Here is a 55,803-nt window from a genome sequence, read left to right on the forward strand (position 1 = left end):
TCGCTGAACGTCGTCTCGACCGCGATACGGGTGCCGGCCTGCAGCAGCGGGTCGCTGCGCAGTGCCAGCGCCACCTGGTGGGTGAAGTCGATGCCCTGCCCCTCCGGCCCGCCACCTCCCGTGGGTGGGTGGAGGAAGGTGCGTGGGGGCGCGCCCTGCCCCTCATCTGCCGCAACGGTGATCAGCCACGACGGCGAGGGTCCGGCAGCATCGACGACGGCAGACGAATCCTTCCCACCCACCCACGGGAGGGGGCGGACCGTAGGACGGAGTCTGGAGGGCCGCACCCGCAGCCGAACAGCCCCGCGCAGCGGCAACAGCCCGCCGCGTGGGGGCACCTCCCACGCCGTTCAGGCAGTGGGGGAGCAACGGCGACCAACCCCCACGGCGGGACAGCCGACAACGTCGGCAAACTATCCCTCGGAGAGATACCTCTCCACCGTCTCCACCTTCGACGTCAGTCCGTCCTTCACTCCGGGACGGATATCGGCCTTGAGGACCAGCGAGACCCGGCCGCAGCGGGCCTCGACGGCCGCGACCGCGCGCTTGACGACGTCCATGACCTCGTCCCATTCGCCTTCGACGGAGGTGAACATCGCGTCCGTACGGTTGGGCAGCCCCGAGTCGCGGACGACCCGGACCGCGTCGGCGACGTACTCACCAACGTCCTCGCCGACGCCCAGCGGGCTCACGGAGAAGGCGACGATCATGCGTTCACGACGCCTTCCTTGCGGGCCCGGGCGGCGATCACGCCGGCCTCCTCCTCGCGCTTGAGGACCCGGTCCCCGTAGAGGCCGCCGAAGGGCACGATCGCCAGCAGGAAGAAGAAGGCCACGCGCTTGAAGGACCACTTGGTGCGGTTCCACACATCGAGCAGCAGCACCACGTAGGTGAGGAAGAGCAGGCCGTGGATCAGGCCGAGCGGCATCACCAGGGAGTCGTAGTCGAAGGCCAGACGGAAGCCGGTACCGAAGATCAGCAGCGCCGGGAAGGAGATCGCCTCGGGAATGGAGGCCAGGCGAAGGCGGTGCAGGGCGGCGGCGGTCTTGATGTCCACGGGAACCTCGTTCGGGTGGCGGGCGAGGAGCTCGCTTGTGCAGGAGTTCACAAGCGTCGTCCCATTGTTACAGCCGCCCCGGTGATCGCCGCGCGCGGGGCTGCCGGAGCGCGCCCCGGACCGGGTGTCCGGGAGATCTCAGGGCGACGTCAGGGGCGAAGAGTCTCCCTCGCGCAGTCCGGGCCGACTACCGTCTGACGCGTGGCTCAGTTTCGGCTCCAGGGGAGCAAGGTGCTCGCCGTCGATATGACCGGCGACGCCGTCAAGGCGAAAAACGGCGCGATGGTCGCATACGACGGCCAGATGTCGTTCAAGAAGATGACCGGCGGCGGCGAGGGGCTGCGCGGCATGGTCACCCGCCGGCTGACCGGTGAGCAGATGGCCGTGATGGAGGTGAAGGGCCACGGCACGTGCTACTTCGCGGATCGCGCGAGCGAGATCAGCCTGGTGCAGCTGCGCGGCGAGAAGCTGTTCGTGGAGGCCAGCAATTTGCTGTGCACGGAGGCCTCGCTGCATACGGGCACGACGTTCACGGGCCTGCGCGGCGCCTCGCAGGGCAACGGCCTGTTCACCACGACGGTCGAGGGCAGCGGCCAGGCGGCGCTCACCTCCCACGGACCGGCGGTGGTGCTGCGGGTCACCAAGCAGTACCCCCTCCAGGTCGACCCGGGCGCGTATGTCGCGCACACCGGCGACCTCAAGCAGCACTTCCAGTCCGGTGTGAACTTCCGCAGTTTCCTAGGGGAGGGCTCCGGCGAGGCCTTCCAGATCCGCTTCGAGGGCGAGGGCCTGGTGTACGTACAGCCCAGCGAGCGCAACACCGTGGGCGGTGAGGTCTGATGCCGTTCACGGCGCTCAACTCCCGCATGGTGGAGGCCAGGATCGGGCCCGGCCAGCGGATGTTCAGCCAGCGCGGGGCGATGCTCGCCTACCGCGGCGAGGTCAGCTTCACCCCCAACATCCAGGGCGGCCAGGGCGGCGTCGGCTCGATGATCGGCCGCCGGATCGCCGGCGAGGCCACGCCCCTGATGACCGTAGAAGGCAGCGGCACCGTGATGTTCGGCCACGGCGGCCATCATGTCCAGGTCGTCGATCTGACGGGCGAGACGCTGTACGTCGAGGCCGACCGGCTGCTGGCCTTCGACGGCTCGCTCCAGCAGGGCACGATGTTCATGGGCTCGCAGGGCGGGGTGATGGGCATGGTGCGCGGCCAGGTCACCGGCCAGGGCCTGTTCACCACGACCCTCAAGGGGGTCGGCTCGGCCGCGGTGATGGCCCACGGCGGCGTCATCGAGCTGCCGATCACGCCCCAGCGCCCGGTCCATGTCGACCCGCAGGCCTATGTCGCCCACCGCGGCGACGTCCGCAACAAACTGTCCACGGCGCTCGGCTGGCGCGACATGGTCGGCCGCGGCTCGGGCGAGGCCTTCCAGCTGGAGCTGTCGGGTCAGGGCACCGTCTACGTCCAGGCGTCGGAGGAGAAGCTGTGACCGGTCCCGTCGTCCACGACGTCCACTCGCTCCCCGCCGACGACAACGTCAGTCCGTATGCCTTCAGCGTCGATCTGAACGGCCAGTGGTTCCTGCAGAAGGGGAAGATGATCGCCTACTACGGGCGGATCGACTTCCACGGCATCGGGCACGGCCGGCTGGACCGGCTGATCGCCGGAAGTTTTCATTCGCCACTGCACGCCGCGGACTGGGTCGTTGCCGAGGGCCAGGGAAAGATGCTGCTCGCGGACCGTGCCTTCGATGTGAACTCCTTCGATCTGGATGAGGGCAACCTCACTATTCGCTCGGGCAACTTGCTCGCGTTTCAGCCATCTCTGTCGCTGAAGCAGTCGATCATCCCGGGCTTCCTCACCCTCATCGGGACGGGCAAGTTCGTGGCCGCGTCCAACGGGCCGGTGGTCTTCATGGAGCCGCCGCTGCGGGTGGACCCGCAGGCGCTCGTCGGCTGGGCGGACTGCCCCTCCCCCTGCCACCACTACGACCACCAGTACCTGCGGGGATTCCTGGGCGGGCTGCGGGCGCACACCGGCATCGGCGGGGCCTCGGGCGAGGAGCACCAGTTCGAGTTCGTCGGCGCCGGCACGGTCCTGCTGCAGTCGACGGAGCAGCTGATGCCGGAGCTGGCGACCGGCGCGGTGCCGACGGAGGCGGGAGTTCCGGGCGGCGGCGGGCACGGTCCGCACGGCGGCGGGCAGGCCCCGCAAAGTGGCTCACAACTGCCCCAACTGCCCGGCAACCTCGGGAGCCTCCAACGCCGCTTCGGGCTGTGAGCGGTAGTCTGCGGACCGTGACGTCGAACGTCTGCCCCCACCCGACCCCAGCCGACCGGCGGCGCCACCCCTCAGCGCGATTAATTCAGTATTCAACTTTTACGGATAGAATTCATCCATGACGACCGACAGCGACACCCCCTGGCTGACCGACCAGGAGCAGCGTGCCTGGCGCACTCATCTGGACGTCAGCAGACTGCTGATGCACCAACTCGAGCGCGATCTCCAGCCGTTCGGGCTGACGAACAACGACTACGAGATCCTGGTCAACCTCTCCGAGGCCGAGGACCACCGGCTCCGGATGAGCGACCTGGCCGCCAGCACCCTGCAGTCCAAAAGCCGTCTCTCCCACCAGATCACGCGGATGGAGAACGCCGGTCTGGTGCGCCGCGAGAGCTGCGAGTCGGACCGTCGTGGCCTGTACGCCGTGCTGACGGAGGAGGGCTGGGACACCATGCGCCGGGTCGCCCCGCACCATGTCGCCTCGGTCCGCAAGCACTTCATCGACCTCTTCACCGCCGAGGACCTCGAAGCGCTGCGCACCTCGCTCACCCCCGTGGCCGAACACCTCCGCTCGCACCGCGGCGGTCTGTGAGCCGATGCCGCGGCCCCGCCGGGGGGCCGCGGCGCCGGCTCAGTCGGCCAGCGGCAGCCGCAGTTCGAACACCGATCCCTCGCGCACGGCCAGTGAGCCGCCGTGCCGTACCGCGACGTCCCGCGCGATGGCCAGCCCCAGCCCGGCCCCGCCGTCGTCCCGCGCCCGCGCGTCGTCGAGCCGTACGAACCGCTCGAAGATCCGCTCCCGCTGGTCCGCCGGCACCCCGGGCCCGTCGTCCTCGACCCGCAGCACCGCCCACTCCCCCGTGCGCACCACCGCCACCCGCACGGACGCGGCCGCATGGCGCTGCGCATTGTCCAGCAGATTGCCCAGCACTCGCGCCAACTGGCTCCGGGACCCGGCCACTTCCGCCCCCGCCAGCTCGCCCACCTGCACCGGGATCCGGTCCCCGACCCGCTGCGAGCTCTCCTCGCGCACCATCGCCGCCAGATCGACCCGGGTGTCGGCCGGCCGCTCCCCCGCGTCCAGCCGGGCCAGCAGCAGCAGATCCGCCGCCAGCCGCTGCAGCCGTACGGTATCGGCCACCGCGCCCGGTACGTCCAGCAAGTCCGGGTGCGCCACGGCCACTTCCAGCTGGGTGCGCAGGCTCGCGATCGGGCTGCGCAGCTCGTGCGAGGCGTCCGCGACGAAGCGCCGCTGCCGCTCGACGCTGGTCTCCAGCGCGGCGAGCGTCTCATTGGTCGTACGCGCCAGCCGGGCGATCTCGTCCCGCGCCGGCGGCTCCGGCACCCGCCGCGACAGGTCCGTGCTCGCCGTGATCTCCGCCATCTCCGCGCGGATCCCCTCCACCGGACGCAGCGCCCGCCGGGTCACCAGCCAGGTCACGCCCGCCACCACCACGAGCAGCAGCGGCAGCCCGATCAGCATGGCGTCGCGCACCGAGGCGACGGCGTCCCGCTCCGGCGCCAGCGGGGAGCCCGCCCGCACCGTGGCCTGCTTCCCCTGGACGTCCTTGGCCTCGACCACCGCGAAGCGGTAGTCGGCGACCGTGCCGCCGACGTCCGCCGTCCCGTCCTGGTGGTGCACGTCCTCATCGACCTCACCGGGCCTGAGCCCGGTCGCGTCGTCGTCATCGTCGCCGTCGTCGTCCTCCGGCGGCTGCGCCGAGGCGGCCGCCCCGGCACCCTGCCCCGGGCCCGTGACGGGCTTGCGGTCGATCGCCCGCACCTCCTCGCCCACCGCCAGCACCCGGCCGTCCTCGTCGGTGACCACCACCGGATGCTCGTCGCCGTCCGGCAGATCGAGCTTCGCGTACGCGGTGCCCGTGGCGATCTGCGAGGCGACCTCGCGGGCCGCGACCTCGGACTCCAGACCGGCCTGCTCCTGCAGATTGCCGCGCAGCACCAGCAGCACCGCGACGCCGGCCGCGATCAGCGCCAGCGCCACCACCGTGGTCGCCCCGGCCGCCGCCCTGGCCCGTACGGAGCCCAGCACCCTAGCCACCGGCCACCAGCCGGTACCCCGCGCCGCGCACCGTCACGATGTGCCCGGCGCCCAGCTTGCGCCGCAGCGCGCTGACGTAGACCTCGATGATGTTGACGTCGCCCTCGTACGCGAAGTCCCAGACGTGCTCCAGGATCTCCGCCTTGGAGACCACCTCGCCCGAGCGCACGGCCAGCTGCTCCAGCACGGCGAACTCCTTCGTGGTCAGCGCCACTTCCACACCGTCCCGCTCGACCCGGCGCGCCCCCTGGTCGATGGCGAGCGCCCCCAGCCGCAGCACGGGCTGCGCACTGCGCCCGCGCCGCCGCAGCAGCGCCTTCACCCGTGCCACCAGCACCACGTACGAGAACGGCTTGGTCAGATAGTCGTCGGCGCCGGTGTCCAGCCCCTCGGCCTCGTCGTACTCGCCGTCCTTGGCGGTGAGCATCAGGATCGGCACCTCGTTGCCGGCCGCGCGCAGCGCCGCGCAGACGTGGTAGCCGTTCATGCCCGGCAGCATGATGTCGAGCACGATCAGGTCGTAGCCGCCCTCACCCGCCCGGTGCAGTCCCTCCCGGCCGTCGTGCACCACGTCGACCGCGTACCCCTCGGCCATCAGGCCCTTCGCCAGCGACAGGGCCAGCCGCTTCTCGTCCTCCACGATCAACAGGCGCATACCCGTACCTTGCCAGGCCGATCCTGAAGACCCCTTCAGGTGGCTTCAGCTCCCCTTCAGCTTCGCCCGGCCATGGTGGTGGCACAGCGTTCGCAGAGCGCTGGCACAGCCGATCTCAGGGGAGAAGAACATGAAGCGCCACCTCGTCATCGCCACCGCCGCCGCGGCCGCCCTGGTCGCCGGGGGCACGGTCACCGCCGTCGCGGTCAACAACGACAGCGGCCCCGGCAGCGTCCGGTCCGGCGCGCAGACCTCGGCGCAGCAGACCTCGGCGCAGCAGGCCCAGCAGTCCAGCATCCAGCTGCGGGACGCGGACGACGACGGCCGGGAGGAGGCCCGCGAGGCCGGCGCCGCCAAGGTGACCGCTCCGCAGGCCGCGGCCGCCGCCCTGAAGGCCGTCCCCGGCACCGTGACGAGCCTCGACCTGGACACCGACCGGCCCGGCCTGGTCTGGGACGCGGACGTTCTGGGCAAGGACGGCAAGTGGCACGAGCTCACGCTCGACGCGGGCACCGCGCGAGTGCTGAACCAGCACATCGAGCGGGGCGACGACGACGATCACGCCCGGGAGCAGGCCGCGCTCAAGGGCGCGCGGACCGACGCCGCCTCCGCCGCCCGCAGCGCCGCCGCGCACGGCACGGTGACCTCCGTCGAGCTGGACGGCGACCACCGGTCCCGGGCCGTCTGGGAGGTGGAGACCGTCACCAAGGACGGCAAGGAGCACCAGCTGCTGGTCGACCCGCAGACCGGCAAGGTGAGCGCCGCCCCGGCGCACGACGCGGACGACGACGACAACGACGGCGCGGACGACTGAGGACCGTGCGCGGCTGACGGAGCCCGACGTGGCCGGGGGCGCGTGGCGCCCCCGGTCCCGCACGCGCCGGGGCAAGTCAGCCCCCGTTCGTCACCCCGTCCACCAGCTCGTCCGCGGCGCGGTACGGATCCGTCTCGCCGGCCACGATGCGCTCGGCGAGGGCCTCCAGACGGCGGTCCCCCCTCAGGTCCCCGATCCGCTCGCGCAGCGCGGTCACCGCGATGGCCTCGACCTCGTGGGCGGCACGGGCGCGGCGCCGTTCGGCCAGCACACCGCGCTCCTCCATCCAGGCGCGGTGCTTCTCCAGGGCCTCGACGACCTCGTCGACGCCCTCGGCGCGGGCCGCGACCGTCTTGACGATCGGGGGGCGCCAGTCCCCGGGCGCCCGGGACTCGCCCAGCCCCAGCATGTGGTTGAGCTCCCGGGCGGTGGCGTCGGCACCGTCCCGGTCGGCCTTGTTGACGACATAGACATCGCCGATCTCCAGGATTCCGGCCTTCGCGGCCTGGATCCCGTCGCCCATGCCGGGCGCGAGCAGCACCACGCTGGTGTCGGCCTGCGAGGCGATCTCCACCTCGGACTGCCCGACGCCGACCGTCTCGACGAGGATCACCTCGCAGCCGGCCCCGTCCAGGACCCGGATCGCCTGCGGTGCCGCCCAGGCCAGGCCGCCCAGGTGGCCGCGGGTGGCCATCGAGCGGATGTAGACACCGGGGTCGGAGGCGTGCTCGCTCATCCGCACCCGGTCGCCGAGCAGCGCGCCCCCGGAGAACGGCGAGGACGGGTCGACGGCGAGGACGCCGACCCGTTTGCCCGCCTTGCGGTACGCCGTCACCAGGGCGGAGGTGGTGGTGGACTTCCCGACGCCGGGTGAGCCGGTCAGCCCGACCACGTAGGCGTTGCCGGTGAGCGGCGCCAGCGCGGCCATCACCTCGCGCAGCTCCGGCGCCGCCCCCTCCACAAGGGAGATCAGCCGGGCCACCGCCCTGGGCCGGCCCTGCCGTGCCTGCTCCACCAGCTGGGGGACGTCCACCATCGCTGCCCGTCTCCTTCGGCTCGCTCGTCCGCGTCCGGCCCGCCCGTACGCGCTTACTTACCCGGTACGCGAATGATCAGCGCGTCACCCTGGCCACCGCCACCGCACAGCGCGGCGGCACCCACACCACCGCCCCGCCGGCGCAGTTCGAGGGCGAGGTGCAGCACGATGCGGGCGCCGGACATGCCGATCGGGTGGCCCAGGGCAATCGCACCGCCGTTGACATTCACCTTTTCCGGGGATACCCCGAGGTCCTTCATTGACTGCACGGCGACGGCCGCGAAGGCCTCGTTGATCTCGATCAGGTCAAGATCGCCGACGGTGAGGCCCTCCTTGCCCAGCGCGTGGTTGATGGCGTTGGAGGGCTGCGACTGCAGCGAGTTGTCCGGGCCCGCGACATTGCCGTGCGCGCCGATCTCCGCGATCCACTCCAGGCCCAGCTCCTCGGCCTTCGCCTTGCTCATCACGACGACGGCGGCCGCGCCGTCCGAGATCTGCGAGGAGGTGCCGGCGGTGATCGTGCCGTCCTTGGCGAACGCGGGGCGCAGCTTGCCCAGCGACTCCGCCGTGGTCTCCGCGCGGATCCCCTCGTCCTTGCTGAAGACGACCGGCTCGCCCTTGCGCTGCGGGATCTCCACGGGGGTGATCTCGGCCTCGAACAGCCCGTTCTTCTGGGCGGCGGCGGCCCGCTGGTGGGAGAGCGCGGCGATCTCGTCCTGCTCCGGGCGGGCGATGCCCAGCCGGGTGTTGTGCTTCTCGGTCGACTCGCCCATGGCGATGTTCTCGAAGGCGTCGGTCAGGCCGTCGTGGGCCATCGCGTCGAGCATCTCGACGGCGCCGTACTTGAAGCCCTCACGGGACTTGGGCAGCACGTGCGGGGCGTTGGTCATGGACTCCTGGCCGCCCGCGACGATGACGTCGAACTCGCCGGCGCGGATGAGCTGGTCGGCCAGCGCGATGGCGTCGAGGCCCGAGAGACAGACCTTGTTGACGGTCAGCGCGGGGACGTTCATGGGGATGCCGGCCTTGACGGCCGCCTGGCGCGCCGGGATCTGTCCCGCCCCGGCCTGCAGCACCTGGCCCATGATCACGTACTGCACCTGGTCGCCGCCGATGCCCGCCCGGTCCAGCGCCGCCTTGATGGCGACACCGCCCAGGTCGGCGCCGGAGAAGGTCCGCAGGGATCCCAGGAGCCGCCCCATGGGGGTACGGGCGCCTGCCACGATGACTGATGTGGTGCCGTTCGTGCCGTTGCTTTCAGACATGCGATGCGGCCTTCCTTTGCCGGGAAGTTAACGAGGGTTCCCGTCAATGTACTGAGCGGTACGCGCCGGGTCACCGGCAAGCAAGTGTGATCGCGCGCACGTTGCGTAACCAGCCATGCGAGGGGTGCACTGGAGCCATGCTGACGCGCATCGACCACATCGGGATCGCCTGTTTCGACCTCGACAAGACTGTCGAGTTCTACCGTGCCACGTACGGCTTCGAGGTGTTCCACTCCGAGGTCAACGAGGAGCAGGGCGTCCGGGAAGCCATGCTCAAGATCAATGAGACCTCGGACGGCGGGGCCTCGTACCTGCAGCTGCTGGAGCCCACCCGCGAGGACTCCGCAGTGGGCAAATGGCTGGCCAAGAACGGTGAGGGCGTCCACCACATCGCCTTCGGCACCGCGGACGTCGACACCGACTCCGAGGCCATCCGCGACAAGGGCGTAAGGGTCCTCTACGACGAGCCCAGGACGGGTTCGATGGGGTCGCGGATCACCTTCCTGCACCCCAAGGACTGCCACGGCGTGCTCACCGAACTCGTCACCGCCGCGCCCCCTGCCGCGACGGACCACTGACCTTCACGTTCCCCGGCCGGTAGAGTGCAGCCTCGGCCGGGGTACGGGAGTGGGGCTCGGCCCATACTCTGCCGATGATCTGACACCATTTCTTCGGAAGGGTCAGCTCCAATGGGCGCGAGTCCGTACGACGTGACGTGTACGGGTCGACCGCCGCAGTACCGGAGCCGGCCGCCACCATGACCAGGGGACGGATGGGACCGCGCAGTGCGGGGCAACGACCGCTACGAGGCTGACGACCACCTCTCGCAGTTCGAAGCCGAGATGGAGCGGCTGAAGACCGAGCGGGACAAGGCCGTCCAGCACGCCGACGACCTCGGCTACCAGGTCGAGGTGCTGCGCGCCAAGCTGCATGAGGCGCGCCGCAACCTCGCGACCCGCCCTGCCTACGACAACATCAGTCACCAGGCCGAACAGCTGCTGCGCAATGCGCAGATCCAGGCGGACCAGCTGCGCTCGGACGCCGAGCGCGAGCTGCGCGAGGCGCGGGCGCAGACCCAGCGGCTGCTCCAGGAGCAGGCCGAGCGGCAGTCCCGGCTGGAGGCCGAGCTGCACGCCGAGGCGGTCAGCCGCCGCCAGCGCCTCGACGAGGAGCTCAACGAGCGCCGGCAGACCGTCGAATCGCATGTCAACGAGAACGTCGCCTGGGCCGAACAGCTGCGCGCCCGTACGGAGTCGCAGGCCCGCCGGCTGATGGAGGAGTCCCGGGCGGAGGCCGAGCAGTCGCTGGCGTCCGCGCGGGCCGAGGCGCAGCGGCTGGTCGAGCGGGCCCGGGAGCGGCTCGGCACCGAGGCCGAAGAGGCCCGCGCCGAAGCGGAATCCATCCTGCGCCGGGCGCGTACGGATGCCGAGCGGCTGCTGAACGCCGCCTCCAACCAGGCCCAGGAGGCCACCGACCAGGCCGAGCAGCTGCGCACCAGCGCCGGCACCGACGCCGAGGAGGCGCGCCGGCAGGCCGCCGAGCTGACCCGCACCGCCGAGGCCCGCGTCCAGGAGGCGGACACGGCGCTGCGCGAGGCGCGCGCCGAGGCGGAGAAGCTGGTCGAGGAGGCGCAGCAGAGCGCCACCAAGCGGCTGTCGGCGACCGAGTCGGAGAACGAGCAGCGCACCCGTACGGCCAAGGCGGAGATCGCCCGGCTGGTCGGTGAGGCCACCAAGGAGGCCGAGGCCCTCAAGGCGGAGGCCGAGCAGCTGCGCGCGGACGCCCGTACGGAGGCCGAGCGGCTGGTCGCCGAGGCGCAGGAGTCCGCGCGGTCGAAGGCCGCGGAGGACTCCGCCGCGCAGCTGGCGAAGGCCGCGCGTACCGCCGAGGAGGTGCTGACCAAGGCCTCCGAGGACGCCAAGGCCACCACCAAGGCGGCCGCCGAGGAGGCCGAACGGCTGCGCAGGGAGGCCGAGTCCGAGGCCGACCGGCTGCGCGAGGAGGCGCATGACACCGCGGCGCAGCTCAAGGGCGCGGCGAAGGACGACACCAAGGAGTACCGCGCCAAGACCGTCGAACTCCAGGAGGAGGCGCGGCGGCTGCGCGGTGAGGCGGAGCAGCTGCGCGCCGACGCGGTCGCCGAGGGCGAGCGGATCCGCAGCGAGGCCCGCCGGGAGGCGGTCCAGCAGATCGAGGAGGCGGCCGGTACCGCCGAGGACCTGCTGGCCAAGGCCAAGTCGGACGCCGAGGAGACCCGTTCGGGTGCCGTCGCGGAGAGCGAGCGGGTGCGGACGGAGGCCATCGAGCGGGCCACGGCGCTGCGCCGGCAGGCCGAGGACGCGCTGGAGCGGGCCCGTAAGGAAGCCGAACAGCTGCTGACCGAGGGCGCCGAGGCCGCGGAGCTGGTGACCGACGAGGCCGAGCAGGCCGCGGCGCGGCTGCGCGCGGAGGCCGAGGAGGCCGCCGAGGAGCGGCGCACCGAGGCGCAGGCGGAGCTGGACCGGCTGCGCGGCGAGGCGGAGGACAAGGTCGCCGCCGCCGAGGAGTCGCTGCGCGAGGCCCGCGCGGAGGCGGAGCGGCTGCGCCGGGAGACCCAGGAGGAGGCGGCCCGGCTCAAGGCGGAGGCCGCGGAGCGGCGCCGGACGCTGCAGCAGGAGGCCGAGGAGGAGGCCGAGCGGCTGCGCGGTGAGGCCGCCGCGGACGCCTCGGCGGCGCGTTCCGAGAGCGAGTCGGTCGCAGCGAGGCTGCGCAGTGAGGCCGCGGCCGAGGCCGAGCGGCTGAAGGCGGACGCCCAGGAGACCGCGGACCGGGTGCGCGCGGAGGCGGCGGCCGCCGCCGAGCGCACGGGTACGGAGGCGGCGCAGGCGCTGGCCGCGGCCCAGGAGGAGGCCGCGCGGCGGCGCCGGGAGGCCGAACAGCTGCTGGGCGAGGCCCGCGAGGAGGCCCATCAGGAGCGCACGGCCGCCCGCGAGCAGAGCGAGGAGCTGCTGGCGTCGGCCCGTACGCGGGTGAGCGAGGCGCAGGCGGAGGCCGAGCGGCTGGTCGAGGAGGCGGACCGGCGCGCGGCCGAGCTGGTGGCGGCGGCCGAGCAGACCGCGCAGCAGGTGCGGGAGTCGGTCGCGGGGCTGCACGAGCAGGCCGCCGAGGAGATCGCCGGGCTGCGTTCGGCGGCCGAGCACTCCGCCGAGCGCACCAAGTCGGAGGCGCAGGAGGAGGCGGACCGGGTCCGTACGGACGCCTACGACGAGCGCGAGCGCGCCTCGCAGGACGCGGCGCGGATCCGGCGCGAGGCGCAGGAGGCGTCGGAGGCCGCGAAGGCCCTGGCGGAGCGGGCGGTCTCGGAGGCGATCGAGGAGGCCGAGCGGCTGCGCGCGGAGGCCGCCGGTGTGCTGGACGAGGCGCGCCGGGAGGCCGACACGGCGCGGGCGGAGGCCGCCGAGCAGGCCGAGCATCTGGTGGCGGAGGCGACCGCACGGGCCGAGAAGCTGGTCGGGGACGCGGCGGCGAAGGCACAGCAGCTGCGTACGGACGCCTCGGACGCGCTGGCGGCCGGCGAGCAGGACGCGGCGCGGGCCCGCGCGGAGGCGCGGGACGACGCGAACCGTATGCGCTCGGACGCCGCGGAGCAGGCCGACCGGCTGATCACCGAGGCCCGCACGGAGGCCGAACGGATCGTCACCGACGCCACCGAGCTGACGTCTTCGGCGCAGGACGACGCGGACCGTACGGTCCAGGAGGCCGAGCAGGCCGCCGAGCGGCTGCGCACGGAGGGCGAGCAGCAGGCGCGGACCCTGGTGGCGGAGGCGACCGAGGCGGCGCAGCGGCTGCGGGCCGAGGCGGCCGAGGTGCTGGAGAGTGCGCGCAAGGACGCCGAGCAGACCGGCGACGAGGCGCGCAAGGCGGCCAACAAGACGCGTTCGGACGCCGCGGAGCAGGCCGACGAGCTGATCTCGGAGGCCGCCACCGAGGCGGAGCGGCTGCGCAAGGAGGCGGCCAAGACCGCCGCCGACGCCGAGCGGGACGCGGACCGTACCCGGGCCGACGCCCGCGAGCAGGCCGACCGGACGGTCGCGACGGCCACCGCGGAGGCGGACCGGCTGCGGGCGGAGGCGGCCGAGACGGTCACCGCCGCGCAGGAGCACGCCAACCGCACCCGCAGCGAGTCCGCGAAGATCAAGGAGGACGCCGAGGCGGTCGCCGAGCAGACCCTGGGCGAGGCCCAGCAGGAGGCGGACCGGCTGCTCGACGAGGCCCGTAAGGACGCCGCCAAGCGCCGCGGGGACGCCGCCGAGCAGGCCGACCAGCTCGTCGCCAAGGCGCAGGAGGAGGCGCTGAAGGCGGCCACCGCCGCCGAGGAGCAGGCCGACACGATGGTCGGGGCGGCCCGCAAGGAGGCCGACCGGATCGTCACCGAGGCGACGGCCGACGGCAACGCGCGGGTCGAGAAGGCCCGAACGGACGCCAACTCGCTGCTGGAGGAGGCCCGCGGGGACGCCACGGCCATAAGGGAGCGCGCCGAGGAGCTGCGTCAGCGGATCGAGTCCGAGGTCGAGGAGCTGCACGAGCGGGCCCGCCGGGAGTCGGCGGAGACGATGAAGAACGCCGGCGAGCGGGTCGACAAGCTCATCGCGCAGGCCACGGCCCAGCAGGTGGAGGCCGAGGAGAAGGCCGACCGGATGATGGCGGACGCGAACAGCGAGGCGAGCAAGGTCCGGATCGCGGCGGTGAAGAAGGCCGAGGGCCTGATCAAGGAGGCCGAGAACAAGAAGGGCGAGGCGGTGCGCGACGCGGAGCGGATGCGCGCAGAGGCCAAGGAGGAGGCCGCCCGCATCGTGGACGAGGGCAAGCGGGAGCTGGAGGTCCTGGTGCGCCGGCGCGAGGACATCAACGCCGAAATCTCCCGTGTTCAGGACGTTCTGGAAGCCCTGGAGTCGTTCGAGACGCCCGGTGGGGGCGCGGAGGGGAAGACCAACGGGGTGAAAGCGGGCGCGGGCGCCGGGGCAACTCGTTCGAGTGGCAAGCCCTCTGAAGGGTAGCCACTCAAATGAGGGGTCATTCTCCAGATCAAACGGGCAATGACTCGATGACACGCCGTTGTGACCCCTAGGATTCTCCTTATCACCTCACCGGTCTCTTCGACAGGAACCCCATGAGCGACACTTCCTCCCCCTTCGGCTTCGAGCTCGTGCGGCGTGGGTACGACCGCGGTCAGGTGGACGACCGCATCACGAAGCTCGTCGCCGACCGCGACAGCGCGCTGGCCCGCATCACGTCGCTGGAAAAGCGGATCGAGGAGCTGCACCTCGAAACGCAGAACGCCCAGGCGCAGGTCAATGACGCCGAACCGTCCTACGCGGGCCTCGGTGCGCGCGTGGAGAAGATCCTCCGTCTCGCCGAGGAGGAGGCGAAGGATCTGCGCGAGGAGGCCCGGCGGGCCGCCGAGCAGCACCGTGAGCTGGCCGAGTCGGCCGCCCAGCAGGTCCGCAACGACGCGGAGCAGTTCGCCGCCGAGCGCAAGGCGAAGGCGGAGGACGAGGGCGCCCGGATCGTCGAGAAGGCCAAGGGCGAGGCGTCCACGCTGCGTGCCGAGGCGCAGAAGGACGCGCAGTCCAAGCGCGAGGAGGCGGACTCCCTCTTCGAGGAGACCCGCGCCAAGGCCGCCCAGGCCGCCGCGGACTTCGAGACCAACCTCGCCAAGCGCCGGGAGCAGTCCGAGCGCGACCTGGCCTCGCGTCAGGCCAAGGCCGAGAAGCGGCTCGCGGAGATCGAGCACCGCGCCGAGCAGCTCCGCCTGGAGGCCGAGAAGCTGCGTACGGACGCCGAGCGCCGGGCCCGCCAGACGGTGGAGACCGCGCAGCGCCAGGCCGAGGACATCGTGGCGGACGCCAACGCCAAGGCGGATCGTATCCGCAGCGAATCCGAGCGCGAGCTGGCCGCCCTGACCAACCGCCGCGACTCGATCAACGCCCAGCTCACCAACGTCCGCGAGATGCTGGCGACGCTGACCGGCGCGGCGGTGGCCGCGGCCGGCGCCCCCGGTGCCGACGACGAGGTCACCCGCGGCGTCCCGGCCCAGCAGACCCGCTGAGCGTCCACAGGTTTCACCACTCCCCCGTACGACCGCGCCCCCGTACCGCCCGCTGAGGCGGTGACGGGGGCGCGGTCGTACGGGGGGTCAGCCGGGCGGCCCCGCCCCGGTGGCAGCGGCCCCAGCCGGCGCCTAGCGTCCTGTACATGATCGAGCTGGAGGGGCTGACCAAGCATTTCGGGGACACGGTCGCCGTGGACCACCTCACCTTCACGGTTCGCCCCGGTATCGTCACCGGCTTCCTCGGGCCCAACGGCGCAGGCAAGTCGACGACCATGCGGATGATGCTCGATCTGGACCTGCCCACCTCCGGGACGGTCCGGATCGACGGCAAGCACTACCGCCAGCTGCGGGACCCGCTGACGTACGTCGGCGCGCTGCTGGAGGCGAAGGCGGTCCACGGCGGCCGGAGCGCCGCCAACCATCTGCTGTGTCTGGCGCAGAGCAACGGCCTCCCGCGCGCCCGGGTCGCCGAGGTGCTGGACGCGGTGGGGCTCAGCTCGGTCGCCGGGAAGCGCGCGAAGGGGTTCTCGCTCGGTATGGGGCAGCGGCTGGGCATCGCCGCGGCGCTGCTCGGCGACCCGCAGGTGCTGCTCTTCGACGAGCCGGTCAACGGCCTCGACCCCGAGGGCATCCACTGGATCCGCAACCTGATGAAGAGCCTGGCGGCCCAGGGCCGTACGGTCTTCGTCTCCTCCCACCTGATGAGCGAGATGGCGCTGACCGCCGACCACTTGGTGGTCATCGGCCAGGGCCGCCTGCTGGCGGACACCTCCATGAAGGACTTCATCCACCAGAACTCGCGGTCGTACGTCCGGCTGCGGACCCCGGACCGGGAGAAGGCGCTCGATGTGCTGCGGGCCGAGGGCATCCACGCGGTGTCGGTCGGCGACGGCTCACTGGAGATCGACGGGGTGCCCGCCGAACGGATCGGCGAACTGGCCGCCTCGCACCGCATGGTCCTGCATGAGCTGAGCCCCCAGCAGGCGTCCCTGGAGGAGGCGTTCATGCGGCTGACGGCCGGGTCGGTGGAGTACCACGCGCACGACGGCGCGCCGATGGCGGCACCGGGCCCGCCCCCGCGGACCCCGCAGCCGGACCGGGCGGGGCCGGACGGCTGGGGCGCGGACTGGCAGAAGAAGAGGAGCTGACGGATGGCGGCGGTCGGACAGGTCATCCGGTCGGAGTGGACCAAGATCAGGTCGGTGCGGTCGACGGTGTGGACGCTGGGCGTCGCCGTCGTCGTCACCCTCGCGCTGGGCGTGCTGATCTGCACGCTGGCCGGCAACGACGCCGGCTCGCTGCCGGCCAGGGACCGGCTGTCGTTCGACGCCACCAATGTGAGCTTCGCCGGGATGGGGCTGGGCCAGCTCGCGATGATCGTCTTCGGTGTGCTGGTGGTCTCGAACGAGTACAGCACCGGCATGATCCGCGCCTCGCTCGCCGCCGTACCGCAGCGCGGCACCTTCCTGTTCTGCAAGCTGCTGGTGGCCACCGCGCTGGTCTTCGTCGTCGGCCTGGCGACCGGCTTCGCCGCGTTCTTCGCCGGACAGGCGGCGCTGGGCGACCTGCGCGCGCACCTCGGTGACCCCGGGGTGCTGCGCGCGGTGATCGGCGCCGGGCTCTATATGGCGCTGATCGCGCTGTTCTCGATGGCGGTGGCCACGATGCTGCGCAGCCCCATGCTCTCGCTGGGCATCCTGATGCCGTTCTTCTTCCTGATCTCCAACATCCTCGGCAATGTCTCCGCGACCCGGAAGGTCGGCCGCTTCCTGCCGGACCAGGCGGGCCGGAAGATCATGCAGGTGGTGCCCACCGCCGACCACGATGTGCCGTACGGCCCGTGGGGCGGACTCGGCATCATGGTGGCCTGGACGGCGGCCGCCCTGATCGGCGGATACGTCCTCCTGAAGCGGCGCGACGCCTGACCGCCGGCACCGCACCACGGGAATTGACGGGAACCGTCAACGCCCGGATAGCCTCCTAACCCTCACGGGGGTACGAGAGCACCTCTGCCCCGACCATCTCGCGAGGGGCGGAGAATGATCGAGGCAGTCGGCCTGACGAAGCGCTACGGCGCCAAGACGGCCGTGTACAACCTGTCGTTCCAGGTGCGGCCGGGTTCGGTGACCGGCTTCCTGGGGCCCAACGGCTCCGGCAAGTCGACGACCATGCGCATGATCCTGGGCCTGGACGCGCCGACCTCCGGGCACGCCACCATCGCCGGCCGTCCCTTCCGCAGCCTCCCCAACGCCCCTCGCCAGGTGGGCGCGCTGCTCGACGCCAAGGCCGTGCACGGCGGCCGCAGCGCGCGCCAGCACCTGCTCTCGCTCGCCCAGCTCTCCGGCATCCCGGCCCGCCGGGTCGACGAGGTGCTCGGCGTGGTGGGTCTGCAGGACGTCGCGGGCAGGCGCTCCAAGGGCTTCTCGCTCGGTATGGGCCAGCGCCTGGGCATCGCCGCGGCGCTGCTCGGCGACCCGCAGGTGCTGCTCTTCGACGAGCCGGTCAACGGCCTCGACCCCGAGGGCATCCTGTGGGTGCGCAACCTGATGAAGCAGCTGGCGGCCGAGGGCCGTACGGTCTTCGTCTCCTCCCACCTGATGAGCGAAATGGCGCTGACCGCCGACCACTTGATCGTGATCGGCCGCGGCCAGCTGCTGGCGGACATGTCGGTCAAGGACTTCATCTCGGCCAACTCCGCCGATTTCGCCCGGGTCCGTACCCCGGACACCGAGCCGGAGCAGCGCGAGAAGCTGACCGCCACGATCGGCGAGGCGGGCGGCCAGGCCACGCCGGAGCCGGACGGCGCGCTGCGGGTCACCGGGCTGCCGCTCCCCCGGATCAGCGATCTCGCACACGAGGCCGGAGTCCGGCTCTGGGAGCTGTCGCCGCACCAGGCGTCCCTGGAGGAGGCGTACATGCGGATGACGCAGGGCGCCGTGGACTACCGGTCGACCCACGATCCGCGCTCCGGCCTGCAGGAGGCCCCCGCCGGATACGCCCCGCAGGGCGGCGCACCGCAGGGGTACGGGGGCGGCCCCGGCCATCCGGCCGGTCAGCCCGGGGTTCCCGGTCAGGGCCAGCCCAACCCGTACGCCCAGCAGGCTCCGTACGGCCAGGCACCCGCCGCGGCTCCGGGGGCGGGCTATCCGCCGCCGGCCCAGGGTCACCCGTACGGGGCACCCGCGCCGTACGGTGCGCCCCACCCGTACGGGCAGCAGCCCGCCGCACACCCCGCGCCGGCCGGCGCCCCCGCAGACCTCTCCACGCCGCAGAACGAGGACGCCCGATGACCAGCCCTCAGCAGCCGCAGCCCCAGCCGCAGCCTGAGCACGGACCGCACGACACCGGTGCACCGCAGCAGCCGATGCCGCCCGCGCCGCCGATGCCGCCCACCGCGCCGCCGGCCGCACCGCCCCAGCCGCAGGGCCTGCCGGAGCAGCAGCCCGGCCGGCAGCCGGCGCCGGAGCAGCCCGCGCCCGCCAAGGAGGCCGGCACGATGATGCTCCAGGCCCAGCCCGCGCCCGGTCAGCCCGCGCCCGCCAAGGAAGCGGGCACGATGATGCTCCAGGCCCAGCCCGCGCCCGAGCAGCCCGCTCCCGGCCGGCCCGCCCCGGCCAAGGAGGCCGGCACGATGATGCTCCAGGCCCAGCCGATGCCCGAGCCGCAGCCGCTCGCGGCACACGGTCCGGGCAAGGAGGCGGGCACGATGATGCTCCAGGCGCAGCCCCCGGCCCAGGCTCCCGCCCAGCCCCCGGTCCAGACGGCACAGCCGCCGGCCCACGTGCAGCCCCAGCCCGCTTACGCCGGCCCGGGCGGCGGCTATGTCTCGCCCATCCCTGTGCGCCCCACCCACCTCGGCCATGCGCTGGCCTCCGAGTGGACGAAGATCCGCTCGGTGCGCTCGACGATCTGGACGCTGGGCGTGATGCTGCTGCTGATCGTCGGCATCGGCCTGCTGGCGACCCTCGCCGCGGGCTCGGAGCGCGAGATGAACCCGCTGCTCGGCGTCGGCTTCGTCGGCGTACTGCTCGGCAGCCTGTGCGTGATCACCCTGGGAGTGCTCTCGATCTCCTCGGAGTACGGCACCGGCATGATCCGTACGACGCTGACCGCCTGCCCCGGCCGCGCCCGCGTACTGACCGCGAAGGCGCTGGTGTTCTTCGCCCTGGCGCTGGTGATCACGACGGTCGCCACCACCCTGGTGGCGCTGCTCGACTCCGCGATGCTCAACGGCCCCGCGCCGACCACCGACCAGTGGGTGCGCGCCACTCTCGGCGCCGGTCTCTACGTGGCGCTGCTCGGTCTGCTGGCGCTGGCCGTCGGCACGCTGCTGCGGCACTCCGCCGGTGCCATCAGCACCATGATGGGCGTGGTGCTGCTGCCGATGCTGCTGGCGCTGTTCCTGCAGGGCGAGAGCGTCAAGGAGATCCAGCAGGCGCTGATCGAGTACTCGGTGCCCAGCGCGCTGGCGACGCTCTACGACATTCCCTTCCTCAGCACCGGCCCGACCGGCTGGACCCCCGTGTGGATCCTCGCCGGGGTGACCGCGGTGGCCCTGGGCGGCGCCTACGCGGCCATCGCCCAGCGCGACGTCTGAGGCCCGCGCCACGCACTCAAGCGCCTAGGGGACAGGCCTAGTACCTGGGCGCGTTCCTGGACCGCTGGAGCCGCGCGCTCCGGCGGTCCCGTGCGTTCCAGCACGCCTTGTGCCAGTGCCGGCGGTCGTCGACGTCGCCGTGCCGCGGCCAGGCGACGACGTGCGGGACCCCGGGCGGGATCTCCTGGTCGCAGCCGGGGCAGCGGTAGTGCTTGGCCGCGCCGCCGCCCCCGACCTGCCGCACGGCCCAGTCCTCGCCGCGCCACTCCTCGGTCTGTTCCAGGCCGTAGCGGTCGCCGCCCGCGCGGTCGATGGGCTTCGCACCGCCGTGCTGGCGGTTTCGACGCGGTGACACAGAACACCTCGGGATGATTTACGGGGTCACGGGCTGTCACCAGCGTACGCGGCGCCACCGCGGGCAGAAGCCCCTCGGCGGGATTCTGCGATCATCGGGAAATTCCGCGCCAGGCCGTGCCCTTGGCACGTGTCAGCCGTTGTTGCCTGTAAGGGGGGAGTCGCGTCGGCTGCGAGGAGGCAGAGAGCGATGCGCGTTGGGGCTTTCATCCTGGCCGCTCAATTCCCCGGTCAGGGACAGGGGGAAGCACTGCACCGCGCGGTGCGCTCCGCGGAGGTCGCGGAGGAGGCCGGGCTCGACGACGTCTGGCTGGCGGAACACCACTTCGTACCGTACGGCGTCTGCCCGAGCGCGGCGACCCTGGCCGCGCTGCTGCTGGGACGCACCCGCCGGATCGGCGTCGGCACGGCTGTGAGCGTACTGCCCACCCAGCATCCCGTGGCGCTCGGCGAGCAGGCCGCGCTGCTGCACCTCACCTCCGACGGCCGCTTCACGCTCGGCGTCGGCCGCGGCGGCCCGTGGGTGGACCTGGAGGTCTTCGGCGCCGGCCTCGCGGCGTACGACCACGGCTTCCCCGAGTCGCTCGACCTGCTGCTGCGCTGGCTGCGCGAGCCCCGGGTCGGCGCGCAGGGTGAGCGCTACGCCTTCCGGGAGGTGCCGGTGGTGCCGCGGCCGGACCAGGCGCTGGGCGATCCGGACGATCCGTGCGCCGGGCCCTCGGGCCCGCCCGTGCTGGTGGCCTGCACCTCCCCCGCGTCCGTGCGGATGGCCGCCGAGCGCGGGCTGCCGATGCTGCTGGGCATGCACTGCGGCGACGAGGAGAAGGCGGACATGGTCCGGCTGTGGCGGGCCGCCGCGCGGGAGGCCGGCCGCGACGGCGACGAGATCGCCGCGGCCGCGCACGTCTCGGCGGGCGTGGTGCAGATCGCCGATGGCCGCGCGGCCGCGACGGAGACCCTGACGAAGGCGATGCCCGGCTGGCTGCGGCAGGGCCTGGGCGCGCATGTGACGGTCGACGGCCGCTATCGCGCGATGCGCGATCCGCTGGCCTATACAGAGCTGCTGTGCCGGCTGCACCCTGTGGGCCCGCCGGGGCTGTGCGTCGACCGGCTGGCGGCGACCTCGGAGCGTACGGGCATCACGCGCTTCGCGCTGCTGGTCGAGGGCTCCGGCGATCTCGCGGCGACGGAGGAGAACGTCCGCCGGCTGGGCACGGAGGTCCGGCCGCAGCTGGGCTGAGCCCGCACGGTGCGGTGGGGCGGCGTACGGCGGGCGGTGCGCGGATGCCGCGGTCACCGTCCGGCCTCGCGGTGGTGCTGCCGCTGGCACACCGTTGAGGGGCGCGCCCAACCCCTCGTACGCAGCGGCAGCAACTCCGGTCAGCAGTCGCGGAGTTCGGGCGACTGGTTCAGCAGCTGGCCCCGGATCGAGGTGAATCGGGCCAGGCGGTCGTCCACCGCCGGGTCGAGCGGGAAGACCGCGACCCGGTGGCAGTTCTGGAAGGCGAGCCGCACACCGAAGTGGCGCTCGAGCGAACCACGGATGGCGTCACTCGCCAGCGCGCGCAGCAGCTGGCCGCGCGCCTGCTCGTCCGGCGGCGGCGTCTGATTGTCGGCGAACTGTCCGCCGTCCACCTTCAGCTGTGCCACCAGAGAGCTGATCATCTCCCAGGCATAGGGCAGGGAGTTCCGGACGCAGTCGACAAATGCGGCTTCGTCGACCTCGCCTCGCTCGGCCTGTTCGAGGAGGGCCGGTGAGACGTCGAGCGACATGAGGTTCTCCTCTCGCGGACCCGCCGGGACGGGCGGGGCCTCAGGGAAGGGACAAGGGGTTTCGCGACACAGCGTGTTCGCCTCACGACCCCCTGCTTCAACGGTATGCCGCGCAAGAGGCCCGCACCAGGAGATTGCACATACAACCGGCCAATGGCGAACGCCTGGGGTGCGGGGATTTCCCCCGTAAAAGCACCGTGGTCCAGGGCGAATCGCGTAGCGGGCCTCCGGTCGAGTAGCGTGACGCACCATGCGTCTCGTCATCGCCCGCTGCTCCGTGGACTACGCGGGCCGGCTCACCGCCCATCTGCCCTCCGCGCCTCGCCTCATCCTGGTGAAGGCGGACGGCTCCGTCTCCATTCACGCGGATGACCGCGCCTACAAACCCCTTAACTGGATGTCCCCGCCCTGCACTCTCAAGGAGGGCGACGGGGACGTGTGGACGGTGGAGAACAAGGGCGGCGAGAAGCTCATCATCACCCTTGAGGAGGTCATGCACGACTCCTCGCACGAGCTCGGCGTCGACCCGGGGCTCATCAAGGACGGTGTGGAGGCCCACCTCCAGGAGCTGCTCGCGGACCGGATCGAAACCCTCGGTGAGGGCTACTCGCTGATTCGGCGTGAATACCCCACTGCCATTGGCCCGGTGGATATCTTGTGCCGGGACGCTGATAACCAGACCGTGGCGGTCGAGATCAAGCGGCGTGGTGAGATCGACGGAGTCGAGCAGCTCACCCGCTATCTCGAACTCCTCAACCGCGACCCGCACCTGGCCCCGGTGAAGGGCGTCTTCGCGGCTCAGGAAATCAAGCCGCAGGCGCGGGTGCTGGCCACCGACCGCGGTATCGGCTGTGTCGTACTGGACTACGACGCGCTGCGCGGCATCGAGGACGACAAGCTCCGGCTGTTCTGACCCCGCCGGCTCCCGGCACACACCAGCGCAACGGCCCGGTCACCTGCGTACCGGGCCGTTGCGCTGCGTCGTACCGGGTGTCAGGCGGTCGGGGTGCTCCCCGTGCCCGAGGGGCTGCCCGCGCCGTCCGAGGGCGCGGACGCGGCGGACGAGCCGCTGCCGGAGGGGCTGCTGCTGCCCGAGGCGGCGGAGCTCTCCGAGGGGGTCTCGGACGTCGGGTCGCCCGTGGGCTCGGTCGGGGTGGGGTCGGTCGGCTCGCCGGTGGGCTCGGTCGGCGTCGGACCGGTCGGCTCGTCGGTCGGCGGGTGCGTGGGCGGGGTCGGCCGCACGGTGGGCCTGGTGGGCTGCCCGGTCGGCTCACTCGGGTCGGTGCTGGGATCCGTCGGCTCGGTGCCCGGGCCGGTCGGCGAGGTGCTGGTCGCGGGGCCGCTGGTCGACGGCGACGGGGTGCCGGAGCGTTCCTTGCCGCCGGGCCGGGTGGCGCCCGGCCCGGTGGACGGCCGGTCGGAGCCGTTGCCGGGCTCCTCGGCGGGCAGCTCCGGGCTGTCGCCGTCGTCCGTGGTCTGCTCCGTGGTGACCTTGTCGTCGTGGTTGTCGTCGCCGCCCGAGGTCGCGCCGAGGGTGACGACGGTGCCGAGGACGGCCACCAGCAGCGCGCCGGCGCCCGCGGCCACGAGGTTGCGGCGGGCCCCGCCGAACACCCGCTTGACGCCCTTGGCGGTGCCGCTGCCCGCGGCGGCCGGGACGGCCGCGGTGGCGGCGGTGGCGGCGGTCGGCGCGGCGCCCTGGGCGAGCGGCGTCGGTGCGGTCGTCCCCTCGGCGGAGAGCCGCAGCTTGGCGGTCGACACGGCGTCGGGCGACGCGGCGGCCGGCTCCTTCGGCGCGGCCGGCGGCCGTACCCCGGCGCCGGGTGCGGTGGCCTGCGGGACGACCGCGGTCGCCGCCGAGGCGGCCCGCGCCCGGTCGGTGACCAGGGCCAGCGCCCGCCGTCCCGCCACCGCACCGTTGCGGTCGGAGAGCACGCCGCGCAGCCCTATGGACGCCTCCAGCTCGGCGCGCGCCCGGTCGAGGCTGCCGGTGCACAGCGCCAGCACACCCAGCTCGTGGTGGAAGTAGGCCTCTTCGGCGACCTCGCCGGCCAGCCGCGCGGCCTCCTGGCCGTGCCGCAGGGCGCGCTCCCAGGCGCTCCAGTGCAGCGCGGAGGCGAACGCGGGAGCGGCCGTACGGGCCAGCAGCACCGCGGCGCTGGCGTGGCCGCCCTCGCGGCTGCCGGTCAGCACGCCCATCGCGGCCAGCACCACATCGGCCTCGGCGGCGGCCCGTTCGGGGGTGACCGAGGGGTGCCCGGCCCACCAGGCGTAGTGCTGGGCGACGGTGTGTGCCCGCGCGGCGGAGCCCTCGGCGTAGCCGGCGGCGGTCAGCTGGTCCTGGACGGTCGCGGCGAGCCGGTAGTGGCCGGCCGCGGGGGTGAGCAGGCCGCAGGCCAGCAGCTCGCCGAGGGCGGCGTCGGCGTGGGTGTCCTGGGTGAGGGCCGGCAGATGCGCCTGGTGCGGCAGCTCCCCGCCGAGCGCGACGGCGAAGCGCAGCGTCTCCTGGGCCACGGCGCTCAGCCGCGAGGCGAGCAGCGGGGCGGGCGCGGCGGCCTCGCCGAGCGACGGCAGCGGCACCTCGGGGCGCTCCTCGCCCCCGGCGGCGTCCGGCTCCCGGTCCTCCGCGGGGAACAGGCCGTAGCCGTCCTCAAGGGCGCCGGGCCGGTTCTGCATCCGGTCGCGCTGCCGCAGCAGGGCGGCGGCCTGCACGAACCGCAGCGGCAGCCCCTCGGACTCGAACCACAGGTCGGCGGCCCAGGCCGCCTCGTCCTCGGTCAGCGGCCGGTCCAGCGCGCGCTCCAGCATGCGTACGCAGCCGGTGCGGCCGATGCCGCCGAGGAAGACCTCTTCGAGGTGCGAGCCGGCGCTGGGGGCCGCGACGTCGGGGGTGGCGGCGATCAGGAAGGCGCATTCGGGGGTGGCGTCGAGCAGCTCGTCGAGCGCGGCGCCGCCGAATTCCAGGTCGTCCAGGACGACGATCGCGCCGATCTCGGCGGCCATCCGCAGCAGCTCGGGCCGGTCCGGGCGGTGCCGGGGCGCCCGGTGGACCGCGGCGAACAGCGCGTGGAGGACATCGGTGGCGGTGCGGTGGTAGCCGGAGAGCCGGACCACGCCGTCCGGGGCGAGGCCTTCGCAGGCCGTGGCGACGGCGTCCAGCAGCCGGGTGCGGCCGGCGCCCGAGGGGCCGGTGACGCGTACGGAGCGGCCGCGGGAGAGCAGCCGGACCAGGCGCTCGGTGTCCTCGGTGCGCTCTTCGAGCGGGGCGTCGTGCGCGGTGGCTCCGGGCGGGCCCGGGGGCAGCGGGGGCGCGGCGGCGCGGGCGGCTGCGGCGCGCTCCTGCGGGTCGAGCTTGCCGGGGGCCGAGGGGCGCTCTCCGGGCGGGCAGGGTTCTATCTCGCTGCCGTCGACGGGGTTGACGGTGACGAGGTAGGGGCCCGAGACGAGCCGGACGACGCGGGCGAGCCCGCCGGAGCCGCCCTGTGCGCCGCCCGCCGCGGGGGCCGGCGGCTCGGCAGGGCTGCCCTGCTCGCCGTACTCCTCGGGTCCCCGGTGGGTGTTCGGGTCCATGCTGCAAGCTCCCAGGTGCATCGTTCCACTCGGCCGGCTCCGACGGTCGTCCTCGGCGTCGCGTCCGGTCCGGTCCGGTGCCCGCCGCGGAGGATGGCATACGGGCGGGAACCGAACCATAGACCTGGAGAGTGGGACGTCGCACCGCCGGGGGCGGACTCTGCCCGGAACCTCCCGGATTCGCCGGTATCACGTGGTGTGCAACGCTTCCACCGGCCGCCCGTTCACGCTTCCCGGCGCCTTGTGCGGTCTTGCTCGCCCGGGGACGTCCCTGCCCCGTGCACGGCCGTCGGGCGGCCGCGGCCCGCCCCTCACACCCGAGGAAGCGATTCGGCTTCGATGCCGCCCTCGATGGCGAGGATGCGGTGGAGCCTGGTGGCGACCAGCAGGCGCTGCATCTGGGGCGGCACGCCGCGCAGCACCAGCCTGCGGTTGACGCGGCCGGCCCGGCGGTGTGCGCCCATGATCACGCCGAGGCCGGTGGCGTCCCAGGAATCCAGCTCGGTCAGGTCCAGCACCAGATCACCCCGACCGGAGTCGACGGCGGTGTGCAGGGCCGTACGGGCGTCCGCCGCGCTGCGGACGTCGAGGCGGCCCTCGACGACCAGCTCGGCGTGGTCGCCCCTGATGTGCATATGCGCTCCCCTGTGTCATGGGTTCATGCATGGACGTCTACAGATCTGACTGCCTCTCATGCGGCGAAGTTGCCGCCTGTAAGCGAACCGATACCGAATTCACCCCACAGGGTGACCCCATCGGGCGCATGGCCCTGACGCGGCATCAGTGCTCGTAGAAGCCCTGCCCACTCTTGCGGCCGATATCGCCCGCATCGACCATCCGACGCATGATCTCCGGCGGCGCGAACTTCTCGTCCTGGGACTCGGTGTAGATGTTGTCGGTGGCGTGCATCAGGATGTCGATACCGGTCAGGTCGGCGGTGGCCAGCGGCCCCATCGCATGGCCGAAGCCCAACTTGCAGGCGGTGTCGATGTCCTCGGCGCTGGCCACGCCCGATTCGTAGAGCTTGGCGGCCTCGACGACCAGCGCGGAGATCAGCCGGGTGGTCACAAAGCCCGCCACGTCGCGGTTGACGACGACGCAGGTCTTGCCGACGGACTCGGCGAACGCCCGTGCCGTGGCGAGGGTTTCGTCGCTGGTCTTGTAGCCGCGCACCAGCTCGCACAGCTGCATCATCGGCACCGGCGAGAAGAAGTGCGTCCCCACGACCCGCTCGGGGCGGGAGGTGGCCGCGGCGATCTTGGTGATCGGGATCGCCGAGGTGTTGGAGGCCAGCACCGCCTCGTCCTTGACGAGCTTGTCCAGCGTCTGGAAGATCTCGCGCTTGACGTCGATGCGCTCGAAGACGGCCTCGACGACGATGTCGGCGTCGGCGGTGGCGTCCAGGTCGGTCGTGGTGGTGATGCGGGCCAGCGCCTGCTCGGCGTCGGCCGCCGCCAGCTTGCCCTTGGCGACGAACTTCTCGTACGAGGCCTCGATTCCGCCCTTGCCCCGGGCCAGCGCCCCGTCCGTCACATCGCGGAGGACCACGTCCCAGCCCGCCTGGGCGGACACCTGCGCGATACCGGAACCCATCAGTCCGGCGCCGATGACGGCCAGCTTCTTTGCCACTGCTGTCCCCTCACACCCTGTGCATTTGAAAGCCTGTCGGTCTTCGGGTGACGTTAGCGGTCGTTGGCGATCCTTTGGGGGGTTAGAGATGCGCGTCACGTCTCGTATCGCGGACATCACACACCGGACGGGAAAGGGTTCCGGTCAGTCGTCCGCCCGTACGGCGTAGTTGAGGACCCGCTCGCTCAGCAGCTCCTCCATCTCGTCCAGCAGGACGAGGGCCTCGCGGGAGACCTCGGCGGGCTTACGGCCGGCGAGCATCTCCTGAACGATGACGGTCATCAAGGTCTGGTGCAGCCAGCCGATCTGGCCCGCCATCAGACCGGGCATCGGGTCGCCGTCCGGGGCGCCGGTCTCCTGCCGGAGCGTGGCCTCCAGGTCCTCGTACTGCTGCCGCTGCAGGTACCACAGGCGGGCCTGCAGGGAAGCCGACCCGTGGACGACCTTCATGAAGCGGTCATACCCCTCGATCAGCCCCACCTTGGGCGAGACGCTCACCACCTCCTCGCGCAGCTCGCGCAGCACCGCGGCGGCGGCCGACTCCCCCGCGGGCCGGGCCCGCACGAACCGCGACAGCCGGTCGATCAGCCCCTTGCTCCGGTCGAGGAAGAGGTCCTCCTTGGCGGGGAAGTAGTTGTACACGGTGTTGACGGAGACCTCCGCGGCCTCGGCGATCTCCGCGATGGTCACCGCGTCGAACCCGCGCTCCATGAAGAGTCCGGTGGCCACGTCCGAGATGTACTGCCGGGTCTGCCGCTTCTTCCGCTCCCTGAGCCCCTCTGCCATGCCCTCAGCCTACCTATCGCTGGCCTCACTGAAATTTTGGGGACATTGCAATTTTTAAGTCCCTCTGTTTTTCTGTGGGCATGCCAGTCATCAGCACGTCCGGACTCGCCCGGACCTTCGCCACCAAACACGGCCCCGTCGAAGCCGTACGCGGCATCGACCTCACCGCCGAGCGCGGCGAGATCCTCGGCTTCCTCGGCCCCAACGGCGCCGGCAAGACCACCACCCTGCGGATGCTCACGACCCTGCTGACGCCCACCGGCGGCTCCGCGACCGTCGCCGGCTGCGACCTGGCCGGCGACCCGGCGGGGGTACGCCGGGCATCCGGATACGTCGCCCAGTCCGGCGGCGTCGACCCGCATGTCTCGGTACGCGAGGAGCTGTTCACCCAGGCCCGCCTCTACCGCCTCGGCAAGGCCGAGGCCCTCGCCCGCACCGAGGAACTGGCCGCCGATCTGGGCCTCGCCGGTCTGCTCGACCGCAGGACCGCCACCCTGTCGGGCGGCCAGCGGCGCCGGCTGGACATCGCGATGGGACTCGCCCACCGCCCCCAGGTGCTGTTCCTGGACGAGCCGACCACCGGGCTCGACCCGGGCAGCCGCGCCGACCTGTGGGAGCTGGTCCGCCGGATCCGCGCCGAGCACGGCACCACCGTCTTCCTGACCACCCACTACCTGGACGAGGCCGATGCGCTCGCCGACCGCCTGGTGATCGTCGACAAGGGCGTGGTGGTCGCGGAGGGCACACCTGACGCCCTCAAACGCGCCCACGCCGGCTCCCCCGACGCCTCCCTCCAGGACGCGTTCCTCGCCCTCACCGGCCGCGGTGCCGCCTCCCGGGACACCGCCCCGATCGCCGTCTGACCGCCCCGATCGCCTCCAGGAGCACGCACCCATGTCTTCCCTGCTGTCCGACATCGCGCTGATCTTCGGGCGCTACGCCCGCCAGACGCTGCGCTCCCGACTCCAGATGCTCTTCGGAGTGCTGATGCCGCTGCTGTACCTGCTCTTCTTCGGCCCGCTGCTGACCGGGCTGCCGCTCTCCTCCAGCGGCAGCTCCTGGCAGGTGCTGGTCCCCGGCCTGCTGCTGCAACTCGCCCTGTTCGGCGCCTCGTTCTGTGGTTTCGGCCTGATCGTCGAGAAGCAGTACGGGGTGGTGGAGCGGATGCGGGTGACGCCGGTGAGCCGGCTGGCGCTGCTGCTGGGGCGGGTGCTGCGGGATGCCGCGCTCTTCGTCTTCCAGGCCGTGCTGCTGGTGCTGGCCGCCCTGGCCATGGGGCTGCGCGCGCCGCTGCCCGGCATCCTCGTCGGCTTCGCCTTCGTGGCCGTGCTGACCGTCGCACTCGCCTCGCTGTCCTACGCGCTGGCGCTGAAGGTGGCCACCCCGCAGGGGTTCGGGCCGGTCATCAACGCCGTCACCATGCCGTCGATGCTGCTCTCCGGGCTGATGCTGCCGATGACGCTGGGGCCCAAGTGGCTCGATGTGCTCTCGCACTTCATGCCGTTCCGCTACCTCGTGGACGCGGTACGGGCCGCGTTCGTCGGCGCGTACGCCTCCTCGGCCCTGCTCCACGGCGTCCTGGTGGCGCTCGCCTTCGCCGCGCTGTCCGTGACCTTGTGCACCCGGGCCTTCCGCAGGGCCGCGGCGTAGGCTCGCTCCCATGGTGAATCTGACGCGCATCTACACCCGCACCGGGGACAAGGGCACCACCGCCCTCGGCGATATGAGCCGTACCGCCAAGACCGATTCGCGGATCGCGGCGTACGCGGACGCCAACGAGGCCAATGCGGCGATCGGCGTGGCGCTGGCGCTCGGTTCGCTGCCGGAGGAGGTCGCCGCGGTGCTGCTGCGGGTGCAGAACGACCTCTTCGACGTCGGCGCGGATCTGTCGACCCCGGTGGTGGAGAACCCCGAGTTCCCGCCGCTGCGCGTCGAACAGAGCTATGTCGACAAGCTGGAGGCCGACTGCGACCGCTTCCTGGCCGAGCTGGAGAAGCTGCGCAGCTTCATCCTCCCCGGCGGTACGGCCGGGGCGGCGCTGCTGCACCAGGCCTGCACGGTCGTCCGCCGCGCCGAGCGCTCCACCTGGGCGGCCTTCGAGGAACACGGCCCCACCATGAACCCGCTGACCGCCACCTACCTCAACCGCCTCTCCGACCTCCTGTTCATCCTGGCCCGTACGGCCAACAAGGAGGTCGGGGACGTGCTCTGGGTACCGGGCGGCGAGCGCTGAGGACGCCCCCGGCACGGCGGTGCCCTCAGCGCAGCGTCTTCTGCGGCGACCGGTCCGCCCCCTCCGGGGCGGCGGGCCGGTTCGGGTCCTTCTTCTGCCAGACGAAGTAGCTGACCGCGATCACGCCGTGGATGATCAGGATCTTCATCGACGTGCCCTGCCAGCCGCGCAGCGAGACGGTGTCGCCGTCCTCGCCGACGTACCAGATCGCGAGCTGCAGCAGCGCGACCGAGACGGCGACCCACAGCACCGTACGCAGCCACAGCTTCGCCTCGTGCTTGGCGAAGTCCATGCCGTAGCGCTTGACCGGCGCCGGGCCGCCCGCGAAGCGGTGGGAGACATGGCTGTCGACCCACTTGATCGTGTAGTGGCCGTAGGCGACGGTGTAGCCGATATAGAGGGCGGCCAGACCGTGTTTCCAGTCGGCGGACGCGCCGTTCTTCAGGTCGATCGCGGTGACGATCAGCAGCACCAGCTCCAGCACCGGCTCCATCAGCAGCACTGCCGCTCCGGTACGCGGCATCTTCGCCAGATAGCGCAGCGCCAGCCCGGCCACCAGCAGCACCCAGAAGCCGACCTCACAGGCGATGATCAGCGCGACGACCACGGCTGTCTCCTTTCAGGGCCCTCCGTCGAACACCTCAAGCCTTCCAGCGGCCGCCGCCCGGGACGTCGTCGCATGCGACGATCCGCGACTGCATCTTTCGATGTAGCGCGCGGTGTGCGGGGATGACCCGGACGTGGAGGCAGCGGACCCCGGCGCCGTGTTTGATGGAGGTCGGCACCACGCTGGTGCGGGCAGCGCTGCCCGCCGCGGAGGAGGAAGAGCAACGATGACAGGCGCCGACGCGCAACCGATACGGGTTCTCGTCGCCGAGGACCAGTCCGCCGTACGGGCCGGGCTGGTGCTCATCCTGCGCTCCGCCCCCGACATCGAGGTGGTCGGGGAGGCGGAGGACGGCGAGGAGGCGCTGCGGCTCGCCCGCGAGCTGCGCCCCGCCCTCGTCCTCATGGACATCCAGATGCCCCGCCTGGACGGGGTCTCCGCGACCCGTCAGGTGGTCGCCGAGAAGCTGGCGGACGTCCTGGTGCTGACCACCTTCGACCTGGACGAGTATGTCTTCGGGGCGCTGCGGGCGGGGGCCGCCGGCTTTCTGCTCAAGGACAGCGACGCGGCCGCGCTGCTGACCGCGGTGCGCACGGTGGCGTCCGGCGAGGGGCTGATCGCGCCGGCGGTGACCCGGCGCCTGATCGCGGAGTTCGCCAGCCCCCGTACGGCGGCGCGGCCCGCCCGCGAGGGCGCGGCGCCCGATCCGGCGGTGCTGGACGCGCTGACGCCGCGCGAGCGGCAGGTGCTGGGGTGCCTGGGGCGGGGTCTGTCGAACGCCGATATCGCGTTACGGCTGGCCATGGCGGAGGCCACCGTGAAGACCCACGTCAGCCGCCTGCTGGCGAAGCTGGATCTGCGCAGCCGGGTACAAGCGGCCGTGCTGGCACAGGAGTTGGGGGTGGATGGCCCGTAGGGGGCGGCCGAACAGATTCCGTAGGGGATGCGAGGGCCCCCTGCGGGGCCACAACGCGGAGGTGCCAAGGGGTATTCCCGGGGCAGGCGGGATCAGGCCACGTTGACTCGTTGTCCTGGCGGCGCCGCCTCCAGCCACGCCAGGAAGCCGGTGAGCGCGTCCTCGCTCATCGCCAGTTCCAGACGGGTGCCGCGGTGCCGGCACGCCAGCACGATGGAGTCGGAGAGCAGCGCCAGCTCCTCCTCGCCCTGGGGGGTGCGCCGCTCCAGGACCTCGATGGCGGAGCGCTCCAGGAGACGGCGGGGCCGGGGTGCGTACGAGAACACCCGGAACCACTCGATCCGGTCACCGTTGTAGCGCGCCACGCCGTAGATCCAGCCCTTGCCGCTGGGCTCGTTCTCCGGCACGTTCCAGCGCAGGCTGCAGTCGAAGGTGCCTCCGGACCGCTGGATGAGCCGCCGCCGCAGTCCGAAGACGAACAGTCCCAGCAGCACCAGTGCCACGACCGCGCCGCTCACAAGCAGAGCGAGGACCATCTCGACCGACCTCCTCGCCTCGATGGGGGTACCCCCCGGACGGAGCCCGGGAGAGGGAAACGCACCTGCATTGCCTCAGCCGCGGGCCGCTCCGGAGAAATTCCGGGCAGCCCGCGGCTGAGGATCGATCTCGTCGGCGACGGGGCTCAGTGAACGCCCGCCACCGCACGCAGCCGGACATCGGCGCGACGCTCGGCGGCCGCGTCAGCGTCCGACTTCGCTCGCTCCAGGGCCCGCTCCGCGCGCTGGACATCGATCTCGTCCGACAGCTCGGCCACCTCTGCGAGCAGGGACAGCTTGTTGTCGGCGAACGAGATGAAGCCGCCGTGCACAGCGGCGACGACGGTGCCGTCCCCGCTCTCGCCGGTCGTACGAATCGTCACCGGGCCCGACTGCAGCACGCCGAGCAGCGGCTGATGTCCGGGCATGACGCCGATGTCGCCCGACGAGGTGCGCGCGACGACCAGGCTGGCCTCGCCGGACCAGACCTGACGGTCCGCGGCGACCAACTCGACGTGCAGCTCAGCCACGATGGCTCCTCGGGTCTCCACCTGCCTGGTTCGGCAGATGTTGGGTCAAATACTAGTGGTCGTACGGGCCGGGGGCGGCCAGGGCCGCCCCCGGGGCCGCGCCGGGGTCAGGAGACGCCCAGCTCCTTGGCATTGGCCTTGAGGTCCTCGATGCCGCCGCACATGAAGAACGCCTGCTCGGGGAAGTGGTCGTAGTCACCGTCCGCGATCGCGTTGAACGCGGCGATGGACTCGTCCAGCGGCACGTCCGAGCCGTCGACACCGGTGAACTGCTTCGCCACGTGGGTGTTCTGCGACAGGAACCGCTCGATACGACGGGCGCGGTGGACGGTGAGCTTGTCCTCCTCGCCCAGCTCGTCGATACCCAGAATCGCGATGATGTCCTGGAGGTCCTTGTACTTCTGCAGGATCGTCTTGACGCGCGAGGCGCAGTCGTAGTGGTCCTGCGAGATGTAGCGGGGGTCCAGGATCCGGGACGTCGAGTCCAGCGGGTCCACCGCCGGGTAGATGCCCTTCTCCGAGATCGGGCGCGACAGAACGGTGGTCGCGTCCAGGTGGGCGAAGGTGGTGGCCGGCGCCGGGTCGGTCAGGTCGTCCGCGGGGACGTAGATCGCCTGCATCGAGGTGATCGAGTGACCGCGGGTCGAGGTGATGCGCTCCTGCAGCAGACCCATCTCGTCCGCCAGGTTCGGCTGGTAACCCACCGCGGACGGCATACGGCCGAGCAGCGTGGAGACCTCGGAACCCGCCTGGGTGTAGCGGAAGATGTTGTCGATGAAGAAGAGCACGTCCTGCTTCTGCACATCGCGGAAGTACTCCGCCATGGTCAGACCGGCCAGGGCGACGCGCAGACGGGTGCCCGGCGGCTCGTCCATCTGACCGAAGACCAGCGCGGTCTTGTCGATGACGCCGGAGTCCGTCATTTCCTCGATGAGGTCGTTGCCCTCACGGGTGCGCTCGCCGACACCGGCGAACACCGACACACCGTCGTGGTTGTTGGCCACGCGGTAGATCATTTCCTGGATCAGAACGGTCTTGCCGACACCGGCACCACCGAACAGACCGATCTTGCCGCCCTTGACGTACGGGGTCAGCAGGTCGATGACCTTGACGCCGGTCTCGAACATCTCGGTCTTGGACTCGAGCTGGTCGAACGACGGGGCCTTGCGGTGGATGGGCCAGCGCTCGGTGACCTCGGAAGCGGCCTCCGGCTTGTTCAGGATCTCACCGAGGGTGTTGAACACCTTGCCCTTGGTGATGTCGCCGACCGGGACGGTGATCCCGGCGCCGGTGTCGGTCACCGGGGCCTGGCGGACCAGGCCGTCGGTGGGCTGCATGGAGATCGCACGGACCAGGCCCTCGCCCAGGTGCTGGGCGACTTCGAGGGTCAGGATCTTCTTGGCCCCGGCCTCGGCCGGGTCGGCGACCTCGACCTTCAGGGCGTTGTAGATCTCCGGCATCGCGTCGACGGGGAACTCCACGTCGACGACCGGGCCGATGACGCGGGCGACGCGGCCCGTCGCCGCGGCCGTCTCAACAGTGGTGGTCATAGTTGTCAGTCACTCCCCGCGGTCGCGTCGGCCAGTGCGCTCGCGCCACCGACGATCTCGCTGATTTCCTGGGTGATTTCGGCCTGGCGGGCCGCGTTGGCAAGCCGCGAGAGCGACTTGATGAGCTCATCTGCATTGTCGGTCGCCGACTTCATCGCACGCCGGGTGGCGGCGTGCTTGGAGGCGGCGGCCTGCAGCAGAGCGTTGTAGATCCGCGACTCGACGTACCGCGGCAGCAGGGCGTCGAGGACGTCCTCGGCCGACGGCTCGAAGTCGAAGAGCGGAAGGATCTCGCCCTTGGACGTCTCCGCCGACTCCTTGGCCGCCTTGTCGAGGGACAGCGGCAGCAGCCGGTCGTCGAGCGCCGTCTGCGTCATCATCGAGATGAACTCGGTGTAGACGATGTGGAGTTCGTCCACGCCGCCCTCGGCGGTGTCCTTCTGGACGGCCTCGATCAGCGGTGCGGCGATCGCCTTGGCGTCCGCGTACGACGGGCTGTCGGTGAAGCCGGTCCACGACTCCACGACCTTGCGCTCGCGGAAGCTGTAGTACGACACCCCCTTGCGCCCGACGATGTACGCGTCGACCTCCTTGCCCTCCGCCTTGAGCCGCTCGGTGAGCTGCTCCGCGGCCTTGATGACGTTGGAGGAGTAGCCGCCGGCCAGACCGCGGTCGCTCGTGATGAGCAGCAGCGCGGCCCGGGTCGGCTTCTCCGCCTCGGTCGTCAGCGGGTGCTGGGTGTTCGAGCCCGTGGCAACCGCTGTCACCGCGCGGGTCAGTTCACTCGCGTACGGCGTCGACGACGCCACCTGGCGCTGCGCCTTGACGACGCGCGAGGCGGCGATCATCTCCATCGCCTTGGTGATCTTCTTGGTCGCGGTGACGGAGCGGATGCGACGCTTGTAGACCCGGAGCTTGGCTCCCATGGATCAGGTCCCTTCCGTCGTCACTTGCTGGTGCCGGCCTGGGCGTCCTCGCCGAGCAGCTTGCCGTCCGAGGTCTCGAACTGCCGCTTGAAGCCGTCGACGGCCTCGGAGATCGCTCCGATGGTGTCGTCGGACATCTTGGCGCCCTCGCGGATGCTGGTCAGCAGGTCCTTCTTCTCCCGGCGGAGGTGGTCCAGGAGCTCCCGCTCGAAGCGGCGGATGTCCTCGACGGGGACATCGTCCATCTTGCCGTTGGTGCCGGCCCAGATGGAGACGACCTGGTCCTCGGTCGCGTACGGGGAGTACTGCGGCTGCTTGAGGAGCTCGGTCATGCGCTTACCGCGCTCCAGCTGCGCCTTGGAGGCCGCGTCCAGGTCGGAACCGAAGGCGGCGAACGCCTCCAGCTCGCGGTACTGGGCGAGGTCCACGCGAAGCCGGCCGGAGACCTGGCGCATCGCCTTGTGCTGCGCGCTGCCACCGACACGGGAGACGGAGATACCGACGTTCAGCGCCGGGCGCTGACCCGCGTTGAACAGGTCCGACTCCAGGAAGCACTGGCCGTCGGTGATGGAGATGACGTTGGTCGGGATGAACGCCGACACGTCGTTCGCCTTGGTCTCGACGATCGGGAGGCCCGTCATCGAACCGGCGCCCAGCTCGTCGGAGAGCTTGGCGCAGCGCTCCAGCAGACGCGAGTGCAGGTAGAAGACGTCACCCGGGTAGGCCTCACGGCCCGGCGGGCGGCGCAGCAGCAGGGACACGGCGCGGTAGGCGTCGGCCTGCTTCGAGAGGTCGTCGAAGATGATCAGGACGTGCTTGCCCTGGTACATCCAGTGCTGGCCGATGGCCGAGCCGGTGTAGGGCGCCAGGTACTTGAAGCCCGCCGGGTCGGACGCCGGGGCGGCGACGATGGTGGTGTACTCCAGGGCGCCGGCCTCCTCCAGCGCACCGCGCACGGACGCGATGGTGGAGCCCTTCTGGCCGATGGCGACGTAGATGCAGCGGACCTGCTTCTTCGGGTCGCCCGAGCGCCAGTTGTCGCGCTGGTTGATGATCGTGTCGACGGCCAGGGCGGTCTTGCCGGTCTGGCGGTCGCCGATGATCAGCTGACGCTGGCCGCGGCCGATCGGCACCATCGAGTCGACGGCCTTGTAGCCGGTCTCCATGGGCTCGTGGACCGACTTACGGACCATGACGCCCGGGGCCTGCAGCTCCAGGGCGCGGCGGCCCTCGGACTCGATCTCGCCGAGGCCGTCGATCGGGTTGCCCAGCGGGTCGACGACGCGGCCGAGGTAGCCCTCGCCCACGGCGACCGAGAGCACCTCACCGGTGCGCTGCACCGGCTGGCCCTCCTCGATACCGCCGAACTCGCCGAGGACGATCGCACCGATCTCGCGCTCTTCCAGGTTCAGCGCAAGACCGAGCGTGCCGTCCTCGAACTTCAGCAGCTCGTTCGCCATCGCCGAGGGAAGGCCCTCGACCTTCGCGATGCCGTCTCCGGCCTCGCTTACCGTGCCGACCTCCTCGCGCGAGGCCGCGTCCGGCTTGTACGCCTGGACGAAGTTCTCCAGCGCGTCCCGGATCTCCTCCGGCCGGATCGTGAGCTCCGCCATCTGGGTTCCCTGCTCTCCTTGTTGGGCCCGAAGTTACTTGCGGGGGTCTGGGGGATGTCCCCAGGGGGTTTCCGCTTACGGCCCAACTCGGGCCGCCGTCATGCTTGTGCTGGTCCCCGGGGCTTCTCCGGACCGCAGCCGGACCTCTCGGTCCGGCCGGCTGGCCCGGCGCTGACCGCCGGTTGTGCAGCTCTTGAGTTGGTGTGGCCGGGTCAGCCGGCCATCCGCCGGGCCGCCTCGTCGAGGCGCTCCGCGATGCTGCCGTTGATGACCTCGTCGCCGATCCGGACCTGGACGCCACCGAGGACCTCGGGGTCCACGTCGAGGTTCAGGTGGATCTGCCGGCCGTACAGCGAGGCCAGGGAGGCGCTCAGACGCTCCCGCTGCCCTTCACTGAGGGGCACCGCGGAGGTGACCACCGCGACCATCCGGTCCCGGCGGCTCGCCGCCAGCTTGGAGAGGGCGTCGAGCCCCGCTTCCAGGCTACGGCCCCGCGGCTGTACGACAAGACGGATCACGATCCGCTCGGTGACCGGGTTGGCCCGGCCGCCCAGCAGCGAACGCACCAGCTCCGTCTTGGCCGTGCCCGACGCGTTCTGGTCGGTCAGCGCCCGGCGCAGCTCGCCGTTGGAGCTGACGATCCGGCCGAACCGGAACAGCTCGTCCTCGACGTCGTCGAGCGCGCCAGCCCGCTGGGCCGCGACGAGGTCGGCGCTGTAGCCCAGCTCCTCGAGCGCGTCCGTCAGGTCACGCGAGCGCGACCAGCGGGCGCGGACCATGCCGGTGACCAGGTCGAGGGCCGGGCCGCCGACCTGGCTGCCGAGCAGCCGTCCGGCCAGTTCGGCCCGCGCCTCGCCGGCCTGCGCCGGGTCGGTCAGGACCCGACGCAGCGACACCTCGCGGTCGAGCAGAGCGGTGACGGCAGCCAGCTCCTCGGCGAGCTTCGCCGCGTCGACGGAAGCGTCGTCCGTCAGCGCGTTGAACTGCTCGCGTGCGGAGGCGAGTGCCTCGCGGCTCGCTCCGTTCATCGGCCGGCCTCAGCCTTCGTCGTGTCCGACGCCGCCTGGGCCTCGAGCTCGTCGAGGAAGCGGTCGATGGTCCGGCTCTGCCGGGCGTGGTCCTCCAGGGACTCGCCGACGAGCTTGCCCGCCAGCTCGGTGGCGAGCTGGCCCACGTCCTGGCGCAGGGCCTGCGCGGCCGCCTTACGGTCCGCCTCGATCTGGGCGTGACCGGCAGCGATGATCTCCTCACGCTGCCGCTGGCCCTCGGCGCGCATCTCAGCAATGAGAGTCGCACCCTGCTCCTGCGCCTCCTGGCGCAGGCGCGCGGCCTCGTGGCGGGCGTCGGCCAGCTGGGCCCGGTAGTCCGCGAGCACCTGCTCGGCCTCGGCCTTGATCGCCTCGGCGTCCTCCATCCGGCCTTCGATCAGCTTCCGCCGCTCGTCCAGAACGTTGTTGATGTTCGGGAGGAGCTTCTTGGCCAGGATGCCGAAGACGATGAAGAAGGCGATCAGGCCGATGACCAGCTCTGGAATCGGCGGGACGAGGGGGTTCTCAGGAACCTCCGCCGCCAGGTTCAGGGCGTTCACATCAGTGCCTTCCGTCTAATTGGATTCGTCGATGTGGTTCGTTTACTTGTAAACGAAGCCCATGACGATGCCGATGAGGGCGAGCGCCTCACAGAAGGCGAAACCCATGATCTGGTTGGTGCGGATCAGGCCGGCGGCCTCGGGCTGGCGGGCCAGGGCCTGGGTGCCGTTACCGAAGATGATGCCGACGCCGACGCCGGGGCCGATGGCGGCCAGGCCGTAACCGACGGAGGCGATGTTGCCGACCAGGGCGGTCTTCGCGGAGTCACCGGCGGCGGCGAGGTTGACCAGTTCCAGAGCAGCGGACATGCCGTTACTTCCTTCTCATTTCACGTACCGGTGGGGGTTGGCCACCGAACAGCTATTGGGCGGGGAGGCGGGAGTGCTCAGTGGTGCTCGGCGAGCGCGCCCTGAACGTAGTTGCAGGCCAGGAGGACGAAGACGTACGCCTGGACGGCCTGGATGAACAGCTCGAACGCCGTCATCACGATGGTCATGATGAACGAGGCGCCGGCGTAGACGAAGCCGATGCCGTTCAGCAGGTACCAGCTGGCGATGGTGAACATCAGGATCAGCAGGTGGCCCGCGAACATGTTGGCGAAGAGCCGGACCGCGTGGGTGAAGGGCCGGATGATCAGGTTCGAGAAGAACTCGATGACCATGAGTAGCGGCAGGACCGCGCCGAGGGACTTGTCATAGCCGGTGATGTTCTTCCAGCCGCCGACGAAGCCGTGCTTCTTGAACGTCAGGTAGACCCACAGGACGTAGACCATCAGGGCGAGGCCGGCGGGGAACGCGATGACCGAGGTCACCGGGAAGGCCATGACCGGGATGATGGACCAGATGTTCATGATCCACACGAAGAAGAACAGCGAGACCATGAAGGGGACGTACTTCTCGCCCTCCTTCTTGCCCAGCGCGTCATAGACGAGCCCGCGGCGCACGAAGTCGTAGCCCGCCTCGGCGACCATCTGCAGCTTTCCGGGGACCACCTTCGCCTTGCCGAATGCGGCCCAGAAGAATCCCACAACGACGACGGTGCTGAGCAGGGCCAGCAGCATCGGCTTGTTGAACTCGTAGCCGCCGATCGTGAAGAGCGGCTGGAAGACGAAGTTATGAAGCCCGGGGGCATCGAAGCCGCACCCGGAAAAGATGTGGCAGTCGGTCTCGAAGGCGAGCATCGTTTCAGCACTCACCGCGAGCTCCTTCGGCGTGGCGCATGGGTACGGCAACCTCGTTGTGTCGGCGCGGCGTTGAGCCACGGAGCGGCACTGGACTGGTCTTACGGATTAGGGGGCGGCTGGCAGGCGCTGGGCCGGGCCGGATCACAGGCATCGGCCGCGAGAACTGCGTGTTCCATTCCGTGGAACCCGGGAGCTCAGCCGCCTGCGCCAACTGTGCCGCAGTTGGCACCGGACGATAGCAGGCCCGCCTGAGGGCATTTATCTCGGCCCTACGCGTCACGTCGGCGACCCCGCCGTCTCCGCCTTCTTCGGCTCGGCGGAGTCGGGATCCACGTACAGAATCTTTGCCTTCATATGACCGCGGGTCTGCGCCGCGATCCAGACAAGAACGGTGCCGAGCAGGGTGAACGCGAACGCCTTGGTGTCGAAGAGCGTGGTGTCCTTGAAGACGATCAGGAAGACCAGCACGAACAGGATCTGCGTCGTGTAGAGCAGCAGCCCCATCATCTGGAACAGCTGCGGGAGGTTCTTCGCGGTCTTCTGCAGGACGACCAGGCCGGTCCCCATCACGAGCATCACCAGCACCGTGCCGACGACAGCGCCGATCGCCCCCTGCGCGCCTGCGACCACCGCGCTCACGGCAACGGCGAGGACGCCGATGGCGAGCGTGGGCACAACGGCGTGGAGGAGTAGTCGGGCGTCATTCGACTGCATGGCGGCGCTCCGGCAAAGGGTGGGGGTGGTGTCGTCAGGGACGAGCGTAGACCCGGCCTGAGGCGGAACCTGAGGCCAAGGACCGTCGCACTACGGCTCTTCGGCTCTGCCGCCGGGTTTCGTGAACGGTATCACAAACTATTTGATGAGGTCTTTACCTGGTTCGTGTGGACCCTGTCACACCTGAGCGTGAACGTGCGCGTTGGTGCACTGACGGCCAGCTTTTTGTCTGGTATGGGGTCAACAAGCCCGATTTTCGATCCCCGTTCGGGCGACCGGAGCTCGGGATCAGCGGTGACTGCCCGCCCTGCGGCGGTCCACGAAGCGTGACCGGTCGCCGATCGCGGTGGCGCCGTGGATGCCCGCGGGGACCGGTTCGCGCCCCTCCTCGGGCGCATCGGCGCACTCGCCGCCGTCCGCCGCGACGGGTGCCGCCGCCGTACGGGTGACCCGGCGGTAGCGGGGCGGAACCATCCACTCCGCCCAGCGCGGGGCCCGCGGGGTGAAGCGCGGCAGCAGGAGCAGCACCAGACCCACCGCGCTCAGCAGCACGATGCCCAGCACGATCCACATGCTGGCGTTGTTCGCCGAGTACGCCACCGCGCCGAACGCGATCAGCGCCGACCAGAAGTACATGATCAGCACGGCCCGGCTGTGCGAGTGGCCGATCTCCAGCAGCCGGTGGTGCAGGTGCCCGCGGTCGGCGGCGAACGGCGACTGGCCCTTCCACGTACGGCGCACGATCGCCAGGATCAGGTCGGCGACCGGCACCGCGATGACCGTCAGCGGCAGCAGCAGCGGGATGTAGACCGGCACCATCGCGTGGGTGGCCTCGCGCAGACCGCCCGCCTTCAGGTTGAGCAGGTCCGGGTCGACCTGGCCGGTCACCGAGACCGCACCGGCCGCCATGACCAGGCCGATCAGCATCGATCCCGAGTCGCCCATGAAGATCCGCGCCGGGTGCATGTTGTGCGGCAGGAAGCCCAGGCACATGCCCATCAGAACGACCGAGAACAGCGTTGCGGGCGCGGCCGCCTCAATGCCGTATCCGAACCACATCCGGTACGCGTACATGAAGAACGCCGCGGCGGCGATGCACACCATGCCGGAGGCCAGACCGTCCAGGCCGTCGACGAAGTTCACCGCGTTGATGGTGATCACGACCAGTGCGACGGTCAGCAGCGTGCCCTGCATCGGCGTCAGCGAGACCGTCCCGACACCGGGGATCGGAATCCACAGGATCGTCAGGCCCTGGAGGACCATCACACCCGCGGCGATCATCTGGCCGCCCAGCTTGACCAGCGCGTCGACGCCCCACTTGTCGTCCAGCACGCCGAGGATCCAGATCAGCGCGGCACCCGACAGCAGCGCCCGCGGCTCGTCGGAGTTCGCGAAGACGCTCTTGAGGTTGCTCAGGTGCGAGGCGACCAGCAGACCGGCGCACAGTCCGCCGAACATCGCGATGCCGCCGAGCCGCGGTGTCGGCTCACGGTGCACATCGCGCGCGCGGATCTCCGGCATCGCACCGGCCGCGATCGCGAACTTCCGTACCGGCCCGGTCAGCAGGTAGGTCACCGCGGCCGTGACGCACAGCGTCAGCAGGTATTCACGCACGGGCTGCCCCATTGGTATAGCTGGCCATCACAGCCCCACACCCTATGCGTGTCCGCCCCCCGGCCGTGAATACAGGAGAGGACGCATCGCGTCAGCAGACGGTTCCCGCCATCATCCGTGATCGGGATAAGGCGGAAAGGCCCGGACCAATGCGACGGTCCCGGAGCGGGCCGCGCCGTCCTCCCGCAGCGCCTGCGCGATCAGCTCCGCGACCTGCGGCATCTCGGCCTCGCCCATGCCCTGCGTCGTCACCGCCGCGGTGCCCAGCCGCAGCCCGGCCGGGCGGGCCGCGGCCGCGTCGGCGCAGGGCAGCGCGCAGGTGTCCAGCACGATCCCGGCGGCCGCCAGCCGGCCCCGGGCGGTGCGCGCGTCCAGCCCGAGGGGCGTGGGGTCGGCGGTGATCAGATGGGTGTCGGTACCGCCGGTGGTGATCGCCAGGCCCTGCCCGTCCAGCGCCTGGGCGAGCACCCGGGCATTGGCGGTCACCTGATGGGCGTACGCGGCGAAGGCGGGCGTGGCGGCCTCCGCGAAGGCGACGGCCTTGGCGGCGATCGCGTTCATCTGTGCACCCCCTTGAGTGAAGGGGAACACCGCCCGGTCGATCCGCTCGGCCAGCTGCGCCCCGCACAGGATCAGCCCGCCGCGCGGCCCGCGCAGCACCTTGTGTGTGGTGCCGCACACGACGTGCGCGTACGGGACGGGGCTGGGCGCCGCTCCCCCGGCGATCAGCCCGAGCGGATGCGCGACGTCCGCGATCAGATACGCGCCGGTCTCGTCGGCGATGTCGCGGAAGGCGGCGTAGTCGATGTGCCGGGGGTACGAGATCGAGCCGCAGACGATCGCCTTGGGCCGGCAGGCGCGGGCCAGCTCGCGGATCGCCGCGTAGTCCAGCAGCCCGCTCTCCTCGTCGACGCCGTAGCCCACGAAGTCGAACCAGCGGCCGGAGAAGTTGGCGGGCGAGCCGTGGGTGAGGTGCCCGCCGTGCGGCAGGGACAGGGCCAGGACGGTGTCTCCCGGGCGCAGCAGCGCGGCGTAGGCGGCCAGTACGGCCGAAGACCCGGAGTGGGACTGGACGTTGGCGTGTTCGGCGCCGAAAAGGGCCTTGGCGCGCTCCACCGCGATCCGCTCGGCGAGGTCGACGATCTCGCAGCCGCCGTGGTGCCGGGCGCCCGGATAGCCCTCGGCGTACTTGTTGCCCAGCGGGGAGCCGAGGGCGGCGAGGACGGCCGGCGAGGTGAAGTTCTCCGCGGCGATCAGCTGCAGCCCGTCGCTCTGCCGGGCGCTCTCGCCGAGCAGTACGCCGGCGATCTCGGGGTCCTGGCGCAGCAGCGCGGCGAAGTCCGGCGCCCCGGCCGGGTGGGTCACCCCCTCCCGGGCGGCGGCCCGGGCCCGCTCCTCGACGCTCCCGGTCCCGCCGGCCCCGGGGCCGGCGGCGGGCTCGGCGGCCGGAGCACTGCCGGCCGGGGACTCGCTGCGGGGTGACGCGGTGGTAGCGGGCATCGCTGACTCCCGGGCCTCGTACGGGGACGTAGTCCCAATGTAGGCGCGGCACGGCGATCGGGCGCGGTGTGCGCTCCGCCGCGCGAGCGCGTCGTTCCCGCGCGCCCTTAGGCCCGCGCCGGGACGCCCGTCAGCGCGGTGACGACCGGGTCCAGCGCCTGGTTGATCTCGTCGCCGATGGAGCGGAAGAAGGTGATGGGGGCGCCGTAGGGGTCGTAGACCTCGTCGGACTCCGGGTTGGGCGCCAGCAGCCAGCCGCGCAGCGCCGCGGCGGCGCCGACCAGCGCCCGGGCCCGCTCGACCAGCCCGCCGTCCGGCAGGTCCGGATCGGGCTCGGGCAGCGTGGCGGGGTCTATGGCCCGCACCAGCCGGTTGAACTCCTTGAGCGTGAAGGTGCGCAGCCCCGCGGAGTGGCCCATCGAGATGACCTGCGCGCGGTGGTCGCGGGTGGCGGTGAGCACCAGGTCGGCGCGGATGACGTGCTCGTCGAGCAGCTCCCGGCCGATGAAGCCGGCCGGGTCCGCGCCGTAGTCGGCCAGCACCGTGGCGGCGTGCGCCTCCATCGGGGCGCCTTCGTGGCCCCAGGTGCCGGCGCTCTCCACGACCAGGCCGCCGCTGTGCGCGCCGCCGAGCCGCAGCTCCAGGGCATGGCGGTGCAGCCGCTCGGTGATCGGCGAGCGGCAGACGTTGCCGGTGCTGACGTGGAGGATCCGGAAGAGGGGTGCGGGGGGTACCGGAGGGTGGGTGTCGCCGCCTGGTCCCGCTATGCCACGCCCCAGGGGCGCCATCAATTGGCCACCTCGAGCTCGGGTACCACCTTGCGCAGCTCCTCCGCGCTGATCGCGCCCTCGCGCAGCAGCACCGGGACCTTGCCGGTGACGTCGACGATCGAGGACGGCACGGCGGCGGGCGTCGGGCCGCCGTCGAGGTAGACGGAGACCGAGTCGCCCAGCATCTCCTGTGCGGCGTCGCAGTCCTGCGGGGACGGGTGGCCGGTGAGGTTGGCGCTGGAGACGGCCATCGGACCGAAGTCGGTGAGCAGCTCGATCGCGACGGGGTGCAGCGGCATCCGTACGGCGACCGTGCCGCGGGTCTCGCCCAGGTCCCAGGTCAGCGACGGCTGGTGCTTGGCGACCAGCGTGAGCGCACCGGGCCAGAAGGCGTCGACCAGCTCCCAGGCCTGCTCGGAGAAGTCGGTGACCAGCCCGTGCAGGGTGTTGGGGGACCCGACGAGGACCGGGGAGGGCATTCCGCGGCCGCGGCCCTTGGCCTCCAGCAGGTCGCCGACGGCCTCGGCGCTGAAGGCGTCCGCGCCGATCCCGTACACGGTGTCGGTCGGCAGCACGACCAGCTCACCGCGGCGGACGGCCGAGGCGGCTTCGCGCAGACCGGTCGCGCGGTCCGCGGCGTCGCTGCAGTCGTATCGCCGTGCCATTACGGGACCTCCTCGTGCGGAACGAATACATCGGATGCATCGGCTGCATCGGGCGTCAGGGCAAGGCGCGTCATGGCGTCGCCCGGCGCGCGGTGGCGAAACGGGGCCTGTTGTTGAGGTCGGGGTGGTCGGCCGCGTCGGCCCAGCCCCGCTCCTCGGTGAAGATCCACGGCACTTGTCCGCCCTGGGTGTCGGCGTGCTCGATGACGACCACGCCACCGGGCCGCAGCAGGCGGTGTGCGGTCCGCTCGATGCCGCGGATGGTGTCCAGGCCGTCCTGGCCCGAGAACAGCGCCAGCTCCGGGTCGTGGTCGCGGGCCTCGGGTGCGACGTACTCCCACTCGGTCAGCGGGATGTACGGCGGGTTGGAGACGACCAGGTCGACCTGCCCGTCCAGTTCGGGAAGCGCGGTCAGCGCGTCGCCGTGATGGAGAACGACGCGGGACCCCTCGACGTTCTTGCGGGCGTACTCCAGGGCGTCCTCGGACAGCTCCACGGCGTGCACCCGCGAGCGCGGCACCTCCTGCGCGAGCGCCAGGGCGATCGCCCCGGAGCCGGTGCACAGGTCGACGATCAGCGGCTCGACGACGTCCATGGCGCGTACCGCGTCTATCGCCCAGCCGACCACCGACTCGGTCTCCGGCCGGGGCACGAACACACCGGGGCCGACGTGGAGTTCGAGGTAGCGGAAGAACGCCCGGCCGGTGATGTGCTGGAGCGGCTCACGGGCCTCGCGGCGGGCGATCGCCTCCCAGTAACGGGCGTCGAAGTCCGCGTCGGGAACCGTGTGGAGCTGGCTGCGCTTGACGCCGTGCACATGCGCGGCGAGCTCCTCGGCGTCGAAGCGCGGTGAGGGCACGCCGGCGTCGGCCAGCCGCTGGGTGGCCTGCGCCACCTCGGCGAGCAGCAGAGACCGGGGGCCCGGCCCGCGGCGGGGCCGCTGGGGGTCGCTGTGCCCCCCGGGGGAGTGCTGCACTGGGGTCCTCCAGCCGGTACGTGCAGGGTCTTGCGGGTGGTGCCGCTCTTACTGGGCGGCGGCGAGCTTGGCCGCCGAGTCGGCGTCGACGCACGCCTGGATGACCGGGTCGAGCTCGCCGTCGAGCACCTGGTCCAAGTTGTACGCCTTGAAGCCGACGCGGTGGTCGGAGATGCGGTTTTCCGGGAAGTTGTACGTACGGATGCGCTCGGAGCGGTCGACCGTACGGACCTGGCTGCGCCGGGCGTCCGAGGCCTCGCGCTCGGCCTCCTCCTGGGCGGCGGCCAGCAGCCGGGAGCGCAGGATGCGCATGGCCTGCTCCTTGTTCTGGAGCTGGCTCTTCTCGTTCTGGCAGGAGACCACGATGCCGGTGGGCAGGTGGGTGATGCGCACCGCGGAGTCGGTGGTGTTGACGGACTGGCCGCCGGGCCCCGAGGAGCGGTAGACGTCGATCCGCAGGTCGTTGGCGATGATCTCGACCTCGACCTCCTCGGCCTCGGGCGTGACCAGCACGCCGGCGGCGGAGGTGTGGATCCGGCCCTGCGACTCGGTGGCGGGCACCCGCTGGACGCGGTGCACCCCGCCCTCGTACTTCAGCCGCGCCCACACGCCCTGTCCGGGCTCGGTGGCGCCGCCCCCGCCCTTGGTCTTCACGGCGACCTGGACGTCCTTGTAGCCGCCGAGGTCGGACTCGTTGGCATCGAGGATCTCGGTCTTCCAGCCGACCCGCTCGGCGTAGCGCAGATACATCCGCAGCAGATCGCCGGCGAACAGCGCGGACTCCTCGCCGCCCTCGCCGGCCTTGACCTCGAGGATGACGTCCTTGTCGTCGCTGGGGTCGCGCGGGACGAGCAGCAGCCGCAGCTTCTCGGTCAGCTCTTCGCGGCGGGCGTCGAGCTCCTTGACCTCGTCGGCGAAGTCGGGGTCGTCCTGGCTGAGTTCCCGCGCGGTCTCGATGTCCTCGCCGGTCTGCTTCCAGTCGCGGTACGTCGCGATGATCGGGGTCAGCTCGGCATAGCGCTTGTTGAGCCGCATGGCCTCGCGCTGGTCGGCGTGGACCGCGGGGTCGGCCAGCCGCTTCTCGAGATCGGCGTGCTCGCCGATCAGTTCTTCGACCGCCTCGAACATCGTGGGTTCCTCTGCTGCTGACTGTGTCTGCCCGGGGGCGCTGTGCACTGCCGCTGGGCGGCGGGCCGGACCCCGGCCGGGCGACGGGAGGCCTGGAACGACGAAACAAAGGCGCCGGTCCGGTCACCCCAGGACAGGGGCGACCGGGAACCGGCGCCTTGAGAGTCGCTACTTCTTGGCAGCGGCGGCCTTGCCGAAGCGGGCCTCGAAGCGGGCCACACGACCGCCCGTGTCCATGATCTTCTGCTTGCCGGTGTAGAACGGGTGGCACTCGGAGCAGACGTCGGCGCGGATGCTGCCGCCGGCGACGGTGCTGCGGGTGGTGAAGGACGCGCCACAGGTGCAGCTGACCTGGGTCTCGACGTACTCCGGGTGGATGTCGCGCTTCAAGGGATTCTCCTAGGTTCGGGAGTGCACCGGGTCGTGTCGCGGGTTACGTCACGTGAACCGGGGCCGACGGTCCAGTCTGCCAGGACTAGCCGTATCTCCCAAAACCGGGGTACGCGTCCGGCTATTCCCGGGCGGCTCCCGGAGCCCTGCCAGGCCCCGCGGCCGCCTCTTGCGGCTACTTCACGTAGCTGGCCGTCCCGCCCTTGTCACCGGCCGAGCCCTTGATCGCCGACTTGGGGACGTCCCGGTCCTGCCGCAGCGCGTCCCAGACCTGCTTGCCCTGCTTGGCCAGCGGCACCACGCGGTCCGGGTTGGCGGTGTCGTACGCCACCGGCAGCGTCATCATGTCGATCTTGTCCGACCCGATGGAGCCCAGGCTCTTGGCCAGCCCGGTCAGCTCGCCGACCGAGTTGAGGTCGGTGTCGGTGGTGATGGCCCGGGTCGCGGTGTCGGCGACGTCGTAGAGCTTGGCGGGGCTGGTGAGCAGGCCGATGGACTTGATCTGGTTCATCAGGGCCTTGATGAACGTCTGCTGCAGCTGGATGCGGCCCAGGTCGCTGCCGTCGCCGCCGGGCACGCCGTGCCGGGTGCGGACCAGGCCGAGCGACTGCTCGCCGTCGAGGGTGTGCTTGCCGGGCGGCAGGTGCAGATGGCTGCTGTTGTCGTCGATCGCCTTGCTGGTGGTGATGTCCACGCCGCCCAGCGCGTCGATGAGCTTCTTGAAGCCGGTGAAGTCGACCTCGATGAAGTGGTCCATCCGGATACCGCTGATCGACTCGACGGTCTTGACGGCACAGGCCGGGCCGCCGACCTCGAACGCGGTGTTGAACATCGCCCGCTGCTCACCGGGGACGTCCTTGCCGTTCTTGGTGCAGACGGGCCGCTCGATCAGGGTGTCGCGGGGGATGCTGACGACGCTGGCCTTCTTGTGGCCCTTGTAGACGTGCACGACCATCGCGGTGTCGGAGCGCGCGCCGCCCTCGTCCCTGCCGTAGTCGCCGTTCTTGCCGGCGCGGGAGTCGGACCCCATGACGAGGATGTCCATCGAGCCGTCGTCGACGTTCTTGGGCCGGTCGCGGCCGAGGGCGGCGTTGATGTCGACGCCCTTGAGGTTGCCGTTGAGCTTGAAGTAGACGTAACCGAGTCCGGCGCCACCGAGCAGTACGGCGCTGACCAGCGCGCACAGGGTGATGGTCAGTACTCGGCGGCGCCGGCTGGGCGCCTTGCGCCGGCGGCCCGTGGCACGTATGCCGCGAGCCCGGCTTTCGGCCGTCGCGGTCCCGCTGCTGTCCGCCATCTGCTCCTCAGTCCTTGGTCGCTCGGCTGGATCGTGACCTGCTCCTCGCCGCCGCCGTGAGCGTGCCGTCACGGCTCGTTGCTCCTTGTCAGACGGGAGGCCGACGGGAAGGGTTGCACAGCGAGTGATGAGCGAATTCTTAGAAAACCGCCGGAGCGATCACGGACCGGGCGCGAGGGCCTCCCCTCTCACCTGCTCTTTCGTCCTGGTTTCGGCCATGGCTGAAACGTTGCGTCGCGGGGGGATCTGTGCGGAAGGTCTCAGCCGGGGCGGCCGTACGGCCCCCGGGGCGCGGCGCGGCTCACAGATCACCGGCCGCGGTGACGCCGTACGGGGCACCCAGCACACAGCCCCCCTCACCCGTATGGGCGAGGGGGGCTGTGGCTACGGCGCCGGGGCGTCAGTCGTTGCCGTTGCCCGTGGTCGGCGTCGTCTTCTGGATCTGCAGCAGGAACTCCGCGTTGGACTTGGTCTGCTTCATCTTGTCCAGCAGCAGCTCGATGGCCTGCTGCTGGTCCAGGGCGTGCAGCACCCGGCGCAGCTTCCAGACGATGGCCAGCTCGTCGCTGCCCATCAGAATCTCTTCCTTACGGGTGCCGGACGCGTCCACGTCCACCGCCGGGAAGATGCGCTTGTCGGCGAGCTTGCGGTCGAGCTTGAGCTCCATGTTGCCGGTGCCCTTGAACTCCTCGAAGATCACCTCGTCCATCCGCGAGCCGGTCTCGACCAGCGCGGTGGCCAGGATGGTCAGCGAGCCGCCGTCCTCGATGTTGCGCGCGGCGCCGAAGAACTTCTTCGGCGGGTAGAGCGCGGTGGAGTCGACACCACCGGACAGGATGCGGCCCGAGGCCGGGGCGGCGAGGTTGTACGCACGGCCCAGACGGGTGATCGAGTCCAGCAGGACGACGACGTCGTGGCCCAGCTCCACCAGGCGCTTGGCACGCTCGATGGCGAGCTCGGCGACGGTGGTGTGGTCCTCGGCCGGGCGGTCGAAGGTCGAGGAGATGACCTCGCCCTTGACCGACCGCTGCATGTCGGTGACCTCTTCGGGACGCTCGTCCACGAGGACGACCATCAGGTGGCACTCGGGGTTGTTGCGGGTGATCGCGTTGGCGATCGCCTGCATGATCATGGTCTTGCCGGTCTTCGGCGGCGCCACGATCAGACCGCGCTGGCCCTTGCCGATCGGCGAGACCAGGTCGATGATCCGGGTCGTCAGCGCGCCCGCCTCGCCCTCCAGGCGCAGCCGCTCCTGCGGGTAAAGGGGCGTCAGCTTCCCGAACTCCGGCCGTCCGCGGCCCTGTTCGGGGGCCACACTGTTGACCGTGTCGAGCCGGACCAGCGCGTTGAACTTCTCGCGCCGCTCGCCGTCCTTGGGCTGCCGGACCGCGCCGGTGACGTGGTCGCCCTTGCGCAGGCCGTTCTTGCGGACCTGGGCGAGCGAGACATAGACGTCGTTCGGGCCCGGCAGGTAGCCGGAGGTCCGGATGAACGCGTAGTTGTCGAGGATGTCGAGGATGCCCGCGACCGGGATCAGGACGTCGTCCTCGGACACCTGCGGCTCGTTGCCGAATTCCTCGCGGCCACCGCGGCGGCCACGGCGGTCGCGGTAGCGGCCGCGACGGCCCCGGCGGCCACCCTCGAAGTCGTCGTCGTCATCCCGGCGGTCCCGCTGGCGCTGGCCGCCCTGACCGCCCTGGCCACCGTCGCCGGCGTCGCCCTTGCGGCCGCGGTCGCCGCGGTCGCGGTCGCGGTCGCCGCGGTCGCGCTGACGCCGCTCGCCGCGGTCGCCCTTCTGGCCGCGGTCCTGGCGGTCACCGCGCTCCTGCCGCTCGCCGGCCTTGCCGGGCCGGCCCTCGCCGGTCTCCTGCGGGGCCACCGCGGTCTCGGTCCTGGCGTCCGTCTTGGTCTCGGTCTTCACCTCGACCTTGGTCTCGGTCTTGACGTCGCCCGCGGTCTCGGGGCTGCCCGCGGCGGCGGTGGCGCGGCGCCGGCGGCGCTCACCGGCCGGCTGCTCGAGCAGGGCGGTGCCCCCCTCCGGCTGGCCCGGGATCTCGATCTGCTGCTGGGCGCCGGCCTTGTCCGCGGCCTTGTCGGCCTTGGCGCCCCGCTCGGCCTTGTCCGCCTTGGCGGCGGCCGGCTCGGCGGCGTCCTCGCCGGTGCGGGCCTTGGAGGTCGTACGGCGCTTGGGCTTGGTCTCGGCGGGCGCGTCGGCCTTGGCCGCGGCGCCGGAGCCCCCGGCCTGCCTCTCCTTGATGACCTCGATCAGCTGGCTCTTGCGCATCCGCGCGGTGCCCTTGATACCGAGGCCGGAGGCGACCTGCTGCAGCTCTGCCAGGACCATGCCGTCAAGGCCGGTGCCGGAACGGCGGCGCCGCGTGGTGGCAGGCGCGGCGGGAGCGTCCGTGGCGGGCGTGGTGGCACTGCCATCGGTGCGCGCGCCCATCAGATCGGTGGTGTCGCTCACGAAGGGTCCTTCCCTGGAGCGGGCGTCGGCCTGTCTGGCTCGGCGACCGGTTGTGCTGTCCGGCTGGGTCCTTAGGTCTTGCGGACCGGGCCGGGGCGGTGGTCCCGCCGGAAGTGGCGGAGAGATCAGTTCATTGGTTCCGGCGCGATGAGATGCAGAGTGACCCATGTCGTCACGCCGATTCCGGAGCAAGCTCGCTTCAGCTCAGGCAACTGCTCCAAGCAGTCTGGGAGGCTCCCGGAAGAAAGGTGGTCCCGAATGGGGACACGAAGCACAGCGCCACTGCGGCGTCTCGTACTCACTTGAGGTTAACACTACCGGATCCAACAAACATTCCCCCTCTCCAAGACCGGCAATCGTCGATCACCCGGCGAGCGGCAGCACGCAGGTCCCTGCCGCGTCGAGGGTCAGCCGGTTGGCCGCCCACCCCTCTCCCGCCAGCGCCGCGACCTTCTCGGCCGCCGCGTCCTCGACCAGTGCGAGCACCGTGGGGCCCGCACCGGACACGACCGCGGGGACGCCGTCCGCGCGCAGTCGGTTCACCAGGGCCACGCTCTCCGGCATCGCGGGGGCGCGGTACTCCTGGTGAAGTCGGTCCTCGGTCGCGGCGAGCAGCAGCTCGGGGCGCCTGGTCAGGGCCTCGACGAGCAGTGCGGCGCGGCCGGCGTTGGCCGCGGCGTCCACATGCGGGACGGTGCGCGGCAGCAGTCCGCGGGCGGTCTCGGTGAGCACCGGCTTACCGGGCACGAAGACCACCGGAACGATGGAATCGGCGGGATCCATCCGGATCGCCCGCGCGGTTCCGGTGTCCATCCAGGCGAGCGTGAAGCCGCCGAGCAGACAGGCGGCGACGTTGTCGGGGTGGCCCTCGATCTCGGTGGCCAGCTCCAGCAGCGCGGTGTCGTCGAGCTTCTGCTCGCCGCCTATGGTCACGGCGCGGGCGGCGACGATGCCCGCGCAGATGGCGGCCGAGGAGGAGCCCAGGCCGCGGCCGTGCGGAATGCGGTTGGCGCAGACGATTTCCAGGCCGCGCGGCTGGCCGCCGAGCAGTTCGAAGGCGGTGCGCATCGACCGTACGAGCAGGTGGCTCTCGTCACGCGGCAGGGTGTCGGCGCCCTCACCTGCGATGTCGATGTGCAGCCCGGAGTCGGCGACGCGCACGACGACATCGTCGTACAGGCCCAGGGAAAGACCCAGGGCATCGAAGCCGGGACCGAGATTGGCGCTGGTAGCGGGGGTGCGCACCCGGACGGCGGCGGCGCGGAACGCGGGACCGGCCATCGCTCGATGACTCTCCTTGATTGATGCTGCGGTACTGCCCCGGAGCGCCGCGGCACCGAGGCGCCCGGCCGGCTCATGGGGTCTGTTCTGACCTGCCCTGCACACCACTGCGTTATGCCGTGGGGAGGGGAGTTGGCTGCCAGCCTATCGAAGGAAGGTTCTGTCGCGACATAGGGCGCACAGGAGGCGCATGATGCGTGTCGCGCACCTTCCTGCGCCCCGACGCTGCCCTCGCCGGGCTTTGCAGCCTTTGCACTGTTTGCTGTGCGGGTGGTGACGGGGTGCTCGGCACCCCGTCACCGTATGCCGTACGCGCAGGTCAGCGCCGTACGGCGGGGGCCTACGCGAGGCCGAGGCGCTCGGCCGCGGCGTCCGCGTCGATCGGGACCGTCACCGGCTGCGGCGCTCCGGCCACCGCCCAGTCCGGGTCCTTGAGGCCGTTGCCGGTGACCGTGCAGACGATGCGCTGGCCGGGGTCGACCTTGCCCTGCTCGGCGGCCTTGAGCAGACCGGCCACCGACGCGGCCGAGGCGGGCTCCACGAAGACGCCCTCCTGTGCGGCCAACAGGCGGTAAGCGGCGAGGATTTGACGGTCGGTCACCTCGTCGATGAGACCGCCGGACTCCTCCCGCGCGCGCTCCGCGTACGCCCACGAGGCGGGGTTGCCGATGCGGATCGCGGTGGCGATGGTGTGCGGGTCCTTGACGACCTCGCCGCGCACGATCGGCGCACTGCCGGAGGCCTGGAAGCCCCACATGCGCGGGGTGCGGGTGGCGATGCCGTCGGCGGCGTACTCCTGGTAGCCCTTCCAGTACGCCGTGATGTTGCCGGCGTTGCCGACGGGCAGCACATGGATGTCGGGCGCGTCGTCGAGCATGTCGACGATTTCGAAGGCGGCGGTCTTCTGGCCCTCGATCCGCACCGGGTTGACGGAGTTCACAAGTGCGACCGGGTAGTTGTCGGACAGGCCCCGGGCCAGCGTGAGGCAGTCGTCGAAATTGCCGTCGATCTGCAGGATCTTCGCGCCGTGCACCAGCGCCTGGCCCATCTTGCCGAGCGCGATCTTGCCCTGCGGGACGAGCACCGCGCAGACCATCCCGGCCCGGACCGCGTAGGCGGCGGCCGAGGCGGAGGTGTTGCCGGTGGAGGCACAGATGACGGCCTTGGCGCCCTCCTCCTTGGCGCGCGTGATGGCCATCGTCATGCCACGGTCCTTGAAGGAGCCGGTGGGGTTGGCGCCCTCGACCTTGAGGTGAACCTCACAGCCGGTCCGCTCGGAGAGCACCTGGGCCGGTACGAGGGGGGTGCCGCCCTCCCGGAGGGTGACGACCTCGGTCGTGTCGCTGACCGGAAGCCGGTCACGGTATTCCTCGATGATTCCGCGCCACTGACGGCTCGCGGTGGAATTGGCAGACATGGGTTCCTTTACTCCCCTTCGACCCGCATGATGCTGGCGACACCGCGGACGGTGTCCAGCTCGCGCAGCGCCCCGACGGTCGACGACAGTGCCGCGTCGGCCGCCCGGTGGGTGACGACGACGAGGGAGGCCTCGCCGTCCTTGCCCTGCTGACGGACCGTATCGATCGATACGCCGTGCTCGGCGAAGACCGTCGCGACCTGCGCAAGAACGCCGGGCTTGTCGGCCACGTCGAGACTGATGTGGTAGCGCGTGACGACCTCGCCCATGGGGCTGACCGGCAGCGCCGTGTAGGCCGACTCGCCCGGTCCGGTGGCACCGGCGAGCTTGTTGCGGCAGACCGCGACGAGGTCGCCGAGGACCGCGGAGGCGGTCGGCGAACCGCCCGCACCCGGGCCGTAGAACATCAGCTGACCGGCCGCGTCGGCCTCGACGAAGACCGCGTTGTAGGCCTCGCGGACGGAGGCGAGCGGATGCGTCAGCGGAATCATCGCGGGGTGCACCCGCGCGGTGACCGAGGCCCCGTCGGCGGCCCGCTCGCAGATGGCCAGCAGCTTGACCGTGCAGCCCATCCGCTTGGCGGAGGCGATATCGGCCGCGGTGACCTCGGTCAGGCCCTCGCGGTGCACATCGTCGATGGTCACCCGGGTGTGGAAGGCGATACCGGCCAGGATCGCGGCCTTGGCCGCGGCGTCGAACCCCTCGACATCGGCGGTCGGGTCGGCCTCGGCGTACCCCAGCGCGGTCGCCTCGTCGAGCGCCTCGCTGTAGCCGGCCCCCGTCGAATCCATCTTGTCGAGGATGAAGTTGGTGGTGCCGTTGACGATGCCGAGGACGCGGTTGACCTTGTCACCGGCGAGCGACTCGCGCAGCGGCCGCACCAGCGGGATGGCGCCCGCGACGGCGGCCTCGTAGTACAGGTCCGCGCCGTTGGCCTCGGCCGCCGCATGGAGCGCAGCGCCGTCGGCGGCGACCAGCGCCTTGTTCGCCGACACCACGCTCGCGCCGTGCTCGAACGCGGTGGTGATCAGCGTCCGGGCGGGCTCGATCCCGCCGATGACCTCGATGACGACGTCGATGTCGCCGCGTTTGACGAGCGCGGTGGCGTCGGTGGTGACCAGCTCGGCCGGGACGCCGTCGCGCACCTTGTCCGGGCGGCGTACGGCGATCCCGGCGAGCTCCACGGGCGCGCCGATGCGAGCCGTGAGGTCGTCCGCGTGCGTCGTCATGATGCGCGCCACCTCTGAGCCGACAACACCACAGCCCAGGAGCGCCACCTTCAGCGGACGCGTACGCATCATTCGACCTCTGCTTCTCATCGATCAGCGATTCTCAGCTTGCTCATGCACCAGTCTCACGCACCGGACGCCAGATTCCGCCTGTCGTCCGGATGCCGAGACATTTATTTCATCCGGGGCCGGTGCCCGGCGATCCGGCCCTACCCGACATCCAGCCGCAGGAGATCTTCCTCCGTCTCACGCCGGACGATCACCCTGGCCTCGCCGTTCCCGACGGCCACGACGGGGGGCCGCAGCGCGTGGTTGTAGTTGCTCGCCATGGACCGGCAGTACGCACCGGTGGCCGGCACCGCGAGCAGGTCGCCGGGCGCGACGTCGGCCGGCAGGAACGCGTCCCGCACGACGATGTCCCCGCTCTCGCAGTGCTTGCCGACCACGCGCGAGAGCATCGGCTCGGCGTCGGACGTCCGCGACACCAGCGCGACGCTGTACTCCGCGTCGTAGAGCGCGGTGCGGATGTTGTCCGACATCCCGCCGTCCACGGACACATACGTCCGCAGCCCCTCAAGCTCCTTGACCGTGCCGACCTCGTACAGCGTGAAGGCCGTCGGCCCCACGATGGCCCGCCCCGGCTCGACCGACAGGCGCGGTACCGCGAGCCCCGCGGCCCGGCACTCCTTGCCGACGATCTCG

Annotated in this window: 54 protein-coding genes and 1 pseudogene (1 of these 55 only partly in view); 18 read left to right on the forward strand and 37 right to left on the reverse strand. The window is 71.4% G+C overall.

Translation table 11 applies throughout. The features are described from left to right. The 3 genes and pseudogenes from ACWD6P_RS08190 to ACWD6P_RS08200 form a co-directional block, all read right to left on the reverse strand. A pseudogene (locus ACWD6P_RS08190) lies at positions 1-242 on the reverse strand (hypothetical protein); the annotation flags it as partial. A gap of 171 nt (positions 243-413) precedes the next feature. Next, positions 414-710 (reverse strand): MTH1187 family thiamine-binding protein, encoded by a 297-nt coding sequence (locus tag ACWD6P_RS08195; RefSeq protein ID WP_451443218.1) that lies wholly within the window; start codon positions 708-710, stop codon positions 414-416. Continuing rightward, on the reverse strand, positions 707-1,057 hold the full coding sequence (locus ACWD6P_RS08200) for a DUF3817 domain-containing protein (RefSeq protein WP_451443219.1): 351 nt from the start codon (positions 1,055-1,057) through the stop codon (positions 707-709). Before ACWD6P_RS08200 ends, ACWD6P_RS08195 begins: the two co-directional genes overlap by 4 nt. Before the next feature lie 201 nt (positions 1,058-1,258). Here ACWD6P_RS08200 and ACWD6P_RS08205 point away from each other — a divergent pair, with 201 nt between their 5' ends. From ACWD6P_RS08205 to ACWD6P_RS08220, 4 genes are all read left to right on the forward strand, one after another. Continuing rightward, positions 1,259-1,897: an AIM24 family protein gene (locus ACWD6P_RS08205; protein WP_451443220.1), complete on the forward strand. Its 639-nt coding sequence runs from the start codon at positions 1,259-1,261 to the stop codon at positions 1,895-1,897. After that, positions 1,897-2,547, forward strand: a complete 651-nt coding sequence (locus tag ACWD6P_RS08210) for an AIM24 family protein (protein ID WP_384488130.1) — start codon at positions 1,897-1,899, stop codon at positions 2,545-2,547. The genes ACWD6P_RS08205 and ACWD6P_RS08210 overlap by 1 nt, the downstream gene beginning before the upstream one ends. Continuing rightward, on the forward strand, positions 2,544-3,338 hold the full coding sequence (locus tag ACWD6P_RS08215) for an AIM24 family protein (protein WP_451443221.1): 795 nt from the start codon (positions 2,544-2,546) through the stop codon (positions 3,336-3,338). Before ACWD6P_RS08210 ends, ACWD6P_RS08215 begins: the two co-directional genes overlap by 4 nt. Positions 3,339-3,456: 118 nt before the next feature. Next, positions 3,457-3,933, forward strand: coding sequence for a MarR family winged helix-turn-helix transcriptional regulator (locus ACWD6P_RS08220; RefSeq protein ID WP_451443222.1), 477 nt, complete (start codon positions 3,457-3,459; stop codon positions 3,931-3,933). 39 nt (positions 3,934-3,972) lie between these two features. On the opposite strand, the gene ACWD6P_RS08225 is transcribed toward ACWD6P_RS08220, so the two are convergent. Further along, on the reverse strand, positions 3,973-5,388 hold the full coding sequence (locus tag ACWD6P_RS08225; protein ID WP_451443342.1) for a sensor histidine kinase: 1,416 nt from the start codon (positions 5,386-5,388) through the stop codon (positions 3,973-3,975). A gap of 4 nt (positions 5,389-5,392) precedes the next feature. Further along, positions 5,393-6,055, reverse strand: a complete 663-nt coding sequence (locus ACWD6P_RS08230) for a response regulator transcription factor (protein ID WP_451443223.1) — start codon at positions 6,053-6,055, stop codon at positions 5,393-5,395. Between the two features lie 130 nt (positions 6,056-6,185). Between ACWD6P_RS08230 and ACWD6P_RS08235 the strand changes: the two genes are divergently transcribed. Next, positions 6,186-6,869, forward strand: a complete 684-nt coding sequence (locus tag ACWD6P_RS08235; protein WP_451443224.1) for a PepSY domain-containing protein — start codon at positions 6,186-6,188, stop codon at positions 6,867-6,869. 76 nt (positions 6,870-6,945) lie between these two features. Here the strand turns inward: ACWD6P_RS08235 and meaB are convergent, their stop codons facing one another. Next, complete coding sequence (gene meaB / locus ACWD6P_RS08240; protein ID WP_451443225.1) at positions 6,946-7,905, reverse strand: methylmalonyl Co-A mutase-associated GTPase MeaB; 960 nt, start codon at positions 7,903-7,905, stop codon at positions 6,946-6,948. Between the two features lie 53 nt (positions 7,906-7,958). Further along, positions 7,959-9,170, reverse strand: coding sequence for an acetyl-CoA C-acetyltransferase (locus tag ACWD6P_RS08245; RefSeq protein ID WP_451443226.1), 1,212 nt, complete (start codon positions 9,168-9,170; stop codon positions 7,959-7,961). A gap of 137 nt (positions 9,171-9,307) precedes the next feature. On the opposite strand from ACWD6P_RS08245, the gene mce reads away from it, so the two are divergent. From mce to ACWD6P_RS08280, 7 genes are all read left to right on the forward strand, one after another. After that, positions 9,308-9,748 (forward strand): methylmalonyl-CoA epimerase, encoded by a 441-nt coding sequence (mce, locus tag ACWD6P_RS08250; protein ID WP_451443227.1) that lies wholly within the window; start codon positions 9,308-9,310, stop codon positions 9,746-9,748. 207 nt (positions 9,749-9,955) lie between these two features. Then, positions 9,956-14,206 (forward strand): polarized growth protein Scy, encoded by a 4,251-nt coding sequence (gene scy / locus ACWD6P_RS08255; RefSeq protein WP_451443228.1) that lies wholly within the window; start codon positions 9,956-9,958, stop codon positions 14,204-14,206. Between the two features lie 113 nt (positions 14,207-14,319). Then, positions 14,320-15,258, forward strand: a complete 939-nt coding sequence (locus ACWD6P_RS08260; RefSeq protein ID WP_451443229.1) for a cellulose-binding protein — start codon at positions 14,320-14,322, stop codon at positions 15,256-15,258. Positions 15,259-15,404: 146 nt separating this feature from the next. Then, the gene (locus ACWD6P_RS08265; protein WP_451443230.1) at positions 15,405-16,409 is read left to right on the forward strand and encodes an ABC transporter ATP-binding protein; all 1,005 of its coding nucleotides are present in this window, start codon (positions 15,405-15,407) and stop codon (positions 16,407-16,409) included. A 3-nt stretch (positions 16,410-16,412) separates the two neighbouring features. Beyond that, positions 16,413-17,186, forward strand: a complete 774-nt coding sequence (locus ACWD6P_RS08270; RefSeq protein ID WP_451443231.1) for an ABC transporter permease — start codon at positions 16,413-16,415, stop codon at positions 17,184-17,186. A 114-nt stretch (positions 17,187-17,300) separates the two neighbouring features. After that, positions 17,301-18,551, forward strand: a complete 1,251-nt coding sequence (locus ACWD6P_RS08275) for an ABC transporter ATP-binding protein (RefSeq protein ID WP_451443232.1) — start codon at positions 17,301-17,303, stop codon at positions 18,549-18,551. A 419-nt stretch (positions 18,552-18,970) separates the two neighbouring features. Beyond that, a complete protein-coding gene (locus ACWD6P_RS08280) occupies positions 18,971-19,858 on the forward strand; it encodes an ABC transporter permease (protein WP_451443343.1) in 888 nt (295 codons plus the stop codon). Positions 19,859-19,895: 37 nt separating this feature from the next. On the opposite strand, the gene ACWD6P_RS08285 is transcribed toward ACWD6P_RS08280, so the two are convergent. Beyond that, entirely contained in the window at positions 19,896-20,213 is a 318-nt protein-coding gene (locus ACWD6P_RS08285) for an ATP/GTP-binding protein (RefSeq protein WP_451443233.1), read from the reverse strand. A gap of 189 nt (positions 20,214-20,402) precedes the next feature. Here ACWD6P_RS08285 and ACWD6P_RS08290 point away from each other — a divergent pair, with 189 nt between their 5' ends. Further along, the gene (locus ACWD6P_RS08290; RefSeq protein WP_451443234.1) at positions 20,403-21,452 is read left to right on the forward strand and encodes an LLM class flavin-dependent oxidoreductase; all 1,050 of its coding nucleotides are present in this window, start codon (positions 20,403-20,405) and stop codon (positions 21,450-21,452) included. Between the two features lie 140 nt (positions 21,453-21,592). Here the strand turns inward: ACWD6P_RS08290 and ACWD6P_RS08295 are convergent, their stop codons facing one another. Then, the gene (locus ACWD6P_RS08295) at positions 21,593-21,985 is read right to left on the reverse strand and encodes an SCO5389 family protein (RefSeq protein ID WP_451443235.1); all 393 of its coding nucleotides are present in this window, start codon (positions 21,983-21,985) and stop codon (positions 21,593-21,595) included. A 250-nt stretch (positions 21,986-22,235) separates the two neighbouring features. Between ACWD6P_RS08295 and nucS the strand changes: the two genes are divergently transcribed. Then, on the forward strand, positions 22,236-22,898 hold the full coding sequence (nucS, locus tag ACWD6P_RS08300) for an endonuclease NucS (protein ID WP_018087371.1): 663 nt from the start codon (positions 22,236-22,238) through the stop codon (positions 22,896-22,898). 80 nt (positions 22,899-22,978) lie between these two features. Here the strand turns inward: nucS and ACWD6P_RS08305 are convergent, their stop codons facing one another. The 4 genes from ACWD6P_RS08305 to ACWD6P_RS08320 form a co-directional block, all read right to left on the reverse strand. After that, positions 22,979-25,555 (reverse strand): ATP-binding protein, encoded by a 2,577-nt coding sequence (locus ACWD6P_RS08305; RefSeq protein ID WP_451443236.1) that lies wholly within the window; start codon positions 25,553-25,555, stop codon positions 22,979-22,981. Between the two features lie 311 nt (positions 25,556-25,866). Beyond that, positions 25,867-26,190 carry an STAS domain-containing protein gene (locus tag ACWD6P_RS08310; RefSeq protein WP_362918767.1) on the reverse strand — a complete coding sequence of 108 codons (324 nt, stop codon included), beginning with the start codon at positions 26,188-26,190 and terminating at the stop codon, positions 25,867-25,869. A gap of 145 nt (positions 26,191-26,335) precedes the next feature. Beyond that, positions 26,336-27,184, reverse strand: coding sequence for a 3-hydroxyacyl-CoA dehydrogenase family protein (locus tag ACWD6P_RS08315; protein ID WP_451443237.1), 849 nt, complete (start codon positions 27,182-27,184; stop codon positions 26,336-26,338). Positions 27,185-27,328: 144 nt separating this feature from the next. Continuing rightward, entirely contained in the window at positions 27,329-27,970 is a 642-nt protein-coding gene (locus ACWD6P_RS08320; protein WP_451443238.1) for a TetR/AcrR family transcriptional regulator, read from the reverse strand. Between the two features lie 80 nt (positions 27,971-28,050). Between ACWD6P_RS08320 and ACWD6P_RS08325 the strand changes: the two genes are divergently transcribed. Genes ACWD6P_RS08325 through ACWD6P_RS08335 form a run of 3 tightly spaced genes read left to right on the forward strand, consistent with a single transcriptional unit; the run spans position 28,051 to position 30,203 of the window. Further along, positions 28,051-28,833 carry an ABC transporter ATP-binding protein gene (locus ACWD6P_RS08325; protein ID WP_451443239.1) on the forward strand — a complete coding sequence of 261 codons (783 nt, stop codon included), beginning with the start codon at positions 28,051-28,053 and terminating at the stop codon, positions 28,831-28,833. A 31-nt stretch (positions 28,834-28,864) separates the two neighbouring features. Beyond that, positions 28,865-29,620 carry an ABC transporter permease gene (locus tag ACWD6P_RS08330; RefSeq protein WP_451443240.1) on the forward strand — a complete coding sequence of 252 codons (756 nt, stop codon included), beginning with the start codon at positions 28,865-28,867 and terminating at the stop codon, positions 29,618-29,620. Between the two features lie 10 nt (positions 29,621-29,630). After that, a complete protein-coding gene (locus tag ACWD6P_RS08335; protein WP_451443241.1) occupies positions 29,631-30,203 on the forward strand; it encodes a cob(I)yrinic acid a,c-diamide adenosyltransferase in 573 nt (190 codons plus the stop codon). A gap of 25 nt (positions 30,204-30,228) precedes the next feature. On the opposite strand, the gene ACWD6P_RS08340 is transcribed toward ACWD6P_RS08335, so the two are convergent. Continuing rightward, the gene (locus ACWD6P_RS08340; RefSeq protein ID WP_451443242.1) at positions 30,229-30,810 is read right to left on the reverse strand and encodes a hypothetical protein; all 582 of its coding nucleotides are present in this window, start codon (positions 30,808-30,810) and stop codon (positions 30,229-30,231) included. 226 nt (positions 30,811-31,036) lie between these two features. Between ACWD6P_RS08340 and ACWD6P_RS08345 the strand changes: the two genes are divergently transcribed. Continuing rightward, positions 31,037-31,726, forward strand: coding sequence for a response regulator (locus ACWD6P_RS08345; RefSeq protein WP_451443243.1), 690 nt, complete (start codon positions 31,037-31,039; stop codon positions 31,724-31,726). A 92-nt stretch (positions 31,727-31,818) separates the two neighbouring features. Here the strand turns inward: ACWD6P_RS08345 and ACWD6P_RS08350 are convergent, their stop codons facing one another. The 23 genes from ACWD6P_RS08350 to lysA all read right to left on the reverse strand — a co-directional run. Continuing rightward, complete coding sequence (locus ACWD6P_RS08350) at positions 31,819-32,262, reverse strand: DUF2550 domain-containing protein (RefSeq protein WP_451443244.1); 444 nt, start codon at positions 32,260-32,262, stop codon at positions 31,819-31,821. 146 nt (positions 32,263-32,408) lie between these two features. Continuing rightward, positions 32,409-32,792, reverse strand: coding sequence for a F0F1 ATP synthase subunit epsilon (locus tag ACWD6P_RS08355; RefSeq protein WP_451443245.1), 384 nt, complete (start codon positions 32,790-32,792; stop codon positions 32,409-32,411). Positions 32,793-32,899: 107 nt separating this feature from the next. Beyond that, the gene (gene atpD, locus ACWD6P_RS08360) at positions 32,900-34,342 is read right to left on the reverse strand and encodes a F0F1 ATP synthase subunit beta (RefSeq protein ID WP_451443246.1); all 1,443 of its coding nucleotides are present in this window, start codon (positions 34,340-34,342) and stop codon (positions 32,900-32,902) included. Positions 34,343-34,347: 5 nt separating this feature from the next. Continuing rightward, on the reverse strand, positions 34,348-35,268 hold the full coding sequence (locus ACWD6P_RS08365) for a F0F1 ATP synthase subunit gamma (RefSeq protein ID WP_451443247.1): 921 nt from the start codon (positions 35,266-35,268) through the stop codon (positions 34,348-34,350). Between the two features lie 20 nt (positions 35,269-35,288). Continuing rightward, on the reverse strand, positions 35,289-36,881 hold the full coding sequence (atpA, locus tag ACWD6P_RS08370; RefSeq protein ID WP_451443248.1) for a F0F1 ATP synthase subunit alpha: 1,593 nt from the start codon (positions 36,879-36,881) through the stop codon (positions 35,289-35,291). Positions 36,882-37,093: 212 nt separating this feature from the next. Next, positions 37,094-37,909, reverse strand: a complete 816-nt coding sequence (locus tag ACWD6P_RS08375) for a F0F1 ATP synthase subunit delta (protein WP_451443249.1) — start codon at positions 37,907-37,909, stop codon at positions 37,094-37,096. Continuing rightward, positions 37,906-38,469: a F0F1 ATP synthase subunit B gene (locus ACWD6P_RS08380; RefSeq protein WP_451443250.1), complete on the reverse strand. Its 564-nt coding sequence runs from the start codon at positions 38,467-38,469 to the stop codon at positions 37,906-37,908. Before ACWD6P_RS08380 ends, ACWD6P_RS08375 begins: the two co-directional genes overlap by 4 nt. A 42-nt stretch (positions 38,470-38,511) precedes the next feature. Continuing rightward, positions 38,512-38,778 carry an ATP synthase F0 subunit C gene (gene atpE / locus ACWD6P_RS08385; protein WP_451443251.1) on the reverse strand — a complete coding sequence of 89 codons (267 nt, stop codon included), beginning with the start codon at positions 38,776-38,778 and terminating at the stop codon, positions 38,512-38,514. 77 nt (positions 38,779-38,855) lie between these two features. Continuing rightward, positions 38,856-39,650, reverse strand: coding sequence for a F0F1 ATP synthase subunit A (gene atpB, locus ACWD6P_RS08390; RefSeq protein ID WP_451443344.1), 795 nt, complete (start codon positions 39,648-39,650; stop codon positions 38,856-38,858). Positions 39,651-39,929: 279 nt separating this feature from the next. Next, entirely contained in the window at positions 39,930-40,367 is a 438-nt protein-coding gene (locus ACWD6P_RS08395) for a hypothetical protein (RefSeq protein ID WP_451443252.1), read from the reverse strand. 288 nt (positions 40,368-40,655) lie between these two features. Further along, positions 40,656-41,993: an MraY family glycosyltransferase gene (locus ACWD6P_RS08400; RefSeq protein WP_451443253.1), complete on the reverse strand. Its 1,338-nt coding sequence runs from the start codon at positions 41,991-41,993 to the stop codon at positions 40,656-40,658. Between the two features lie 99 nt (positions 41,994-42,092). Beyond that, a complete protein-coding gene (locus ACWD6P_RS08405; protein WP_451443254.1) occupies positions 42,093-43,481 on the reverse strand; it encodes a serine hydroxymethyltransferase in 1,389 nt (462 codons plus the stop codon). Positions 43,482-43,588: 107 nt separating this feature from the next. Continuing rightward, the gene (locus tag ACWD6P_RS08410) at positions 43,589-44,269 is read right to left on the reverse strand and encodes an arsenate reductase/protein-tyrosine-phosphatase family protein (RefSeq protein ID WP_451443255.1); all 681 of its coding nucleotides are present in this window, start codon (positions 44,267-44,269) and stop codon (positions 43,589-43,591) included. After that, the gene (locus ACWD6P_RS08415) at positions 44,269-44,916 is read right to left on the reverse strand and encodes an L-threonylcarbamoyladenylate synthase (RefSeq protein WP_451443256.1); all 648 of its coding nucleotides are present in this window, start codon (positions 44,914-44,916) and stop codon (positions 44,269-44,271) included. The genes ACWD6P_RS08410 and ACWD6P_RS08415 overlap by 1 nt, the downstream gene beginning before the upstream one ends. Positions 44,917-44,986: 70 nt before the next feature. Further along, positions 44,987-45,826 (reverse strand): peptide chain release factor N(5)-glutamine methyltransferase, encoded by an 840-nt coding sequence (gene prmC / locus ACWD6P_RS08420; protein ID WP_451443345.1) that lies wholly within the window; start codon positions 45,824-45,826, stop codon positions 44,987-44,989. A 114-nt stretch (positions 45,827-45,940) separates the two neighbouring features. After that, on the reverse strand, positions 45,941-47,020 hold the full coding sequence (prfA, locus tag ACWD6P_RS08425; protein WP_451443257.1) for a peptide chain release factor 1: 1,080 nt from the start codon (positions 47,018-47,020) through the stop codon (positions 45,941-45,943). A 168-nt stretch (positions 47,021-47,188) separates the two neighbouring features. Continuing rightward, the gene (gene rpmE / locus ACWD6P_RS08430) at positions 47,189-47,410 is read right to left on the reverse strand and encodes a 50S ribosomal protein L31 (protein ID WP_033266704.1); all 222 of its coding nucleotides are present in this window, start codon (positions 47,408-47,410) and stop codon (positions 47,189-47,191) included. 175 nt (positions 47,411-47,585) lie between these two features. Beyond that, positions 47,586-48,707 carry an LCP family protein gene (locus tag ACWD6P_RS08435; protein ID WP_451443258.1) on the reverse strand — a complete coding sequence of 374 codons (1,122 nt, stop codon included), beginning with the start codon at positions 48,705-48,707 and terminating at the stop codon, positions 47,586-47,588. A gap of 400 nt (positions 48,708-49,107) precedes the next feature. Further along, the gene (gene rho, locus ACWD6P_RS08440) at positions 49,108-51,174 is read right to left on the reverse strand and encodes a transcription termination factor Rho (protein WP_451443259.1); all 2,067 of its coding nucleotides are present in this window, start codon (positions 51,172-51,174) and stop codon (positions 49,108-49,110) included. 363 nt (positions 51,175-51,537) lie between these two features. Beyond that, complete coding sequence (thrB, locus tag ACWD6P_RS08445; RefSeq protein ID WP_451443260.1) at positions 51,538-52,455, reverse strand: homoserine kinase; 918 nt, start codon at positions 52,453-52,455, stop codon at positions 51,538-51,540. Positions 52,456-52,795: 340 nt separating this feature from the next. Next, entirely contained in the window at positions 52,796-53,872 is a 1,077-nt protein-coding gene (gene thrC / locus ACWD6P_RS08450) for a threonine synthase (RefSeq protein ID WP_451443261.1), read from the reverse strand. A gap of 8 nt (positions 53,873-53,880) precedes the next feature. After that, a complete protein-coding gene (locus ACWD6P_RS08455) occupies positions 53,881-55,173 on the reverse strand; it encodes a homoserine dehydrogenase (protein ID WP_451443262.1) in 1,293 nt (430 codons plus the stop codon). Between the two features lie 137 nt (positions 55,174-55,310). Further along, positions 55,311-55,803: the final stretch of a diaminopimelate decarboxylase gene (lysA, locus tag ACWD6P_RS08460; protein WP_451443263.1), read on the reverse strand. Its footprint extends 899 nt past the window's final position; only the last 493 of its 1,392 coding nucleotides appear in the window; its start codon lies off the right edge, out of view — the gene reads right to left on this strand; its stop codon occupies positions 55,311-55,313.

The organism is Streptomyces sp. NPDC002446 (genome assembly GCF_053595675.1).

Excerpts from the sequence above, each read along its gene's own strand:
- ACWD6P_RS08195 (WP_451443218.1), bottom strand. The coding sequence starts at position 710 with ATGATCGTCGCCTTCTCCGTGAGCCCGCTGGGCGTCGGCGAGGACGTT.
- ACWD6P_RS08210 (WP_384488130.1), top strand. The coding sequence starts at position 1,897 with ATGCCGTTCACGGCGCTCAACTCCCGCATGGTGGAGGCCAGGATCGGG.
- ACWD6P_RS08220 (WP_451443222.1), top strand. The coding sequence starts at position 3,457 with ATGACGACCGACAGCGACACCCCCTGGCTGACCGACCAGGAGCAGCGT.
- ACWD6P_RS08230 (WP_451443223.1), bottom strand. The coding sequence starts at position 6,055 with ATGCGCCTGTTGATCGTGGAGGACGAGAAGCGGCTGGCCCTGTCGCTG.
- ACWD6P_RS08235 (WP_451443224.1), top strand. The coding sequence starts at position 6,186 with ATGAAGCGCCACCTCGTCATCGCCACCGCCGCCGCGGCCGCCCTGGTC.
- meaB (WP_451443225.1), bottom strand. The coding sequence starts at position 7,905 with ATGGTGGACGTCCCCCAGCTGGTGGAGCAGGCACGGCAGGGCCGGCCC.
- ACWD6P_RS08245 (WP_451443226.1), bottom strand. The coding sequence starts at position 9,170 with ATGTCTGAAAGCAACGGCACGAACGGCACCACATCAGTCATCGTGGCA.
- mce (WP_451443227.1), top strand. The coding sequence starts at position 9,308 with ATGCTGACGCGCATCGACCACATCGGGATCGCCTGTTTCGACCTCGAC.
- ACWD6P_RS08260 (WP_451443229.1), top strand. The coding sequence starts at position 14,320 with ATGAGCGACACTTCCTCCCCCTTCGGCTTCGAGCTCGTGCGGCGTGGG.
- ACWD6P_RS08265 (WP_451443230.1), top strand. The coding sequence starts at position 15,405 with ATGATCGAGCTGGAGGGGCTGACCAAGCATTTCGGGGACACGGTCGCC.
- ACWD6P_RS08270 (WP_451443231.1), top strand. The coding sequence starts at position 16,413 with ATGGCGGCGGTCGGACAGGTCATCCGGTCGGAGTGGACCAAGATCAGG.
- ACWD6P_RS08275 (WP_451443232.1), top strand. The coding sequence starts at position 17,301 with ATGATCGAGGCAGTCGGCCTGACGAAGCGCTACGGCGCCAAGACGGCC.
- ACWD6P_RS08280 (WP_451443343.1), top strand. The coding sequence starts at position 18,971 with ATGCTCCAGGCGCAGCCCCCGGCCCAGGCTCCCGCCCAGCCCCCGGTC.
- ACWD6P_RS08290 (WP_451443234.1), top strand. The coding sequence starts at position 20,403 with ATGCGCGTTGGGGCTTTCATCCTGGCCGCTCAATTCCCCGGTCAGGGA.
- ACWD6P_RS08295 (WP_451443235.1), bottom strand. The coding sequence starts at position 21,985 with ATGTCGCTCGACGTCTCACCGGCCCTCCTCGAACAGGCCGAGCGAGGC.
- nucS (WP_018087371.1), top strand. The coding sequence starts at position 22,236 with ATGCGTCTCGTCATCGCCCGCTGCTCCGTGGACTACGCGGGCCGGCTC.
- ACWD6P_RS08305 (WP_451443236.1), bottom strand. The coding sequence starts at position 25,555 with ATGGACCCGAACACCCACCGGGGACCCGAGGAGTACGGCGAGCAGGGC.
- ACWD6P_RS08310 (WP_362918767.1), bottom strand. The coding sequence starts at position 26,190 with ATGCACATCAGGGGCGACCACGCCGAGCTGGTCGTCGAGGGCCGCCTC.
- ACWD6P_RS08320 (WP_451443238.1), bottom strand. The coding sequence starts at position 27,970 with ATGGCAGAGGGGCTCAGGGAGCGGAAGAAGCGGCAGACCCGGCAGTAC.
- ACWD6P_RS08325 (WP_451443239.1), top strand. The coding sequence starts at position 28,051 with ATGCCAGTCATCAGCACGTCCGGACTCGCCCGGACCTTCGCCACCAAA.
- ACWD6P_RS08330 (WP_451443240.1), top strand. The coding sequence starts at position 28,865 with ATGTCTTCCCTGCTGTCCGACATCGCGCTGATCTTCGGGCGCTACGCC.
- ACWD6P_RS08335 (WP_451443241.1), top strand. The coding sequence starts at position 29,631 with ATGGTGAATCTGACGCGCATCTACACCCGCACCGGGGACAAGGGCACC.
- ACWD6P_RS08345 (WP_451443243.1), top strand. The coding sequence starts at position 31,037 with ATGACAGGCGCCGACGCGCAACCGATACGGGTTCTCGTCGCCGAGGAC.
- ACWD6P_RS08350 (WP_451443244.1), bottom strand. The coding sequence starts at position 32,262 with ATGGTCCTCGCTCTGCTTGTGAGCGGCGCGGTCGTGGCACTGGTGCTG.
- atpD (WP_451443246.1), bottom strand. The coding sequence starts at position 34,342 with ATGACCACCACTGTTGAGACGGCCGCGGCGACGGGCCGCGTCGCCCGC.
- ACWD6P_RS08365 (WP_451443247.1), bottom strand. The coding sequence starts at position 35,268 with ATGGGAGCCAAGCTCCGGGTCTACAAGCGTCGCATCCGCTCCGTCACC.
- atpA (WP_451443248.1), bottom strand. The coding sequence starts at position 36,881 with ATGGCGGAGCTCACGATCCGGCCGGAGGAGATCCGGGACGCGCTGGAG.
- ACWD6P_RS08375 (WP_451443249.1), bottom strand. The coding sequence starts at position 37,909 with ATGAACGGAGCGAGCCGCGAGGCACTCGCCTCCGCACGCGAGCAGTTC.
- atpE (WP_451443251.1), bottom strand. The coding sequence starts at position 38,778 with ATGTCCGCTGCTCTGGAACTGGTCAACCTCGCCGCCGCCGGTGACTCC.
- atpB (WP_451443344.1), bottom strand. The coding sequence starts at position 39,650 with ATGCTCGCCTTCGAGACCGACTGCCACATCTTTTCCGGGTGCGGCTTC.
- ACWD6P_RS08395 (WP_451443252.1), bottom strand. The coding sequence starts at position 40,367 with ATGCAGTCGAATGACGCCCGACTACTCCTCCACGCCGTTGTGCCCACG.
- ACWD6P_RS08400 (WP_451443253.1), bottom strand. The coding sequence starts at position 41,993 with ATGGGGCAGCCCGTGCGTGAATACCTGCTGACGCTGTGCGTCACGGCC.
- ACWD6P_RS08405 (WP_451443254.1), bottom strand. The coding sequence starts at position 43,481 with ATGCCCGCTACCACCGCGTCACCCCGCAGCGAGTCCCCGGCCGGCAGT.
- ACWD6P_RS08410 (WP_451443255.1), bottom strand. The coding sequence starts at position 44,269 with ATGGCGCCCCTGGGGCGTGGCATAGCGGGACCAGGCGGCGACACCCAC.
- ACWD6P_RS08415 (WP_451443256.1), bottom strand. The coding sequence starts at position 44,916 with ATGGCACGGCGATACGACTGCAGCGACGCCGCGGACCGCGCGACCGGT.
- prfA (WP_451443257.1), bottom strand. The coding sequence starts at position 47,020 with ATGTTCGAGGCGGTCGAAGAACTGATCGGCGAGCACGCCGATCTCGAG.
- ACWD6P_RS08435 (WP_451443258.1), bottom strand. The coding sequence starts at position 48,707 with ATGGCGGACAGCAGCGGGACCGCGACGGCCGAAAGCCGGGCTCGCGGC.
- thrB (WP_451443260.1), bottom strand. The coding sequence starts at position 52,455 with ATGGCCGGTCCCGCGTTCCGCGCCGCCGCCGTCCGGGTGCGCACCCCC.
- thrC (WP_451443261.1), bottom strand. The coding sequence starts at position 53,872 with ATGTCTGCCAATTCCACCGCGAGCCGTCAGTGGCGCGGAATCATCGAG.
- ACWD6P_RS08455 (WP_451443262.1), bottom strand. The coding sequence starts at position 55,173 with ATGATGCGTACGCGTCCGCTGAAGGTGGCGCTCCTGGGCTGTGGTGTT.